The sequence below is a fragment of the Streptococcus sp. ELY_137 genome, assembly GCF_058314515.1.
On sequence record NZ_JBZFUL010000013.1, the window covers coordinates 1 to 57188 of the forward strand.

Annotated in this window: 51 protein-coding genes, 2 tRNA genes and 1 pseudogene; 30 read left to right on the forward strand and 24 right to left on the reverse strand. The window is 39.9% G+C overall.

The annotated features are described in order from the left end of the window. Positions 1-115, forward strand: a pseudogene (locus tag AC4HAO_RS08650) (IS30 family transposase); the annotation flags it as partial. 40 nt (positions 116-155) lie between these two features. Continuing rightward, the gene (locus AC4HAO_RS08655) at positions 156-914 is read left to right on the forward strand and encodes an SDR family NAD(P)-dependent oxidoreductase (RefSeq protein ID WP_491135134.1); all 759 of its coding nucleotides are present in this window, start codon (positions 156-158) and stop codon (positions 912-914) included. A gap of 323 nt (positions 915-1237) precedes the next feature. On the opposite strand, the gene AC4HAO_RS08660 is transcribed toward AC4HAO_RS08655, so the two are convergent. Then, a complete protein-coding gene (locus AC4HAO_RS08660) occupies positions 1238-1849 on the reverse strand; it encodes an NUDIX hydrolase (protein ID WP_491093105.1) in 612 nt (203 codons plus the stop codon). A gap of 183 nt (positions 1850-2032) precedes the next feature. On the opposite strand from AC4HAO_RS08660, the gene AC4HAO_RS08665 reads away from it, so the two are divergent. The 4 genes from AC4HAO_RS08665 (at position 2033) to AC4HAO_RS08680 (ending at position 5049) form a co-directional block, all read left to right on the forward strand. After that, positions 2033-2359: a PadR family transcriptional regulator gene (locus AC4HAO_RS08665; RefSeq protein WP_491093106.1), complete on the forward strand. Its 327-nt coding sequence runs from the start codon at positions 2033-2035 to the stop codon at positions 2357-2359. Beyond that, positions 2346-2930 (forward strand): DUF1700 domain-containing protein, encoded by a 585-nt coding sequence (locus tag AC4HAO_RS08670; protein WP_491135135.1) that lies wholly within the window; start codon positions 2346-2348, stop codon positions 2928-2930. The genes AC4HAO_RS08665 and AC4HAO_RS08670 overlap by 14 nt, the downstream gene beginning before the upstream one ends. Then, entirely contained in the window at positions 2927-3928 is a 1002-nt protein-coding gene (locus AC4HAO_RS08675; protein ID WP_491135136.1) for a DUF4097 family beta strand repeat-containing protein, read from the forward strand. Before AC4HAO_RS08670 ends, AC4HAO_RS08675 begins: the two co-directional genes overlap by 4 nt. A gap of 578 nt (positions 3929-4506) precedes the next feature. Further along, on the forward strand, positions 4507-5049 hold the full coding sequence (locus tag AC4HAO_RS08680) for a TetR/AcrR family transcriptional regulator (protein ID WP_491093109.1): 543 nt from the start codon (positions 4507-4509) through the stop codon (positions 5047-5049). Positions 5050-5207: 158 nt separating this feature from the next. On the opposite strand, the gene rpsD is transcribed toward AC4HAO_RS08680, so the two are convergent. From rpsD to yfmF, 18 genes are all read right to left on the reverse strand, one after another. Beyond that, positions 5208-5819, reverse strand: a complete 612-nt coding sequence (gene rpsD / locus AC4HAO_RS08685) for a 30S ribosomal protein S4 (RefSeq protein WP_491135137.1) — start codon at positions 5817-5819, stop codon at positions 5208-5210. 726 nt (positions 5820-6545) lie between these two features. After that, positions 6546-6818 (reverse strand): Veg family protein, encoded by a 273-nt coding sequence (locus AC4HAO_RS08690; RefSeq protein ID WP_447452884.1) that lies wholly within the window; start codon positions 6816-6818, stop codon positions 6546-6548. A 5-nt stretch (positions 6819-6823) separates the two neighbouring features. Continuing rightward, positions 6824-8185 (reverse strand): replicative DNA helicase, encoded by a 1362-nt coding sequence (dnaB, locus tag AC4HAO_RS08695; protein ID WP_447452885.1) that lies wholly within the window; start codon positions 8183-8185, stop codon positions 6824-6826. Positions 8186-8439: 254 nt separating this feature from the next. After that, positions 8440-8892 carry a 50S ribosomal protein L9 gene (gene rplI, locus AC4HAO_RS08700; protein ID WP_447452886.1) on the reverse strand — a complete coding sequence of 151 codons (453 nt, stop codon included), beginning with the start codon at positions 8890-8892 and terminating at the stop codon, positions 8440-8442. Between the two features lies 1 nt (position 8893). Further along, positions 8894-10855, reverse strand: coding sequence for a GGDEF domain-containing protein (locus tag AC4HAO_RS08705; RefSeq protein ID WP_491135138.1), 1962 nt, complete (start codon positions 10853-10855; stop codon positions 8894-8896). Positions 10856-10936: 81 nt separating this feature from the next. Then, complete coding sequence (gene mnmG / locus AC4HAO_RS08710; protein WP_491135139.1) at positions 10937-12835, reverse strand: tRNA uridine-5-carboxymethylaminomethyl(34) synthesis enzyme MnmG; 1899 nt, start codon at positions 12833-12835, stop codon at positions 10937-10939. An 18-nt stretch (positions 12836-12853) separates the two neighbouring features. Continuing rightward, positions 12854-13597, reverse strand: a complete 744-nt coding sequence (locus AC4HAO_RS08715) for a hypothetical protein (protein ID WP_491135140.1) — start codon at positions 13595-13597, stop codon at positions 12854-12856. A gap of 153 nt (positions 13598-13750) precedes the next feature. Beyond that, positions 13751-14872, reverse strand: coding sequence for a tRNA 2-thiouridine(34) synthase MnmA (gene mnmA, locus AC4HAO_RS08720; RefSeq protein WP_491093113.1), 1122 nt, complete (start codon positions 14870-14872; stop codon positions 13751-13753). Positions 14873-15090: 218 nt separating this feature from the next. Beyond that, positions 15091-16800, reverse strand: coding sequence for a hypothetical protein (locus AC4HAO_RS08725; protein WP_491135142.1), 1710 nt, complete (start codon positions 16798-16800; stop codon positions 15091-15093). A 120-nt stretch (positions 16801-16920) separates the two neighbouring features. Then, complete coding sequence (locus tag AC4HAO_RS08730; RefSeq protein WP_491135144.1) at positions 16921-17553, reverse strand: transglycosylase SLT domain-containing protein; 633 nt, start codon at positions 17551-17553, stop codon at positions 16921-16923. A gap of 176 nt (positions 17554-17729) precedes the next feature. Next, positions 17730-18734, reverse strand: a complete 1005-nt coding sequence (locus AC4HAO_RS08735) for a LysM peptidoglycan-binding domain-containing protein (RefSeq protein ID WP_491135145.1) — start codon at positions 18732-18734, stop codon at positions 17730-17732. Positions 18735-18932: 198 nt separating this feature from the next. Next, positions 18933-19727 carry an energy-coupling factor transporter transmembrane component T family protein gene (locus tag AC4HAO_RS08740; protein WP_491093117.1) on the reverse strand — a complete coding sequence of 265 codons (795 nt, stop codon included), beginning with the start codon at positions 19725-19727 and terminating at the stop codon, positions 18933-18935. Beyond that, a complete protein-coding gene (locus AC4HAO_RS08745; protein ID WP_491093118.1) occupies positions 19720-20559 on the reverse strand; it encodes an energy-coupling factor transporter ATPase in 840 nt (279 codons plus the stop codon). The genes AC4HAO_RS08740 and AC4HAO_RS08745 overlap by 8 nt, the downstream gene beginning before the upstream one ends. Beyond that, complete coding sequence (locus AC4HAO_RS08750) at positions 20535-21371, reverse strand: energy-coupling factor ABC transporter ATP-binding protein (protein ID WP_491135146.1); 837 nt, start codon at positions 21369-21371, stop codon at positions 20535-20537. The genes AC4HAO_RS08745 and AC4HAO_RS08750 overlap by 25 nt, the downstream gene beginning before the upstream one ends. Before the next feature lie 3 nt (positions 21372-21374). Further along, positions 21375-21917, reverse strand: coding sequence for a CDP-diacylglycerol--glycerol-3-phosphate 3-phosphatidyltransferase (gene pgsA / locus AC4HAO_RS08755; protein ID WP_447452897.1), 543 nt, complete (start codon positions 21915-21917; stop codon positions 21375-21377). 13 nt (positions 21918-21930) lie between these two features. Then, complete coding sequence (locus AC4HAO_RS08760) at positions 21931-22791, reverse strand: helix-turn-helix domain-containing protein (protein WP_491093121.1); 861 nt, start codon at positions 22789-22791, stop codon at positions 21931-21933. A gap of 60 nt (positions 22792-22851) precedes the next feature. Beyond that, the gene (gene yfmH / locus AC4HAO_RS08765) at positions 22852-24126 is read right to left on the reverse strand and encodes an EF-P 5-aminopentanol modification-associated protein YfmH (protein ID WP_491135147.1); all 1275 of its coding nucleotides are present in this window, start codon (positions 24124-24126) and stop codon (positions 22852-22854) included. 1 nt (position 24127) lies between these two features. After that, positions 24128-25378 carry an EF-P 5-aminopentanol modification-associated protein YfmF gene (gene yfmF, locus AC4HAO_RS08770; protein ID WP_491093123.1) on the reverse strand — a complete coding sequence of 417 codons (1251 nt, stop codon included), beginning with the start codon at positions 25376-25378 and terminating at the stop codon, positions 24128-24130. 80 nt (positions 25379-25458) lie between these two features. On the opposite strand from yfmF, the gene AC4HAO_RS08775 reads away from it, so the two are divergent. After that, positions 25459-25818 (forward strand): RNA-binding S4 domain-containing protein, encoded by a 360-nt coding sequence (locus AC4HAO_RS08775; protein WP_491135148.1) that lies wholly within the window; start codon positions 25459-25461, stop codon positions 25816-25818. Between the two features lie 2 nt (positions 25819-25820). Beyond that, a complete protein-coding gene (gene recF / locus AC4HAO_RS08780; RefSeq protein WP_491135150.1) occupies positions 25821-26909 on the forward strand; it encodes a DNA replication/repair protein RecF in 1089 nt (362 codons plus the stop codon). 225 nt (positions 26910-27134) lie between these two features. Here the strand turns inward: recF and guaB are convergent, their stop codons facing one another. Together guaB and trpS are read right to left on the reverse strand one after the other, a co-directional pair. Continuing rightward, entirely contained in the window at positions 27135-28616 is a 1482-nt protein-coding gene (guaB, locus tag AC4HAO_RS08785; RefSeq protein ID WP_491135151.1) for an IMP dehydrogenase, read from the reverse strand. Between the two features lie 161 nt (positions 28617-28777). Then, positions 28778-29800, reverse strand: a complete 1023-nt coding sequence (gene trpS / locus AC4HAO_RS08790; RefSeq protein WP_491135152.1) for a tryptophan--tRNA ligase — start codon at positions 29798-29800, stop codon at positions 28778-28780. A 220-nt stretch (positions 29801-30020) separates the two neighbouring features. Here trpS and AC4HAO_RS08795 point away from each other — a divergent pair, with 220 nt between their 5' ends. Both AC4HAO_RS08795 and AC4HAO_RS08800 read left to right on the forward strand, forming a co-directional pair. After that, the gene (locus tag AC4HAO_RS08795; RefSeq protein ID WP_491135153.1) at positions 30021-31640 is read left to right on the forward strand and encodes an ATP-binding cassette domain-containing protein; all 1620 of its coding nucleotides are present in this window, start codon (positions 30021-30023) and stop codon (positions 31638-31640) included. An 81-nt stretch (positions 31641-31721) separates the two neighbouring features. After that, on the forward strand, positions 31722-34313 hold the full coding sequence (locus tag AC4HAO_RS08800; protein ID WP_491093129.1) for a YfhO family protein: 2592 nt from the start codon (positions 31722-31724) through the stop codon (positions 34311-34313). Positions 34314-34399: 86 nt separating this feature from the next. On the opposite strand, the gene AC4HAO_RS08805 is transcribed toward AC4HAO_RS08800, so the two are convergent. The 3 genes from AC4HAO_RS08805 to rlmH all read right to left on the reverse strand — a co-directional run bounded on the left by AC4HAO_RS08805 (position 34400) and on the right by rlmH (position 35425). Further along, positions 34400-34471, reverse strand: a tRNA-Glu gene (locus tag AC4HAO_RS08805). Positions 34472-34663: 192 nt separating this feature from the next. Further along, a tRNA-Arg gene (locus AC4HAO_RS08810) sits at positions 34664-34737 on the reverse strand. Positions 34738-34945: 208 nt separating this feature from the next. After that, entirely contained in the window at positions 34946-35425 is a 480-nt protein-coding gene (gene rlmH / locus AC4HAO_RS08815) for a 23S rRNA (pseudouridine(1915)-N(3))-methyltransferase RlmH (RefSeq protein WP_491093130.1), read from the reverse strand. A gap of 194 nt (positions 35426-35619) precedes the next feature. On the opposite strand from rlmH, the gene AC4HAO_RS08820 reads away from it, so the two are divergent. The 20 genes from AC4HAO_RS08820 (at position 35620) to AC4HAO_RS08915 (ending at position 56886) form a co-directional block, all read left to right on the forward strand. Continuing rightward, positions 35620-36819 (forward strand): S1C family serine protease, encoded by a 1200-nt coding sequence (locus tag AC4HAO_RS08820; RefSeq protein ID WP_491093131.1) that lies wholly within the window; start codon positions 35620-35622, stop codon positions 36817-36819. A gap of 267 nt (positions 36820-37086) precedes the next feature. Next, a complete protein-coding gene (locus tag AC4HAO_RS08825; RefSeq protein WP_491135154.1) occupies positions 37087-37863 on the forward strand; it encodes a ParB/RepB/Spo0J family partition protein in 777 nt (258 codons plus the stop codon). 233 nt (positions 37864-38096) lie between these two features. Next, positions 38097-39470 (forward strand): chromosomal replication initiator protein DnaA, encoded by a 1374-nt coding sequence (dnaA, locus tag AC4HAO_RS08830; RefSeq protein WP_447452910.1) that lies wholly within the window; start codon positions 38097-38099, stop codon positions 39468-39470. A 155-nt stretch (positions 39471-39625) separates the two neighbouring features. Continuing rightward, a complete protein-coding gene (gene dnaN, locus AC4HAO_RS08835; protein WP_491093133.1) occupies positions 39626-40762 on the forward strand; it encodes a DNA polymerase III subunit beta in 1137 nt (378 codons plus the stop codon). 309 nt (positions 40763-41071) lie between these two features. After that, positions 41072-41269, forward strand: coding sequence for a DUF951 domain-containing protein (locus tag AC4HAO_RS08840; RefSeq protein ID WP_491093134.1), 198 nt, complete (start codon positions 41072-41074; stop codon positions 41267-41269). Between the two features lie 329 nt (positions 41270-41598). Continuing rightward, positions 41599-41928: a helix-turn-helix domain-containing protein gene (locus tag AC4HAO_RS08845; protein ID WP_491093135.1), complete on the forward strand. Its 330-nt coding sequence runs from the start codon at positions 41599-41601 to the stop codon at positions 41926-41928. An 80-nt stretch (positions 41929-42008) separates the two neighbouring features. Further along, positions 42009-43124: a redox-regulated ATPase YchF gene (gene ychF / locus AC4HAO_RS08850; RefSeq protein WP_447452914.1), complete on the forward strand. Its 1116-nt coding sequence runs from the start codon at positions 42009-42011 to the stop codon at positions 43122-43124. Positions 43125-43195: 71 nt separating this feature from the next. Beyond that, positions 43196-43765, forward strand: a complete 570-nt coding sequence (gene pth, locus AC4HAO_RS08855) for an aminoacyl-tRNA hydrolase (protein WP_491093136.1) — start codon at positions 43196-43198, stop codon at positions 43763-43765. Then, positions 43758-47279: a transcription-repair coupling factor gene (mfd, locus tag AC4HAO_RS08860; protein ID WP_491135155.1), complete on the forward strand. Its 3522-nt coding sequence runs from the start codon at positions 43758-43760 to the stop codon at positions 47277-47279. Before pth ends, mfd begins: the two co-directional genes overlap by 8 nt. Before the next feature lie 118 nt (positions 47280-47397). Then, complete coding sequence (locus tag AC4HAO_RS08865; protein ID WP_491093138.1) at positions 47398-47562, forward strand: helix-turn-helix transcriptional regulator; 165 nt, start codon at positions 47398-47400, stop codon at positions 47560-47562. Between the two features lie 40 nt (positions 47563-47602). Continuing rightward, on the forward strand, positions 47603-47971 hold the full coding sequence (locus AC4HAO_RS08870) for a hypothetical protein (protein WP_491093139.1): 369 nt from the start codon (positions 47603-47605) through the stop codon (positions 47969-47971). A 29-nt stretch (positions 47972-48000) separates the two neighbouring features. Then, complete coding sequence (locus tag AC4HAO_RS08875; RefSeq protein WP_491093140.1) at positions 48001-48438, forward strand: GNAT family N-acetyltransferase; 438 nt, start codon at positions 48001-48003, stop codon at positions 48436-48438. A gap of 898 nt (positions 48439-49336) precedes the next feature. Continuing rightward, a complete protein-coding gene (locus AC4HAO_RS08880) occupies positions 49337-49609 on the forward strand; it encodes an RNA-binding S4 domain-containing protein (RefSeq protein ID WP_491094161.1) in 273 nt (90 codons plus the stop codon). After that, complete coding sequence (locus AC4HAO_RS08885) at positions 49596-49970, forward strand: FtsB family cell division protein (protein WP_447452921.1); 375 nt, start codon at positions 49596-49598, stop codon at positions 49968-49970. The genes AC4HAO_RS08880 and AC4HAO_RS08885 overlap by 14 nt, the downstream gene beginning before the upstream one ends. Before the next feature lie 9 nt (positions 49971-49979). Continuing rightward, the gene (locus AC4HAO_RS08890) at positions 49980-50093 is read left to right on the forward strand and encodes an SP_0009 family protein (protein ID WP_447452922.1); all 114 of its coding nucleotides are present in this window, start codon (positions 49980-49982) and stop codon (positions 50091-50093) included. Continuing rightward, on the forward strand, positions 50083-51405 hold the full coding sequence (locus tag AC4HAO_RS08895) for a serine hydrolase (RefSeq protein WP_491094162.1): 1323 nt from the start codon (positions 50083-50085) through the stop codon (positions 51403-51405). Before AC4HAO_RS08890 ends, AC4HAO_RS08895 begins: the two co-directional genes overlap by 11 nt. Continuing rightward, positions 51402-52670, forward strand: a complete 1269-nt coding sequence (gene tilS, locus AC4HAO_RS08900; protein ID WP_491094163.1) for a tRNA lysidine(34) synthetase TilS — start codon at positions 51402-51404, stop codon at positions 52668-52670. The genes AC4HAO_RS08895 and tilS overlap by 4 nt, the downstream gene beginning before the upstream one ends. Further along, positions 52667-53215, forward strand: coding sequence for a hypoxanthine phosphoribosyltransferase (hpt, locus tag AC4HAO_RS08905; protein ID WP_491135156.1), 549 nt, complete (start codon positions 52667-52669; stop codon positions 53213-53215). Before tilS ends, hpt begins: the two co-directional genes overlap by 4 nt. Positions 53216-53237: 22 nt before the next feature. Next, the gene (gene ftsH, locus AC4HAO_RS08910) at positions 53238-55235 is read left to right on the forward strand and encodes an ATP-dependent zinc metalloprotease FtsH (protein WP_491135157.1); all 1998 of its coding nucleotides are present in this window, start codon (positions 53238-53240) and stop codon (positions 55233-55235) included. Between the two features lie 253 nt (positions 55236-55488). Continuing rightward, positions 55489-56886, forward strand: coding sequence for an amino acid permease (locus tag AC4HAO_RS08915; RefSeq protein ID WP_491135158.1), 1398 nt, complete (start codon positions 55489-55491; stop codon positions 56884-56886). Positions 56887-57188 lie beyond the last annotated feature (302 nt).

Below are 57188 nucleotides of genomic sequence, written 5' to 3' on the forward strand. Positions count from 1 at the left end.
AAACACCTTATCAGCTATAGCTGATAAGAGAAATAGAATTCCTAGAAAATCTTTAAATTATCAAACCCCTTATCATGTTTTTCTGAGTCAGGTGAAACTGTCCAACTTAATTTGACAATTTAAGTAAGTATATCTCAAAAAGGAGGAATTTGAAAATGACAGCCGCTTCAAACTCATACGTATGTATTACAGGCGCTAGTTCCGGTATCGGACTAGAGTCCGCCAAGGCTTTTGCACATTTGGGATTCAATCTCATCCTAGCAGCAAGACGACAGGAGCTCTTAGAGGGATTAAAAAGAGAGATTCTTGGGTTTTATCCCAATCTAGATATTGTTGTCAAGAGCATTGACTTAGCCATCCCAGATAATGCTTATAAGCTGTATGAGGATTTAAAAGATTATCATATCTCGGTTTGGATTAATAATGCTGGCTTTGGCAGTTATGACAGCGTAGCTGACCAAAGTTTGGAAAAAATTAGGACCATGCTTCATTTGAACATTGAAGCGCTGACGATATTGTCTACCTTGTATGTCAGAGACTATCAGGATACTGAAGGAGCTCAGCTGATTAATATATCATCTCGTGGGGGCTATATGTTGGTCGACAAGGCTGTGAGCTACTGTGCTACAAAATTTTATGTCAGTGCTTTCACCGAAGGACTGGCGCTAGAGATGAAAAACAGCCAGCATAAACTGCAGGCAAAAGTCCTTGCCCCAGCTGCAACGCAAACCGAATTTGGGCAAGTCGCAACAAACTCCAGCACCTATGATTATGATCAACATTTCAAGCAATATCACACCGCTGAAGAGATGGCTGATTTTCTAATCCAGCTGTATCAAAGCGATAGCGTGGTGGGATTAGTGGACATCAAAGATTTTAGCTTTCACCTAAGCCAGCCACTCTTCCGTCACTAAAAAAGCCAAACAAAGACTCCAGCTGTGACCAGCTGGAGTCTCTTTTTTAAGTAACTAACGGTCGAAAATCTAGAATGGCTAATAGTTTTAGCTTAGTGATTCTCACTAGGCTGGATTTTGACATCAAATCAGTGGAGTATCAGATTAGGTTTACAAATGGTTGACAGCTAGACCTTAAAACTACTCTAAATATTTAATAAAAAACTATTGCTAAAGGAGCGCAGGGCTCAGCATTCAAATTTCCAAAAACAAGCTAGAAGATACTGAAAGTGTTCAAGTCAATCTATAGTATACTTGACGTTTGTGTCAAGTTTCTTTACAATTCATGTCCTTTCTTGAATAATTTCAATAAAACGAGCTGTAAACTGAGCAGTCAACCCCCAAAGATTTTCACCGGCTAAATCATAGAAGGGAATCTTGCGTTTATCTTGACCAAAGTCATAACTTTGACCATTAGGAATACGCTCAAAAGGAAAGTTTCCAGCTGGCTTAGCCTTAGCGATTAAATTATAGGTTTTAGGCTGAGTCGCAAGCAAGTCAGACAAAGAGAGAACAAACAGCCGCTCGACTTCATCTGGGTTCGGGGAAATAGTATGCCAATCACCAGAAATGATACCGACAAAGCAGCGAATGGTTCGACGATGGTGGACAAGATAGTCAATCTCCCCCAATATCTCGATATTATCTATTGTAACATTTAGTTCTTCGACTGTCTCGCGCAGGGCAGCCTGATAAAAGGTTTCATTCTTTTCTACCCGCCCGCCAGGAAAAGACACTTCCCCTGGCTGCGAAATATGCTTACTTCGGACTTGATAAAGAATTTGCCAATCTTGGCTAGCCTTATTCCAGACCAAGGGCAAAAGAACTGCATAGCGACGCTCCTCGCCGATGGGCTTAGGCTGGTAATGTTTAAAGATATCGAGATAGCCTGACATAGGAACTCCCTTGTTTGTTGCTTTATTTTTTACCCATAATACCATGATTAACCGTCGTTGGACAAGCCAAGACTACTATTTCCTCTTATATATAAAAATTTTGTACATTTTATTGACAAAGGCCATCAAATAGATTATGCTTAGTATATAAAAATAATATATATCAAATTTTAGGAGGTGCGTATGTCTTTTCCAGTATCATCCGTCCTCATTGAATTCTTGATTCTAGCTATCATTGAAAAGGAGGATTCTTACGGCTATGAGATTAGTCAAACCATCAAAATCATCGCCAATATTAAAGAATCAACTCTCTACCCCATTCTCAAGAGACTAGAAAAAGCTGGATATGTCACAACTTACAGCCGAGAATATCAGGGAAGACACCGTAAATACTATTCTATTACAGGAGCTGGGTTAGAGCAACTGACCCAACGCAAGCAGGTTTGGCATGACCATATTTCAACTATCGACGGCATCATCGAAGGGAGGATTAGACATGACAAGGAATGACTACTTAAGAGAGCTTGATAGATATTTAAAAAAGCTGCCCCAAGACGATTATCAGGAAGCCATGGAATATTTTACGGAATATTTTGATGAAGCTGGACCGGAAAAAGAAGCAGAAGTTATACGGGAACTGGGAAGTCCCAGAGAAGCCGCTAATGAAATCCTTCATAATATCCTAGATGAGAAAACCGAGCGTAACAATCTATCGCCTAAAAATAATGCGACACTGATTTGGATTGCCATTTTGGCCATTTTGGCTTCACCTTTAGCTTTTCCCTTAGCGATTACTGCCTTAGCATTGGTTCTTACTTTTGTGATTTTAGGCTTTTCTGTCATCCTTGTCTTTTTTTCGCTGGCCTTAGCTGGATTTCTATCGGGTATAGCATTTCTTATTGATGGGTTTACTTATCTGCCAACTTCTCTGCCAGCTAGCTGCTTGGGCTGGGGGCTGGGATTGCTGGCTTTAGGAATCGCTGCACTGACTGTTTTAGCAGGCACGGAATTATCACGTGCACTGGGCAGGGGAATTACTAGTTTGGTCCGCTGGGTAGGTAAGAGAGGAGGCCGGCAATGAAAAAGTGGAAAAAATTATTACTCGCAATAGGAATCGTGGCCAGTCTGCTTGGTTTGATTCTTACCTTCGTTGGATTTTATACCGGTGGCATTAGTGGTATCCAGCAGAAGTACCAAGGTGAACGCAGTTTTGTCAAAAAGAAATTGACTAACTTCGATACGATTAATCTTGAAGCTACTAATCCTAATTACCAGTTTTTAATTAAAACTACTGATGATAAACAGCCTAGCATTACCTATTATCAGTATAAAAAGCAGCCCATTAAAACAAAGGTTAATAATAATGAATTGACCGTCACTGCTGGTTCTCCTAACTCCCGTATCACTATTGAAATGTTTAATTTGGAAGTCTTGGGCGAACTCATTGATAGAAATGATAGAGATACAGTTGTCATCTCCCTGCCCAAGGGAACCAATATTCATGAATTGAAAAGCTCATTGAACGTTAATGATTTAAAGCTCGATGAACTTACGATTGATAAAGCTGATGTAAAGATGGCTACTGGAGATTTGTCTTTAGATAGAACAACTATAAACAAGGGACACATTGATCTCATTAGTGGCGATATGGTTACGTCTAATGCCCACTTGTCAGATCTAGCTGTATCCATAGATACTGGGGATTTGTCTTTGGACAAAACAAACATAAAAAAAGGTAGTTTGAAACTTATCACTGGGGATATGAATATTTCTAATACGAGTTTATCAGACCTAAGCTTATCCATAGATACTGGAGATATTGAACTGGATAGTGTAACTCTAAACTCCTTGTCTATTGATACGTCAACAGGAGACGTCGAGGGTGACGGTTTGACCTTTAGGAAAAATAATAAAATTTCTGTTGATACAGGAGATATCTCTCTTGCCTTGAGCGATTATCAACTCAATGTTTCTAGCCAAACAGATACCGGCGATGAGGAGCTTACGCACAAACTTATACATTCCAATACAAATTTCCTTGATATATCATCCAACACAGGTGATGTTGAAATAGAATAAAAATTCCCTCAATAGGATAGAGCGGCTGAGACAGCTATTACGACCGTCTCAGCCTCTTTTGAGTACCGATAAATTTTGATAAAACGACAATTTCGATTTTTCTCGTTTTCTTATTTTAAGACTCAGGTTTGATGCCACTAATTTGAACAGCAAAGAAGAAGATATAGACTGTTGCTGGTAGGGAATTAACATTACCCCAAGGATGATCCTACATAGAGTTTAAAAATGATATTACAAAATATGGGAATCAAAGATACTCCCAATAGGTAACGTAGCCCAGAGACTGGGCTGATTCGCAATAGCCTTTAGTCTAACTAATGTTTGTTGATCTATATTTTAGACAGTATGTCCATGTTTTTGTTATATTATATTATACAAATTTAGGGCTGATTTTCAGCATATTTCGATATTTTTTAGACATTGTGATTAAAATTATATAAAGCAAGCTAATCTTGAGAGGATAGCTCCTAAATACACCTTCATGAAAACCTGGAATTTAGACTGAGTGCCCTATCTGTAAACAGGCAGTGATACTTTAGCTCCAGTTTTTTACGGACTGGTAAAGAAAGGAGATTTTGATGACAAAAGATAATCGCAAGAAACGCACTCAAAAGGCATTAGAGCAAGCTATGGTCCAGCTATTAGGAAGCCATAATTTTGATGAAATCACAACTAGCCAACTGGCCAAGACTGCCGGTATCAGTCGTTCAAGCTTTTATACTCATTACAAGGATAAGTACGATATGATTGACCGCTATCAACAGGCTATTTTTAATAAACTGGAGTATGTTTTTGATAAACATCACAGGGATATTGAGTCTACCCTGCTAGAAGTATTTGAATTTCTGGATCGGGAATCACTCTTTGCCAGCTTGATTACCCAAAATGGAACGAAAGAAATTCAAAATTTTATCCGCCATCACCTACAGCGGCTGATTTCTTCTGATTTTTATGATAATGCACCGTCCCCCGAACGCAGTTCTATAGAAAGACTCTACAATAGTGTCTATCTCAGTCATGCTATGTTTGGGGTCTATCAAATTTGGGTGGTTCGCGGTAAAAAAGAAAGCCCAAAACAAATTACTAAACTCCTGATGAAGTTGCTACCGGACAGTAATTGAGCAAATTATCATGGAAGAAATTCTTTTTCCAAGCAAGAGATCTGTGAACTTTACTAGTTTTTGGGATTTTAGTAGGGCTCAGCCAGCCCGCCAGAATTATTAGACAATAAACCCCCGTCCAGCTGGACGGGGGTTTATAGGCCATAATATGATATGGATTAAAGCATCTTGTTGTAGAATTCAACGATCAGAGCTTCATTGATTTCAGGATTAATTTCGTCACGTTCTGGCAAACGAGTCAATGAACCTTCAAGTTTTTCAGCATCGAATGATACAAATGCTGGGCGCCCTAAGGTTGCTTCAACAGCTTCCAAGATCGCTGGAACTTGCGCTGATTTCTCACGAACTGAGATCACTTGTCCTGGTTCTACGCGGAATGATGGAATATCAACACGTTGTCCATCCACAAGGATGTGGCCGTGGTTAACAAATTGACGAGCTTGGCGGCGTGTTGTTGCAAGACCTAAACGGTAAACAACGTTGTCCAAACGACGTTCAAGCAAGATCATAAAGTTGTAACCAAGCGTTCCTTCTTTGATCTTAGTAGCTTGTACGAATAAGTTACGGAATTGCTTCTCACCCAAACCGTAAGTGAAGCGTAATTTTTGCTTCTCAGCCAATTGCAAACCGTACTCGGAAAGTTTTGAACGGTTGTTTGGACCGTGCTGACCTGGTACGTAATTACGACGTGCCAACTCTTTACCTGTACCTGTAAGTGACAAGCCAAGGCGGCGTGATTGTTTCCATGATGGACCTGTATAACGTGACATATTTATGTCCTCCTATAAAATTAAAATTTTGTAGGAAATAACGTCTTAGACAAACCTAATTCGTGCAGATGCCCTTCGCCTAAACAGCCAAGGTTACTGGTTTTTCAGAACATCTGTTGACGAGCTTTATTTTGCCCTGCTGTTATTTCACACGAAGGTAAGTATAACACAAAAAAAAGCCTAGGACAAGGCTTTTTGACTAGAATCTGATTAAACACTTGATTCATTTTCGTTTGGATCTATAACATGAAAACGTCAACCGCCAGAAGGGGCAAAGATTTCGTCTATAATGCTACGAGGAAGGTTTTAAGTTTCTATCGATATTGTCCGTCTAGACAATTGGTAGCGGTGCCTTTCTCGCTTTATCGAGAATTAAATCACCATCAACACTGCCTCTTTGCATAGGCTGATTTCTTCATACATAATAGGTCAAAAGGCCTCGGTTTTATTCACTTTCTTCCTAGTTATTTACTCAAAAGTCTATATTGCAAGGAATGCCTTGCTGCGTTGGGACAGGCGCTTTTAAACAAGTAACATTGCTGTTTTTAGAACACCTGCTGATAAGATTCATTTGCTGTGCAGCTTTTACACAAGGGTAAGGATATTGTAAAGCTATCTGTTAATAAATCCCCTATTAAACAGGAATTTTTTACACTTCAATATTTGTATAGATTTACACTTGTGTCAATTAAATGTAAAGAAAAATCCCTTATCTTCCTTAACCTATCAGTCAAAATAACGAATTAAGCTCTTTTCGGTCAAAATATCAGAGTAGGTATAAGACTCAACGTAAGCATTGCTAATTTCACCAGGCTGGCTGGCATGGTCATTGTATTCAACAACAAAAAGAGAAGGATAAACTTCAATCAAACGACCGATCTTTGTTTTCTCCCGTTTACGACCATGATCCAAAGTCATCTCAACTTCTTGGCCCTCATGGTTTTTAACTTCCTCTTTAATTTTTTTCATTTTAGCAACATCTGTAAATGCATCACTCATATTTCTTACCTTTCTTCAAATTGTGCGATTGATGAGAACTTATTGTACTCTTTTTGGAATATTAATTTGACGGTTCCTCGTGCTCCAGCACGGTTTTTTTCTAAGATTACCTCAATGGTGTTATCTTCTAATTGATCCTGCCCTTCCTCTTTGTCACCGCGCTCGTAATAATCATCACGGTAGAGAAAAGCAACAATATCAGCATCTTGCTCAATAGATCCTGACTCTCGGATATCCGAAAGTACTGGCCGCTTATCTTGTCTCTGCTCAACACCACGTGAAAGCTGACTGAGGGCAATGACGGGAACTTTTAACTCCTTGGCTAGGATTTTAAGCTGGCGGGAAATGTCTGAAACTTCCTGCTGGCGATTTTCCGAGCGAGATCCAGTGATCAGCTGGAGATAGTCAATAACAATGAGTCCCAGCCCGCCTAACTCCTGAGCTAGCTTCCTTGAACGAGCTCGTATCTCCGTCACTTTAATTCCTGGAGTATCGTCAATATAAATTGGCGCATCAGCCAAGGTTCCTTGGGCTAAGGTCAAGTTTTGCCAGTCTTGATCAGTCAGCTGGCCCGTCCGCAGGGCATGAGAATCCACCAACCCTTCAGCTGCCAACATCCGATTAACTAAGCTTTCAGCACCCATTTCTAATGAAAAAATAGCGACAGGAGCATTTTGCTTCGTGCCAACATTCTGGGCAATATTAAGTACAAAAGCTGTCTTACCAACTGCGGGACGCGCCGCTAATATTACCAGCTGATCGGGATGGAGACCAGTCGTAATCTTGTCCAGATCTCTAAAGCCAGTAGGCAGCCCTGTAACATCCGTTGTCTGCTGGGAACGTTCTTCTAGGCTTTCATAGTTTTCCTTGAGGACATCTGAAATTTTACGAAATCCACTGCTGTTTGAGCGTTCATTAATATCAACTAAAGCTTTTTCTGCATGGGCGATGATATCATCTGATTCGATCGAGCCATCGTAAGCTTCGTTGACTGTCTCTGTCAATCTGCTGATAATATTGCGTAACATGGCTTTTTCTGCCACAATTTTAGCATAATATTCAGCATTGGCACTGGTTGGCACACTATTAACGAGCTCAACAAGATAGGCGATTCCGCCGATATTTTGCAGGTCGTCCTGACTGTCTAAAATAGCCCGAACAGTTGTAGCATCAATCGCATCATTACGATCATTCAACTTGATCATGGCCTGAAAAATAATTCTGTGCGAGTATTTATAAAAATCCTCGGGCTCTATATATTCCCTGACGGAAATTAACTTATCAGGGCTGATAAAAATAGACCCTAGAACAGCCTGCTCAGCAATTAAATCTTGCGGCTGCACACGCAGCTCTTGAGTCTCTGGCATAAACGGTTACCCCCCTTTCATAAAATATTAAATTAAATCTATAACATGACTAGAATTTTAGGAAAGTGACTGCACTAGCTTTAACACTTGATGTCCAATTCACAGGTATTAGCAAAGACCCTAATCCCTGAGTTTAATAAGTGAATAAGACTAAAACGAAATGGCAAGCATCATCTAAGAGCAAGTCAAAATCAAAACTGTTCAAAATTGCTATTGCTCTTCGCAAGCGTATTTCTCTCTACAGAACCGGCAGCTTAAGCTTCTTCAATATTAAGTTTGATCTGGGCTTCAACTTCCTTGTGGAGCTTAACAGGCACCTCAATTAGGCCCACGGCACGAATAGGATGCTCCAGCACGATAGAACGCTTATCAACCTTGATATCAAACTGCTTTTGTAGCTCATCAGCAATTTTCTTAGCTGTGATAGAGCCAAAAGTACGGCCATCTGGTCCAACTTTCTCGGTAAAGTGAACACGGGTTGCCTCTTTTTCCAACTGGGCTTTGACAGCCTTTGCTTCAGCAAGAATTTCGGCGGCAGCTTTTTGTTCTGATTTTTGTTTACCTTTTAATTCGTTGATGGCTTGGCTAGTAGCCTCTTTTGCAAGGTTCTTTTTAATCAGAAAATTTTGGGCATAGCCCGTTGGGACTTCTTTAATTTCTCCTTTTTTCCCTTTACCTTTAACATCAGCTAGAAAAATAACTTTCATCTCAGATTTCCTCCTCAAGTATTTGATCAATAATGTCAGTTAATTCTGCATAGGCCTGCTTAACAGTCTTGTCATCTAGTTGACAGGCAGCCAGATTAAAGTGGCCGCCTCCACCCATCTGTTCCATGATACGCTGGACATTGATTTTATTGCGGCTACGAGCTGAAATTGCCGTCTGCCCCGCTGCATTTTTACTGATAACAAAGCTGGCCTCGATATTGGCCATTGACAAGAGCGTGTCAGCCGCTTTACTGGCAATGATATTGCTGTAAACCTGATCTTCTGGTCCTTGAGCAATGATCATAGTGTTACCATACGATTGGCCAGTTAATATCAGCTCATTGACCTGACGATATTCATCAAAGTCTGTTGCTGAAATATTTTGAATTTCCAAACTGTCACTACCCATAGTACGCAGGTAACTGGCGACATCAAAGGTACGGTTGGTCACACGAGTTGAGAAGTTTTTGGTATCCAGCATAATTCCAGCCATCAAAAGGCTGGCTTGAATCTTAGATAGAGTATGACGACCATTTTGGAATTGCAGCAATTCGGTAACCAGTTCGCTGGCGCTGCTGGCACCGCTTTCGATAAAGGTTAAGATAGCTTTATCAGGGAAGTCTTCATCTCGTCTATGATGATCAACGACGATAACCTCTGTAAACTTGTTATATAGCTCCTTAGACAGGGTCAGGGCTGTTTTTGAATGGTCAACCATGATTAAGAGATCGTTCTCACTAGAGTGAGCTAGAGCTTCTTCAACTGTCAAGAGCTGAGTAGTGCCTTCTTCTTGCAGCCTATGAACAGCTTTAGCAATATCAGTATTCATATCAGTATCATCATAGACAGCAAAGCTGGCCTCTAAAATATTTGAGGCAAAGCGCTGCATACCAACAGCTGCCCCCAGTGCATCCATATCCAGATGGGCATGCCCGACAATGAAGACTTGCTCAGCACTCTTAATTCGATCAGAAATAGCCGTCATCATAGCGCGGGTACGGGTTCTGGAACGCTTAATGGTAGAAACTGTTCCACCACCAAAATAGAGGGCTTTTTTGTGTTCATCAGTCTCTTTGATAACCACCTGATCCCCACCACGCATGAGAGCAATATTAAGGTTTTGCTGGGCTGCTTGACCAATCTGCTGATGGTTATTTTCACCGAAGGAAATTCCCATACTGAGGGTCAAAGGGAGTTCCAGCTCTTTAGCAGATTCACGGAAATGCTCCAGCATGGTGAATTTATCCTCTATCAAGGCAGATAAAACCTTATAATCACTGAAGAAATAAAAGCGATCCATGCTAACGCGACGGTAATAAATCTGATGCTGCTGGGCAAAATCAGAAATAAAATTGGCAATAAAGCCATTGATTTGTGCGACATCGCTGTCAGACAAATTAGTCGTAATATCATCGTAGTTATCTACTGAGATGATACCAATAACTGGGCGTTTGAAAGATGTATCTATGCTAGTGTCATCACTGGCTGAATCAAAAAAGTAAAAGAGGCCAGCTGATAGATCTAAATTGATGGCATAAGTGTGATTGTTGACCCGAATGCGATGATTGGCCGATCCTTCCTTCTGTTCGCGGATAGTGCGGCGTAGTAAATCTACATCCAAACCACCAGCATCATTGGTAAAGATAAGCTCAGCATAAGGGTTGAACCAGCCGATGTCGTCAGTTTCCGGATCAAATTGAACTACACCGACAGGCATCTTATCCAGAAGGGACTTGAGGCTGAGTTCGGTCTGGTCATTAAGCCGCTCGATCTGCTCTAACTCTGATAACTCATAGGCCTGTTTTTGGTAGTAAAGGAGACCGACCATTGCTACGAGGACAAGGAAAATTGCTAGCAGCAAAGACGTCTGAGAAGTCATTGTTCTCACACAGATAGCCAAGATACCAAAGAAAATCAAACCGATCATCACAAGATGGATGGTCTCTAAACGAATTTTTCTCATTATTAAACCTCTTAATCTGCATATTATATCATAAAGAAGCCTAAAATTCTAGGCTTCTTTTAAGGCAAATCGCGGGGGCATTTAGGACTTGCGGCTAGCCTTTTGATTGCCTTCTAAGTAGACCATGAGAATGGAAATATCAGCTGGATTGACCCCTGAAATCCGACTGGCTTGACCGATGGTTTCAGGATTGATCTTTTTGAATTTCTGGCGAGCTTCGGTAGCGATAGAGTCAATATCATCCCAATCAATGTTGGCAGGAATACGCTTTTCTTCCATGCGTTTCATTTTAGCGACTTGGTCCAAAGCCTTGTTGATGTAGCCTTCATACTTAATTTCAGTCTCTAGGAGTTCGATGAGTTTATCATCCAGATCCTCCGCAGCTGGTCCGATGAATTTGACGACATCTGTGTAGCGGACCTCTGGACGGCGCATAAACTCTTTGGCTGTTACTGCATCTGTCAAGGGCTTAAAACCCATGGCTTCAACCTGCTGATTAGTATCTTTGACAGGTTTTAGTTTATGGATTGACAGACGTGTCATCTCATTGTCAAACTGCGCTTTCTTGATCTCGAAGCTGAGCCAACGCTCTTCATCAACCAGACCAACTTGACGACCTATTGGAGTCAAACGCATATCGGCATTGTCATGGCGCAGAATCAGACGGTACTCGGCGCGTGAGGTCAAGAGGCGGTAGGGTTCCAGTGTTCCCTTGGTCACTAAGTCGTCAATCATGACACCGATATAGGCATCGCTGCGCTTGAGAATAAGTTCAGGTTTGCCTTGCACCTTGAGAGCCGCATTGATCCCAGCTACCAAACCTTGACCGGCTGCTTCCTCATAACCTGAGGTGCCATTGGTTTGACCTGCCGTAAAAAGACCTGAAATCAGCTTGGTTTCAAGAGTAGCCCGCAGCTGGTGAGGCAGGACAATATCGTATTCGATAGCGTAGCCCGTGCGCATCATCTCTGCCTTTTCGAGACCCTTGATGGAGCGCAAAAGATCGCGCTGAACATCTTCAGGCAGGCTGGTTGAGAGACCTTGGACATAGACTTCCTCTGTATGGCGCCCTTCGGGCTCCAAGAACAGTTGGTGGCGATCCTTGTCGGCAAAGCGGACAATCTTATCTTCGATCGATGGGCAATAGCGTGGTCCAACCCCCTTGACGACACCTGAAAACATAGGAGCGCGGTGGAGGTTTTTATTGATAATATCATGGCTGGACTGGTTGGTATAGGTCAGCCAACAAGGGACCTGATCCTGCAGGTAGTCCTTATCTTTTGACAAGAAAGAGAAGTGGTTAGGCGTGGTATCGCCGGGTTGGATTTCTGTTTCGTCGTAGTTGATCGTTGAGGCCTTGACACGTGGGGGGGTTCCTGTTTTGAAACGTCCGATTTCGAGTCCCAGTTTTTTAAGGTTGTCAGCTAGAGTTACAGAGGCTAGGCTGTTATTGGGACCAGATGAATACTTGAGGTCCCCGAGGATGATTTCCCCACGCAGGGCAGTCCCCGTTGTTACCACAACAGCCTTGGCACCGTACTTGATCCCAGTTGCCGTGACAACACCAACAACCTTGCCATCTTCGACCAAGATATCATCAATCATGCTTTGGCGCAGGGTTAAATTTTCCTGCTGCTCAACCGTATGCTTCATTTCACGCGCATAGAGAGCCTTGTCGGCTTGGGCACGCAGGGCACGAACAGCAGGACCCTTACCAGTATTGAGCATCTTCATCTGGATGTAAGTCTTATCGATATTCTTGCCCATCTCACCGCCCAGCGCATCGATCTCACGCACCACGATCCCTTTGGCAGAGCCGCCGATAGACGGGTTGCAGGGCATAAAGGCCAACATCTCAAGGTTGATGGTAGCCAGCAAGGTCTTGCAGCCCATACGGCTGGCAGCTAGGGCCGCTTCTACCCCCGCATGACCAGCCCCGACCACAATAACGTCAAATTCTTCTGTAAATGTGTGTGTCATTTAAATTTTTTAAACCTCTCAATATATTTTTTGTTGTATCTGCCCATGTTTTAAATCAATCAAATATTTTTTAACTTTTAATTTGTAAAATCTTTTATCTATTATGTCCATTTTGATAGATATGACAAGTAAAGTAAGGAAATAAAATATAATAAAAATTGGTAAAATCACTAAAATATACTCCGTTAGTCTTTCTGATCTATTATTAATAATGAAATTATTAATATCAACTTTTTCTAGCTCAACAAAAAATGTCAAAAGAGGCAGACCAGCAAATAGATAAAATAAATTTCTTGAAAATGCATTATATCTTCTTTTTTCATTTTGAGTGTTTTCAATTTCGTCCAATAGTAAATTAATTTTTTCCTCACTTAGGTCAGTTCGAAATTCTAATAAACTTGTACTATAATAAAATTTTAACTGCTGTAATTTGTGAAGAAGAAACCAAATAACATAAATGGTAAATAATAACACAAATGTATGCATAAATACCTGAAAATTATTCAATTTTATATTTTTCATCCAAATATTTCTAGTAAGGATTAAAAAGAGCGATAAGGGTAACTCCGCTATAAAAATCATGTAAAACCAAAATCTAATTCCAGATAACGGGAACTTTTGGTTTTTATTTTCCCATTTTATAATACTCTCTAAAAACTCATTATATGTTTTACTCATTGAGGTGTCTAAGTATTCAAAATTATATAATCGCCATTTTACCAGATCACAGACATCTCTCATTTTCTGTGAAATCACTTTCATTTCCCTTCCTCCATACAAAAATAGCCAAAACTCTCGAAAACTGTACGTCAAAAAACGTACAATTCTCATGAGCTTTGACCATCATGATGCTTGTTAGGGTAATTGTATCAAAATCTTTATTTTTGTCAATCTACCTGACTGAGTAGAATCTATTTAAACGTATTGACGAACTTCTTGATTGTTATAAGCGTTGTCAATAATCGCGCCGCCGAGGCATTCGTCACCGTCGTAGAAGACAACGGCCTGTCCTGGTGTAATAGCACGTTGAGGCTCATCAAAGATGACCTCTGCCTTGTCGCCTGACACCTTGACAGTTACTTTACTGTCTGGTTGACGGTAGCGGAACTTAGCTGTGCATTCAAAGCTGAATTCCTCAGGCATATCGCGCGTGAAGTGGACTTGACTAGCCTGTAAAGAGGTTGACATGAGAGACTCATGGTAGAAACCTTGGCCGACATAAAGGATATTTTGTGACAAGTCCTTGCCGACAACGAACCAAGGGGCATTGTCACCGCCGTGCTGGCCTCCGATTCCCAGACCGCCACGCTGGCCGATAGTGTAGTACATAAGACCAGCATGCTCACCCATATCACGACCATCAACGGTCATCATACGACCGGGTTGTGCTGGTAAGTAGTTTCCTAGGAACTCTTTAAAGTTCTTTTCACCGATGAAACAGATACCAGTCGAGTCTTTCTTTTTAGCGGTCGCTAGACCAGCTTCTTCGGCGATACGGCGCACTTCAGGCTTTTCAAGATGCCCTAGAGGGAACATGACCTTTTGCAGCTGCTCTTGTGAGAGCTGGCTGAGGAAATAGGTTTGGTCCTTATTGTTGTCAGCCCCACGCAGCATATGGACAGTGCCGTCTTGGTCACGGCTAACTTGGGCATAGTGGCCAGTTGCCACGTAGTCGGCACCCAGACTCATAGCGTAATCAAGGAAGGCTTTGAATTTGATTTCCTTATTGCACATGACGTCTGGATTTGGGGTACGTCCAGCACGATACTCGGCCAAGAAGTACTCAAAGACACGGTCCCAGTACTCTTTTTCAAAGTTGACAGAGTAGTAGGGAATCCCAATCTGGTCTGCAACTGCAGCAACGTCCTTGTAATCTTCGGTCGCTGTACAGACACCGAACTCATCTGTGTCGTCCCAGTTTTTCATGAAGACGCCGATGACATCATAGCCCTGCTGCTTGAGCAAGAGGGCTGTTACTGATGAATCGACACCGCCACTCATCCCGACGACGACACGTGTTTTAGCATTATCCGTCATAGATAATCTCCCATCAAATATAAGATGCTCAGGGCTAAAAAGGCTAAAATACAGCTGTTTTTGGCCCCTGCTCAATCGGAAATAGTAACCTAAAATTTAGCCACTATTCTTGGTTAACATAGACTTGAAGGGTCTAGTTATTCAACAATCGATTTGAAGGTCGACATTGAAAAAAGCGGTGCTGGCTAGGCCAGCACCGTAAAAGATTATAACACGATTTAGTCAGAAAGCAAAATTTGGAAATTGTAACCCTTGATGCGGTGATAGAGCCAGTAACTAGCTAGAAGCAGCCAAGCAAGAATTGTCAACCACAGCACAGGCGGGAAATAAGCTGGTTCTGTAAAGCTAACTGTCAATTGGTTAGTACCTAATTTATTTTTTATTTTTGGAACACCAAAGGTTGACAGACTGTAGTCATCACGTTTTAAAGCATGATGGTTTAGTACTAACCTCGTCTTTTTATAAACGACAATAGGCAGCTCTGTCTCGCTGTTCTTAGTACTCCAACTTAGGGTAAGGGTTCCATCGTTATTAACCCGTTTGGTCATGTCTCTCTTAAAAATAATTTTTTCAGCATAGGCATTATAGGCATTACCCTTGACAGACTTGTAAACCGGAACATAATCCGGAGTAGATTTTTCAATTCGTTTTAAGAGGTTATTGAGATTGCTATCGAAGACAGCATCGTACTGGTCTTGGTAACTGCCAGTTGGGTGAACGTGGAGGTTGGGTTTTAAAACATAGCGGGAACGCTTAGCAGCTTGAGCTTGCCTGTGGGCAGTATTGACAGTTTGAACTGCACCAATTAAGGCAAAAAGAGTTAATACGACTGAAATCAATTTACGCCATTTAACAAAACGATTAAGCGTCATACTTCCGATAAGTAAAAGCAGGATAGTAGCGGGGATAAAAAAGCGAAAAGGAAACTGGACCAGCTGGGCAAACTTGACACCATTGTCAACCAGCCATTTCCAAGGAACAATAGTTGTTGACAGGATGATAAAGAGTAGGTAAGCTGCATGAAGGACACGCTTCCACTTAGCCATACTAGTCCAGCGCCAAAGCAGATAAACGATCTGACCCAGCAGGAATAAGACTAGGGGAAACGGTGTTAGGATCCAATAGCTTGAACCTGTATTGATGGCATTGTTGTTGATTAGTTCGTTAACGAAGGGGTCCAATAGTTTATTATCCAGCCTTAAAAAGAGAAGAGCTACCCAAACATTGGCTGTTAAAACTAAACTTAAGATAACTGATAGCAGACCTTGCCTAAAAATCTTGAGCTTATTTTTACTTTGGAAAAAACCATAGGTAAAGAAGGGGAGGTACATGATAACCAGAAAGAGGGTGCTTAAGAGGTGAATTTGAAAAATGAGACTGACTGCAAAAGCCAGCTGCAGGGGGTGAAGCTCTTTATAAAAGGTAAAACGAATAGCTGGTATAAAACAGAAGGGCATAACAGCCGCTCCCCAACTTGTGAACCCCTGACGCATAGTCCAATATTGAATGGAAAAGGTTGTCAGGTAAAACAAAGCAATAGGGAGGGAGATTTCTTCCTTGACCTTGGCAGCCCTGAGTAGGCTGTACATGGACATTCCAGCTATTAGGCCTAAAATAAAGCGAGACAGGAGCTGATAGCCAAACCAAGAGCGGCCCAAGAGTACCAAGATTCCTTGAAAATAGGCAAAAAAAGGACCGTAGACTGCATTGACAATTCGTCCTGATTGCTGAAAACCATAGATAGATATGAAATAGGAGAAGTTCCAATGCCTAATTTGCATAGCAGCTTCATAAAAGCGGTTGTAATGAAAAATAGAATCTGACCCAAAGATAACGTCTTTGGTTATCCATTGGGGGAGGATTAAGGCAAAGGAAAATAAAGCTACTACTATAATAGATCTCAATTGTTGGAAATACGTTCTATTCATGTATTTTTGACTCCTTTTTACGGCCTTGGCCTTGCTTTATTAGTATATCATAAAAAGCCATCCACAAGCTGTGGATGGCTTCATATCAAGGCTAATTTGTTTTTTATACGCCTTGAGCTTTTACATTCCCCAAGCTGACATACCTTGCGCATTGTAGGCGTTGATAGCAGCATTGACTTGATCTTGGACGGTTGCAGTTGAACCCCAACCAGGCATAGTTTGAAAGAGACCTGAAGCACCTGAACCATTAGAAACGTAGGGATTTCCATTGGATTCACGCGCAATGATGTATTCCCATGTTGCTTGGCTAACACCTGTTGCAGCAGCCATTTGGGATGCGGCGTCAGACCCGACAGCACCAGCCGTGTTACCATTGGCCAATCCACGGGCTCCATTAGTATTAGCTGTACTTGCAGCTACTGCTGGAGTATTGCTGTTAGCTGATTGTGCTTGATCAGCAGTGGCTGGCCGTTGCTGATTTGCCAGAGTTTCTTCTTGAGGCTGAGAGGCTGCCGTAGGAGCTGTTGCTGTCGAAGCTGCAATTTCAGCAGGCTGAGTAGCTGCAGAGGCTTTCTTGTCCTCATCTTCATCGTTCGCAGAGGGAGAGACTTCCTCTGCAAAAGAGGATTCAGATAGGGAAAATTTGCTATTTTCAGAGATGAAGCCCAAGACTAGGGCCGCAAATGTCGTCAAGATAGTAAAAATAACAAGTCTATCAGATAATTTAGTTTTGTCTGTTCTTCTCTTAGGCATTGATAACTCCTTTACTACACAAGTTTTCTCTCATTTTACCCCAGTCTTGTTACCAATGGGTTGGATTGGTGTTAAAATTATTACAATTACATATTAATTTACACAAAAAAGCTCTAAGTTCTTAACTTAAAGCTTCTTTGTTACATCCCTCTACTACTTATGAATACCTACTTCTTTTAATACCAGCCGTTGGCATTCCAATAGTCAAGGGCTGCTGACCAAGAACCGTAGCGGCCTGATACGTAGCTATCTGCTGTACGTTCTTGGTTTTCTTCTGATAAATCATTGTTTAGATAATCTCTTGTCAGTTGGTAACGGCCGTAATATTGACCATTTTCAGCTGTATAGCTACCACCTGATTCACGCTGAGCAATTTCTTCTTTGGCAGCTGCATCAGCAGAACTCAGGCTCGATGCATAACCAGATGTTGCTGGGGCTTCTTCTTGTACTGGCGCTTCGCTAGCTGCTGGGGCCTCAGACACTGCTTCAGAAGCCGGGGCTTCACTGCTAGCTGTTTCTTCACTAACAACAGCATTCGCATCTTGTGGCGCTTGGCTCTCTTCAGAGCTTACGGCCTCAGAAGCCGGAGCCTCACTATTTTCAACTGGAACTTCTTGTTCGGCTGTTTCTTGAGTTGAAGTTTCACTGCTCGTCGTTTCTTGAGTAGCTACTTCTTCTGGTGCTGGGGCTTGAACCTCTTCAACAACTGGTTCTTGCGGCGCTTCACTAGCAGCATAACTAACTTCTTCTTGTTGGGTTACTTCGCTTGTCGCTGCTGCATCATATGCTGGAGCTTGGACAGGGGCTTCGCTGGTTACTGAAGCATCAGCAACCTCTTGGACCGCTGGAGCCTCAACCGCTTCGCTTGTCGCTGCAGCTGTATCAGCACTGGTCAATTCCGCTGCTGAGCCTGCTGTGGCTACAGCACCTGACACTTCAATATTTTGTCCAGCCACAATGTAGTCTGGATTTTCAATATTATTGATTTGAGCCAAGTTATCAACAGTGGTATTGTGACTTTCAGCAATTGCTGAAAGTGTATCTCCCGCCTTGACTGTGTAAGTTTCAGCGTGAGCAACATGGGCAACGGCTGTTGCGCCGAATGCTGCTGCTGCCGACAAACTAGCCAAGGCTAATTTTTTAGAATGGAGTGCATTTTTCAAAATTGATTTAGTAGACATAAAAAAATTATGCTCCTTTTTTAAAATATACCCTATACTATACACTCTTTTTGTTACCCTAGTTTTAGCCTTAGATTAAAAATATTACAGACATTTTTAATCTTGATAAAGAAACTGGAAATCTTGAGCTATTTGCGCAATAACCCAAGTTTTCCAGTTTCACTTTTAATTTAAGGGCTAGGACAAATATTTTAAGAACTAACTCTTGAGGAAAAAGAGAAGGAGACCCAAACCTATCATTATAAAGATAGCTAAACTATCCGGCCAGCGCCACAGCAGACGGCGGTATTTGCTGCGACCATCCCCTCCTTGATAACCACGCGCTTCCATGGCAACGGCCAGCGCATCTGCCCGTTTAAAACTTGAAGCAAAGAGGGGAATCAAGATAGGTATGATGGATTTAATTTTTTGAACCAGACTTCCCTCACCAAAATCAACACCTCGGGCACGTTGGGCCTTCATGATTCGGCTGGTGTCATCCATTAAGGTCGGCACAAAGCGTAAGCTGAGCGAAAGCATAAGGCCGATTTCATGAACGGGAACTTTAAACGGTTTAAGTGGTTTAAGTAAAGATTCTACAGCATCCGACAGGCTCAAAGGAGTTGTTGTCAATGTCAATAGGGTTGAAAAGGAGATAATCAGAACAAAGCGCATAAAAATCAGGGTTGCCGTCTGAAAACCAGTGTCTGTTATTTTTAGTATCCCAAATTGCCAAATTAGCTGCCCTTGATGATTAAAGAACATCTGAAAGGCCGTTGTAAAGAGAATAATACCAAACATAGATTGCAAACCATTTAAGAAAAAAGAAAGCTTCATGCGGGATAAGCCTATTAGACTTAAAGTGAAACCAGTCATAATAAGATTGGTAACTAGGTTGTTGGCCCAAAAAATAATCAAGATAAAGATAAACATAGCAAGAAGCTTACTGCGGGGATCTAAGCGATGAATAGGGGAATTACCTGGAATGTACCTTCCTAAAATTAGCTTATCCATGTAAGGCCTCCACAAACTCTTTGATGGTTATTGGCAAATGCTCCAGTTGCCAGCCTCGTTGAACTAAATCATGAGCAAATTTAGTAATTTTAGGCACACCCAGTTGTTTACTCTCCAAGAAATCGAGATTCTGAAAAATCTGGCTTGGCTGGCCAGAAGCGATTATTCGTCCCTGTTCTAACACATAGACAAAATCAGCATAATTAGCAACATCGTCCATGAGATGGGTCACTAGAACAATAGTTTGGCCTTGGTGATGGAGCTCAGCAAATAACTCCATTAATTCTCTTCGGCCCTTAGGATCTAGGCCAGCAGTCGGCTCATCTAAGACTAAAATTTGGGGCTCCATGGCTAATATACCGGCGATAGCTACCCTGCGCATTTGTCCTCCAGATAAATCAAAAGGATTTTTATCAAATAGATCGTCACTAATACCGACTTGGCGAAGCTTTTCACCAGCGATTTGTTCAGCTTGATCTTTGGCCATGCCAAAATTTTGTGGACCAAAAGCAACATCCTTGAGTACTGTTTCATCAAAAAGCTGGCTTTCAGGAAACTGAAAGACTAAACCTACTTTCTGACGAACAGGCTTAATAACCTTATTTTTTGAATCCGGTGTAATCACAATATCGTCAACTGTAACCTCACCCTGAGTAGGAAGGTTCAGGCCATTGAGCAGCTGCATAATAGTCGATTTACCACTGCCGGTATGACCGATAAAGGCTGTATAGGAACCATCCTTAATATTCAAATTAATATCAAAAAGGGCACGCCCTTCAAATGGCGTTCCCGCTTGGTAAGTGAAGTCTACTTGTCTGAGAGTAATTCCCATAAGTCATCTCCTAATTCCCTTTCATCAGCATAAGTTTTTGAAATAGCAAATTTTGTCTTTTGTAAGGCTGCTAACAACTGAGCTGTAAAAGGGCTATCCATACCTAAGCTTTCCAGCTCCTCACCCCTTCCTAGAAATTTAGTTGGCAGGGCTGTTGACTCAACTTGTCCGGATTTCATAACCAAGACTCTATCACTCAAGGCAACCTCATCAAGATCATGCGTGATAGAAATAACAGTCATCCCATACTGTTCACGAACAATCTTGATAGTAGCCATTAAATCGAGACGGCCTTCTGGATCCAACATACTAGTGGCTTCGTCAAGGATAAGTATCTCCGGCCGCATAGCTACAATGCCAGCGATAGCCACACGTTGCTTTTGTCCGCCAGATAAGCGTGCAGGTTCCCGACTGGCAAACTCTGACATGCCAACTAGCTCCAAGGCTTCCTGTACTCTCTTTTTCATTTCTTGGTAAGGCAGGCCTTGGTTTTCCAATCCAAAAGCAACATCATCTTCAACAGTGGCCCCAACAAATTGATTATCAGGATTTTGAAAAACCATACCAATCTTGCGACGCAAGTCCCAAACATTGTCAGCTGTCAATTCTTGACCATCAATTATAATTCGTCCTGAGTCAGCTTCTAGGAGACCGTCAATTAGACGAACCAGAGTTGACTTACCTGAACCATTATGGCCAACAACAGCTAGCCATTCGCCACGTTTCACGTGAAACGTTACGTCTTTTAAAATATCGTTTTGATGCTTATCGTATTTAAAACTTACTTGTTCGAGAGAGATTATCGCTGTCATAAATTACTGAAAGGTATCTTTGAAAAGGTAGCCCGCTCCTTTGAAGTAATCATAACCAGAATATATGGTAAAGAAGAGAGCAATGTAGAGCATTATAGTCCCTAGTAGGGATAGATGACACAAAAGGAGGATAATAGCTAGCATTTGTGTAACTGTCTTAATTTTCCCCGGCATAGCAGCGGCTAAGACTTGCCCACCCGTCTCCACTAGAAGAAGACGCAGACCTGTAACAGCCAGTTCCCGGCAAATAATAATAGCCGAAATCCAAGCAGGAGCTAAGTCCATCCCAACAATCATGATGAAGGCTGACATAACTAACATCTTGTCGGCTAGGGGATCTGCAAATTTACCAAAGTTGGTTACAACCTGCCATTTGCGAGCTAGATAGCCATCCAAATAATCTGTAAAGCTGGCAACTGCAAATACCAAAGCTGCTAGAAGATGCCATTTGGTGTTACTTGGAATAGAGGTTAAGAGCAAGAAAATCGGTATCATTATGATACGGATTAAGGTTAAAAGATTTGGAAGGTTTTCTTTTTTTGTCATAATAATTTCTTTCTTAGTTAAGGGTGAGGGTAATATAGTTTGTATTGTCTTTGTTAAGGTTTGAGAGATCGAGGGTCTGTCCATTAATCTTGACAGTTACATGGTCAACTTTGTCAAGGGTAATGACAGATTTATCAACATTAGGTGCTAATGTAACAGTAACACTCTTATTTTCCCCACCTAAGGCGAGTCCCTTTTTATCTAGGTCTGAATTGGTAACCCTGATAAGGTTTTCGTCCTCAAAATCTTGAGAAATCTCAATAGTAACCTTAGGGGGTGTATCACCGGTAAGTTTCACTGTCGTATAAGAACCTCTGGTCTTAGCTGTCAAGCTGGATTGACTAGAAGTTGACGACTCTGATGGTCCTGTTTGTTGAGTGCTTGATCCCACCGCTTTTAAAGAGGATCTAGGAGCAGTTGCGCTCGTTTCTTGTTCCCATTGAAAATAGACAGCTGTACCAATTAAACCGACCATGAGAAGACTGAGCAAAGACAAAATGACTAAAGGGAGCCTTCTGTTAGGATCATCTTCTACATAATCAAAGCGCTCCGATCGGAGCCATTTCCACTTATCAGGTTCCTGCTCTTGGCCTGCTGTTTCTTCTTCCTCTTGGGGTTCATCTTCGTCAACTTCAATTTCAAAATCAGGATTTTGATACCCTTCCAATAAAAGTTGACTATCTAATTCTAAATAATCACCGTACCTAGTCAGGTAATCTGTAACCTGCCCTTCTCTGACAAATTTAAACTGGTTGAGCTCCATAACTGTAATGTACTGCATAGGCAGTTCCAAATCTTCTGAAACCTGCTCTACAGTCAAATCTTTTGCTTGACGAGCGTCGCGTAAAACCTGACCGATGCTCTTTTTCTTCATACTAACACCTCAAAATAATCAACTGCCTTTTATTATACCAAATTTCAAACTATTTTATAACTAGTTTGGAAAGATAGTAAATTCTGAAACTTCCATTTCCCTGACAAGGTCTTGTCCAATCTGCTTAACATCTCCCAGAGTCAACTGATTCAAAATTGTGGGTAAATCTAAATAAGCCTCTTCATCAGTTTCATAGGCAGCCAGCTGAGTAAGGAGATGCTCCATTGAATCTAAGCTCCTCAAGAAGTCTCCATAAGTTTCCCGCTTGAGCAAGGTCAAATGTTCTTGGTTCATGTCATCTGATATTAGGAAGTGCTTCAAACTCTCTCTAATTTGATTGACTAATTTAATGGGTTGCAGCGTATCTGCTGTTAGCAAAATAAATTGAAAACGACGGGAGACCTCTATATCAATATCAAAGGAATCATCAATAAGTTTTTGGTCATACCAACTTTGGTAGGTCCTGCTGGTCCAGCCAAAAAGCAGGGAGAAAAAGAGGCGCAGACCGACTTTTTGCCGGAGAATTGATCCTTTTGCTAATTCTGGTAGTCTAATACCAAAAGCTAGTTTGGGTCTTGCGGTATCAAAACTGGTTGATTTTCGCTTAATATTCTTTGTCAATTTTAGCGGTTTTTTGTCAAGTTTTGTCAAGCTATCTGTAAACTTGCTTTGCGTTTTTTCGACCTCAGTAAGCAGGATATTCTTGTCAAAATTTCCAACAACAAAAAGGGTCATGTTTGCTGGATGATAATAAGCTTTATGGCTGTTTTCTAGCGCATTTAACGTTATTTCTGATAGGCTCTTGCGGTCGCCAGCAATATCGTTAGAGAGTTTAGTATTTGGATACAAATTCGCTAAAATAGAATTGTAAAGTTTATAGTCAACATCGTCAAGATACATGTCAATCTCTTGTTCGATAATTTTCTTCTCCCTATCAACTGATTCTTGATCAAAATCTGCAGTCATTGGAAAACTTTGCAACAATTCCAAAGCCTGTCCATTGAATCCTAAACTTGTAAAATAAAAAGCTGTTTTTTCAAAACCGGTAAAAGCATTACTCTCAACTGATAAATCAGAGAACTTTTGAGCAGCATCCCTATGATTGGGCAGTTCAAAAAGTTTATGTTCTAAAAAATGAGCGAGTCCAGCAGGAGATCCATTGTCTGCTGTTTCCTCGTCGATTGGGAGAGGATCGAGAGCCCCAAAATCAACTTGCAGCAAGGCTGACATTTCTGAAAACCCTGGTTTAGGAAGCAAGCAAAGCTTTAAGCCATTTTTGAGGGTCGTCCTATACAGGCTTTCGCCAAGACAAGGATAGTTTTTCTCCTCTAGCATGTCATTGAACTCCTTCTAAAAAATAGACAGCTTGTAAATGGGTTTTCCTCGCTAGGTGTACAATATCAGCTTTGGATACTTTCTTTACAGCCTGAAGCCACTTTGTAAAGTTAACTTGTTTACTCAAAACAACTGTCTCATTATAAGTTCTTTCAATTAGGATTTTGGGATCATCTGCTGCCAACTGGGATTGGATTTGCAGAAATTCTTTAGTCTGTTCTAGCAAATGACTTGAAAAACGGCCTAATTTAAAGTCATGCCACTGTTTATTGATAAGAGCCAGCACCTTTTCACGATCAGACTTATCAACTCCGGCGTAAATCTGTAGTAATCCTGTATAACCATCTAAGTCACTGGCTATCGTGTAAACTAAGCCTGCTTTTTCCCTCACTTCTGTGAAAAGTCGCGAGTGAGCATAGGCCCCTAACATGCCATTTAAAATCTGGGCAGCTGGATAGTCTTTATCCCCATAATGAACAGGAAGATGATAACCTAATTGTAAAACAGATTGGTTATCTAAACGCCGTTCTATTTTTTCTGTCGTTACCTCTCGCTTTTCTTCTTGGTAGTTGACATAGGTGTAAAGCTGTCTTTCTTTAAAAGGAAATTGATTGAGTTTATCTACAATAGCATAACCCTCACTATCACCTAAAACAAAAATATCAATCTGATCTTCCTTAAGCATTTTTTGCAATTCTTGATAGGCTGTAAAAGAGTTTTCTTGCGCAACTAACTCATCGGAACTATACTTGGAAAGCTGTAAATCAGGATCTTGAAAATAAAGTTTACGCAAGTTCAATTCACTGTAATAAAAAGAATCCTCCTTGTCTGCCTTGAGATAGGATATAAGGTTGTCTTTTTCTATATCAAAAATCTTGGATTGAAATTGTTCCAAACTAATCAAGGGTCTGTAAAGAATGCTGTAAAGAATGTCAAAGATTTTATCCAACAATTCTTCCTTATTCAAAGTAAAGCGACTGCTCAAAAATTCAATATCAATGTCAACGATATGAGCCTTACCCTTAGTTGACACACTCGTTGATACACTAGCACCGTATAAATCAGCTAAAGCCCTTTTAAAGGCTCGATAACTTGGGTAGGTCTCGTTTGCTAAAGCCAGCATCTGTGCAACTAATACGCGGCGGGCAATAGTTTCTTTTTGGCGTTTACCTGTAAAGCGTAGGGTAATATGATTGGTTTTAAATTTATCCGTCTTAATGAGGTGTAAATTAACACCATCAACTAGTTTCATCTGCTTTCCTCTAAGTTAGTTATTGACTTAAATTATAGCATTTTATGCTATAATATTCTCATTAGAAAGTTGAGGTGGGTATGGAATACAAACTCTTTGAAGACTATATTCTTTTACAGTCCCTGTTGAAAGATTTACGGGTTATTTCCAGTGGTGGTGCTGTCAAATCTTTCTTAGCTGATACTACCGTCCTCTTTAACGGTGAAGATGAGAAGCGCCGCCGTAAAAAGTTAAGGGTTGGAGATAAAATTGAGATTCCCAGTCGTCAATTAACAATTAATCTAGTTGCTCCTAATTCTAAAGAGTTGGCTCAACATCAAGAAGAACAAGCAGAAAAAGAGCGTGTCGCTGCTATAGTTAAAAAGATGAACAAAAAGCAAGAAAAGCGGGGACAGACGCAGCCTACAGGCCGGGGACCTGTAAAATTTCCGGGGACTTAAAGATGTGGCTCGAATCTATTGCACTTAAAAATTTTCGAAACTATCAAGATGTAACTGCAGAATTCTCCAGTAACCTAAATGTTTTTGTGGGTCAAAATGCCCAAGGAAAGACGAATTTTCTCGAAGCTATTTATTTTTTAGCTCTAACACGCAGCCATCGAACGCGTTCAGACAAAGAGCTCATCAATTTTCAGGCCAATGAACTGTCAGTTTCAGGACTTTTGAGACGAACAAGCGGAAAACTTCCTTTAGAAATCAATTTATCTGACAAAGGGCGGACAACTAAGGTTAACTATCTCAAGCAGACTAAACTGTCCGATTATGTCGGACATATGACTGTTGTTCTTTTTGCACCTGAAGATTTACAGCTTGTAAAGGGAGCACCTAGTCTGAGGCGTAAATTTTTAGATATTGATTTGGGGCAGATAAGACCTATTTACCTCTCAGATTTATCCAATTACAATCATGTGTTGAAGCAACGCAATGCTTACCTTAAATCAGCTGAAAAGATTGATAAAGATTATCTGGCTGTTATTGACGAGCAATTAACTGACTATGGCAGTAAGGTTATGGAACATCGCTTCAAATTTATACAGGATTTGGAACAAGAAGCCAGCAAACATCACTATACGATTTCTAACCAGTTAGAAGACCTTACTATTACCTATCAACCTTCTGTCAATATTCCAGATAAATCAGACATTAAGCAGAGTTTTTTAGAGCAGCTATCTAAAAGTTTCAGTCGTGATAGCTTTAAAAAAAATACTGGAGTAGGCCCTCATCGTGATGATCTATCTTTTTTTATCAATGGGATGAATGCTTCATTTGGTAGCCAAGGGCAGCAGCGCAGTTTGATACTGTCAGTAAAGATGGCAGAAATTGAGCTCATCAAGGCAGCAACAGGTGATCAGCCTATCCTTTTGCTTGATGATGTCATGAGTGAACTTGATAATCATCGACAGCTGAAATTACTAGAAGGGATTAAGACAAATGTTCAAACTTTTATTACAACGACAAGTTTAGAGCATCTTCATCAGTTACCTGACAATCTTAAAATATTTACAGTCGATAAGGGAGATATAAAGAATTAGGGGAGATATTGTTGTTTCGATATTTAAAACCGTCAACTTTCTGTCAACTATATTTACACTAAAAATGTAGATACTGTGGAAATACTTTATTACTTAATGTCATAACCTATCCAAAAATCTAAATAAGGAATTCCAGAAAAATAGAAAACCGAGTTTGAGGCCCTTTGATCCTTAAACTCGGTTTTTAATTGTCTACCAGTTTTTATTTTTATACTCTTATATTTTTTATTGAACAGAGTAGTTTGGAGCTTCATTGGTAATTTGCACATCGTGAGGATGGCTTTCGATTAGACCAGCACCTGACATTTCGATAAATTGGGCTTTATCGTGAAGGGCTGGAATATCTGCAGCACCAGTGTAGCCCATGCCTGACTTAATACCACCGACCAATTGGAAGGCAATGTCAGCAGCAGCACCTTTATAAGCTACACGGCCTTCAATTCCTTCTGGAACAAGCTTATTAGCTTCATTAACAGAACCTTGGAAGTAGCGGTCGCTAGATCCCTTCTTCATAGCAGCAACAGATCCCATACCACGGTAAGTCTTGAATTTACGTCCTTGGAAGATTTCTGTTTCACCAGGAGCTTCATCGGTACCTGCCAGCATGGAACCAAGCATGACAGCATGGCCACCAGCAGCTAGGGCTTTGACGATATCACCAGAATACTTGATACCACCGTCAGCAATAATCGTCTTACCGTATTCACGAGCAACACCAGCTGCATCGTAGATAGCAGTGATTTGAGGAACACCAACACCGGCTACAACACGGGTTGTACAGATTGAACCTGGGCCGATACCTACCTTAACCACATCGATACCTGCTTCATAGAGGGCACGCGCTCCTTCAGCAGTTGCAATATTACCAGCAATCAAGGTCTTATCTGGGAAGGTTGAGCGGATCTCAGCAATTTTGCGAAGAACACCAGCTGAGTGACCATGAGCTGTGTCAATAACAATGGCATCTGCACCAGCTTCAAAGAGAGCTGTTGCCCGCTCAAACGTATCTGAAGTAACACCGACTGCAGCCGCTACTAAGAGGCGACCAAATTCATCCTTGGCAGCATTAGGAAACTCAATAACTTTTTCAATATCTTTGATGGTAATCAAACCAGATAAACGACCGTTATCGTCAACCAAAGGTAATTTCTCAATGCGATGTTGTTGTAGGATAGCTTCAGCTGTCTTTAGATCCGTGCCTACTGGAGCCGTCACTAGATTGTCACTAGTCATGTAAGTCTTGATCGGCTGGCTATAATCAGAAATAAAACGCATATCACGGTTGGTAAGAATACCGACTAATTTACGATTTTCCAGAGTTTCTACAACTGGAACACCAGAAATGCGATAACGCCCCATCAATTCATCTGCTTCTGCAACAGTATGCTCTGGTGTTAGGAAGAATGGGTCAATGATGACGCCATTTTCTGAACGTTTTACCTTACGGACTTCTTCAGCCTGAGCTTCGATTGACATATTTTTATGGATTACACCCAAGCCCCCAGCACGCGCCATAGCAATAGCCATACCGCTTTCAGTTACAGTGTCCATGGCAGCAGTAATGATAGGAATGTTTAATGTCAAATTCGCTGCCAGTTTCGTCTGCATATTAACTTCATTTGGAAGTACATGACTTTCTGCCGGAATAAGCAAAACATCATCGAAGGTATAGCCTTTTTTCAAAAATTTAGTGTCCCAATTTGACATCAAATCCATCCTCTTTTCTATAAGATATTTAGCCTCAAGAGCTCTTATTATTAGTATATAATCATATCATGCTAAAAATTTTTGTCAATAACAATCGGCGCAAAATTTTATGAAAATAAAAAGAACCCAAGGCTCAAAAAGAGCTTGAATTCAATTAAAGTTTAAAAGTATTTTAACCCCATGGCTGACTTAACATCATCTAAGGTTTGGGCAGCAGTTTGACGGGCTGCTTGGCTTCCTTTTTCTAACATGCGATAGACCTCGCCCATATCCTTTGCGAGCTCCGAGCGGCGTTCACGAATAGGCCCTAGCTCACGCTCCAAGATTTCTAAAAGGTAACGTTTTGTTTTGACATCACCTAAGCCACCACGTTGATAATGGTCTTTCATAGCCTTAATATCTGCTTGATCTTCCTCACGTCCAAAGACATCTAAATAATGGAAGACCATATTCCCTTCGATCTTTCCAGGATCTTCAATTTTTATATGATTGGGATCAGTATACATACTCATGACTTTTTTCTTGAGTGTGTCTGCGTCATCAGCTAGATAAATCCCGTTGCCTAAAGACTTGGACATTTTGGCATTGCCATCAAGGCCTGGCAGGCGACCCGCCGACTCATTTTCAGGATAGATGCCTTCTGGTTCGACCAGAACATCAGTATTATAAGCATGATTAAAACTACGCACAATTTCGCGGGTCTGTTCAATCATGGGCTTTTGATCATTACCAACAGGAACAAAATTCGCCTTAAAGGCCGTAATATCTGCTGCCTGTGCAATAGGATAAACCAAAAAGCCTGTAGGAATGGATTCACCAAATTCTTTTTGTGCAATCTCTGTTTTGACAGTAGGATTGCGCTCTAGACGGGCTAAAGACACCAGATTCATGTAATACATGGTTAATTCGGCTAACTCCGGAATCTGACTTTGAATAAAAATTGTCGATTGTTCAGGATTAAGTCCTGCTGCCAAATAGTCTAAAGCTACATTACCGATAGAATCAACGATTGTTTGCGGATCTTTTGCGTGATCTGTTAAAGCCTGCTGATCCGCCAAGAAGACAAACATTTTATACTTACCTTGATTTTGCAGTTGAACACGGTTCTGCAAACTACCTACATAGTGTCCAATGTGAAGTTTACCTGTCGGCCGATCGCCTGTCAGAATAATTGGTTTCGTCATTATTTTACCCCTAGTTTTTGTTTGAATAGCTCTTTAAATTATATCATAAATCTTGTTGGACACGTAGCTCTTATGCAGAAGTCTTTACCAGCTGCTTTTCCAAGAATTCCTTACTAAAGCTTTCTTTTAACTTATTTTAGATAAACGGCTTTAGTTTGAAAAATCGGCCTATTTCTAGTAGAATGAAAGACAGTTTATAGAAGATAAAGAGGTAGTTTCATTGCTCACAGTTTCAAATATTTCACTGCGCTTTAGCGACCGCAAGCTTTTTGATGATGTCAATATCAACTTTACAGCTGGCAACACTTATGGATTAATCGGAGCCAACGGTGCTGGGAAATCCACCTTCCTAAAAATCTTGGCTGGTGACATTGAGCCAACAACCGGCCACGTGACGCTCGGCCCAGATGAGCGTCTATCTGTCCTTCGTCAAAACCATTTTGACTACGAAGAAGAGCGCGTTATTGATGTTGTTATCATGGGAAATGAGCAGCTCTATAAGGTTATGAAGGAGAAGGATGCCATTTATATGAAGGCCGATTTTTCCGAAGAAGATGGGGTTCGTGCTGCCGAGCTTGAAGGTGTTTTTGCTGAATTAGGCGGCTGGGAAGCTGAGAGTGAAGCCTCTCAACTCCTGCAAAATCTCAATATTCTTGAAGAGCTTCACTACCAAAATATGAGCGAGCTTAGTAATGGAGACAAGGTTAAGGTTCTCCTTGCCAAGGCTCTCTTTGGCAAGCCAGATGTTCTTCTTTTGGATGAGCCGACCAATGGTCTTGATATTCAGTCTATTGCTTGGTTGGAAGATTTCTTAATCGATTTTGAAAATACCGTTATCGTTGTATCTCACGACCGCCACTTTTTAAATAAGGTCTGCACCCACATGGCTGATCTTGACTTCGGTAAGATTCAGCTTTACGTTGGTAACTATGACTTCTGGAAGGAGTCTTCTGAACTGGCCGCAAAACTACAGGCTGACCGCAATGCTAAAGCAGAGGAAAAAATTAAGGAATTGCAGGAATTTGTTGCCCGTTTCTCAGCTAACGCTTCAAAATCTAAACAAGCGACATCCCGTAAAAAGATGCTGGATAAAATTGAGTTAGAAGAGATTGTCCCATCTAGTCGTAAATATCCATTTATCAGCTTTAAGTCTGAACGTGAGATTGGTAATGATCTTTTGAGTGTTGAGAACCTCTCTGTCACTATTGATGGTGAAAAAATTCTTGATAAGATCAGCTTTATTCTACGTCCAGGTGATAAGACCGCCCTCATCGGAGAAAGCGATATCCAGACTACAGCCCTTATTCGAGCTCTAATGGGAGAAATTGAGTATGAGGGAACCATCAAGTGGGGTGTCACTACCAGCCGCTCTTATCTGCCAAAAGATAACTCTAAAGACTTCGCGTCTGGCGAGTCTATTCTCGAGTGGCTGCGCCAGTTTGCTTCTAAGGAGGAAGATGATAATACCTTCCTGCGTGGTTTCCTAGGACGTATGCTCTTCTCCGGTGATGAAGTTAATAAGTCCGTTAACGTTTTATCAGGGGGAGAAAAAGTGCGCGTGATGCTGTCTAAGCTCATGCTTCTTAAATCTAATGTTCTTGTTTTAGATGACCCAACAAATCACTTGGACTTGGAATCCATTTCCAGTCTTAATGATGGCCTCAAAGATTTCAAAGAATCCATTATCTTTGCTAGTCACGACCATGAATTTATTCAAACCTTAGCCAATCATGTCGTTGTCATTTCTAGAAATGGGGTTATCGACCGTATCGATGAAACATATGATGAGTTTCTTGAAAATACAGAAGTTCAGACTAAGGTCCAAGAACTATGGCAATAATGCTATCTCGCTGAGAGGTAAGATCCACAACATTCGCAGAGTCTGAAACGTAGGTGTCTCAGACTCTTTTTCTCAAATACCATGAAAAATTTTTTTACTAAGCATAAAGTTAACCTTCTTTTTTATAGTTTATCTTTTTTAATTCCTACTTTTATCATGTTAGTTGCCCTCTGGTCAAAGGGAATTTACTGGGGTAGTAAGACTACTATATTAGCAAGTGACGGTTTTCATCAGTATGTTATTTTTGCAACCCAACTCCGCAACATCTTGCACGGCAGTGACAGCCTATTTTACACTTTTACTAGTGGTTTGGGACTGAATTTTTACGCTTTAATAAGCTATTATTTAGGATCTTTTCTATCGCCGTTTTATTATTTCTTTTCTGTAAAATCAATGGCAGACGCCATCTACCTTTTTACTTTGATAAAATTCGGATTAATCGGATTGTCAATGTCGTTTACACTGAAACAACTCTTTGTCAATATTAAACAAGCGCTTACTATTAGCTTATCAAGCTCCTATTCTTTGATGAGTTTTGCCGTTAGTCAGCTTGAAATCAATACTTGGCTGGATGTTTTTATACTTGCTCCCCTTATTATTTTGGGACTCCACTTCCTATTAGATAAACAGAAATTTTGGCTTTATTACTTGACACTAAGTTTACTCTTTATCCAAAATTATTATTTTGGTTTTATGATGGCCATATTCCTGACACTCTATTTTCTGGTTCAACTTAGTCGAGATTTTCGTTGGAAGTTAGTCTTTAGAAAATTTTTAGACTTTACAGTTGTGTCAATACTATCGGGTTTGACCGCTTCTATTATGCTGTTACCGAGCTATTTGGACCTGTCAACTCACGGTGAGGAGTTTTCTCAATTTAATAGTCTCTTATCTGAAAAGGTATGGTTCTTTGATATTTTTGCTAAAAATTTTGTCGGTGCCTATGATACGACTAAGTTTGGCGCTATTCCAATGATTTATGTAGGACTTTTCCCTTTATCCCTCGCTCTCATTTTCTTTAGCCTACGAACACTCAAGTGGCCAGTTAAACTAGCTTATGGATTATTGTTAGGTTTTATGGTCGCTAGTTTTTATCTTAGCCCACTGGATTTAATCTGGCAGGGAATGCATACGCCGAATATGTTCTTGCATCGCTATGCCTGGCTCTTTTCTCTTTTAATCATCCTAATGGCTGCTGAAAGTCTATCACATATTAAAGAGTTTCAACCTAATTTTCTGATTGTTACTTTTTCTGCCTTAGCTAGTGGTTTTGTCTTAACCTTCCTTTACACAACCCATTATCATTTTTTAAAACCTGTCAACCTTATCTTGACACTTGCTTTCCTTCTAGCTTATGCAGTTATTTTGCTGTCTTTCAATAGAAAACAGTTAAGCACCTTGGCTTTTATTCTCTTTACTCTGCTCTTTTCTACTTTTGAAATTGGACTCAATTCCTATTATCAAGTAACTAGCTTGGGTGACGAATGGATTTTTCCTTCCCGCGAAGGATATAACCGCGAACAGACAGAAATCACTAGTCTTGTCAAAAAAGCTAAAAGTGATAAGAAAACCTTTTTTAGACTGGAGCGTACCATGCCACAGACTGGTAATGATAGTATGAAATTTAATTACAACGGTATTTCCCAGTTTTCTTCTATCAGAAATACAGCTTCCAGCAGTACTTTAGATCGTTTGGGTTTCCAGTCAACGGGTACGAATCTCAACTTACGTTACCAAAACAATACCATTATCGCTGACAGTTTATTTAATATTACTTATAACTTATCAGCAGAAGATATCGATAAATACGGTTTTACATCAGTCGCTAATTCTGGACTTTTAACACTGTATAAAAATAAAAATGCTAGTCAGATGGCTATTCTTACTAAAGGTGTCTACAAGGATCTTCCTTTTACTGTCAATACATTAGATAACCAAGCTTTATTATTAAATCATTTGAGTGGCCTTCATCAACAGTACTTTACACATTTGTCAAGTCAATCCGCTACCGATGCTGTTCACCCCAATTTCAATAATCGTATCAATTTAGAAACAGGAACTGAACAGACAAAGGCTGTTACTTACAAAGTTCAAACTATCCCAAATCAGCAGGTCTATATCAGCATTCCTAATCTGAGTTTTAGCAATGACGCCACATCATCCCTTACTGTTACTGTCAATGGTAAAGATCATATTTACACAACCGATAATGCTTACAGCTTTTTTGATTTGGGCTATTTTAATAAACCTACTGAGCTTACGGTAACTTTGACCTTCCCTGAAAATAATCAAATTTCTTTTGAAACACCGACCTTTTATGGTCTTGATACTAGAGCCTATCAGAGGGCTATGACGACTATTAATAATAGAAAGGTCTCTGTAAGAACTAGTGGCAATCAGGTCCATGCGAAATATTCTGCTAAGAAAGCCGGCTCTCTCTTTTTCACTCTTCCTTACGACAAGGGGTGGACAGCAAAGGTCAATGGACACAGAGCTAAAATTCGTAGGGTGCAAAAAGGCTTTATGGCTATAGATGTGCCGGCTGGTAAAGGAAAGGTTGAGCTCAACTACCTGCCTAATGGCTTTAAAATAGCCAGTTTTCTCTCTTTATTAGGTTTCCTACTGTTTATTGGCTATAGCAGTAGCCGATATTTCTGGTCTGAGAAAAAATAAAAGCTTCTGGAGATTAATTACCAGAAGCTTTTATTTTTTATAATGTTTTAAAAAGCTGCCTAGAGGGCAGCCCTTAAGTCTTATCATAGTCCGTACGGGATTCGAACCCGTGTTACCGCCGTGAAAAGGCGGTGTCTTAACCCCTTGACCAACGGACCAGACTTTAGATAGTATACCTTACTCTTTGTGAGCTGTCAATAGTATTTTCTATTTTTATTTTATAAATTCCTTAAACTACTAAACGCTGGAGAAAAGCCTCTCACTAAGGAGCTAGACGAAAACTTAAGTTAACCTCTTCTGCGTAAATTAAAAAACAGCCTTTACTAGATCTGAATGCTTACACAAAACGATGATTCCAGCAGGATTCGAACCTGCGACCGTTCGCTTAGAAGGCGAATGCTCTATCCAGCTGAGCTATGGAACCAATTCTTTCTTATTCTATCAAAATACAACTCCTACTGTCAATATGATAAACAAGTTGCTACATGTGTTAAACTTAATAAAGTTTGATCGAAAATTCTGGCTTTGTAGGATTAATCTGATTTTCCTTATAAGCTTATTTTAATTATTGCTTCTTAATGGCTCTTACATTAGACTTCAACTTTACTAAGGAATGGCAGAATAAACGCTGTTTACTTATGATAGGGGCTGCCTGCTTGAATCATAAAAGCACGGTAGATTTGCTCCATGAGAATCAGACGCATTAGTTGGTGGGGCAGAGTCAACTTTCCAAAACTCATCAACAGATTTGCTCGTTTTTTCACACGGTTAGCTAAGCCTAAACTACCACCTATGATAAACGTGAAATCTGAATATCCTCTCAAGGCTGTGTCAGCCAATTTTTGGGAAAATTCTTCTGAAGACCATTCGTCCCCTTCAATGGCTAAAGCAATCACAAAATCACGTTCAGCTACTTTAGTCATAATACGCTCAGCTTCTTTTTCCAATATTTGCTTGATTTCAGCCGAGCTAGCTTTATCAGGTATCCTCTCGTCAGGAAGTTCAATAAGCTCAATTTTACTAAAACGGTTTAAGCGTTTTCGATATTCAGCTATCCCATCTTTAAGATAAGTTTCTTTGAGTTTTCCCACAGTAATAACTTTCACTTTCATAACATTATTATATCATATCACTTTCATTCACAAGTTTTCCACAAGATTTTTTCCCTTAAACTTGCTTATTTAAAAGCCTTTTATAATCCTTTCAACAAACTTATCCACAAGCTGTGGATTCTTGATTTTTCCAAAACAATAGGGTATAGTAGGAAAGTATAAATATAAGTAAGAGCGCTTAGGAGGTTTTCCCATTGAAAAAATTTGACTGGAAAAAGTGGTTTCAACCTGTTTTTATATTGTTAGCTGGATTTTTAGGGGGCTTGCTGGCTTCTCTGCTTGTTCTAAAGCTCAACGGGGTCACATCTTCATTTAATCCAACTGTAAAGAGCAATGTTCAATATGATAATTCATCTGATGTGACAAAAGCCATCAATAAAACTAAGGATGCTATAGTAACCGTTGTTAACTATCAGGAAGTTCCCGATGCTGAGACAGAAGATGCTGTGCGAGCTTCTGGGCTTGAAGTTGATGAAAATGGTTTAGCTCCCTTAAGTCAAGGTTCTGGTGTTGTTTATAAGAAAGACGGCGACGATGCTTATATTGTCACTAACGCCCATGTTGTGACCGGTGCTGAGAAATTGACTATTTTGCGAGGAAAAGAAAAAGATACAAAAAATTCTATTAAGGCTGAACTAGTAGGTTCTGACACTTATTCTGATTTGGCGGTTATCAAGGTAAAAGCCAAGGATGTTTCCAAAATGGCTGAATTTGCAGATTCATCTTCAATCAAAGTGGGAGAAACTGCTATCGCTATCGGTAGTCCAGTAGATTCCGAATTAGCCAACAGTGCAACCCAAGGAATTGTTTCTAGCTTGGATCGTAATGTCACTCTACAGGCTGAAGATGGCTCTACTATCCATACTAAAGCAATTCAAACTGATGCCGCTATCAACCCAGGTAATTCAGGCGGAGCCCTTATCAACATTGAAGGTCAGGTTATTGGCATCACATCGAGTAAAATTAACGTTGAAGGCGTTGAAGGTTTAGGGTTTGCGATTCCTGCTAACGATGCTATAAAAACTATCAACCAGCTGGAAAAAGATGGAAAAGTTGTTCGTCCAGCTCTTGGTATTACTATGGCTGATTTAGGATCAGCAAGTGAATCAGCTAGAGCTAGGGTTGATGTTCCTGATGAAGTCTCTACAGGGGTTGTTGTTGGTTCTGTTCAGGAAGGCATGCCATCAGATGGTAAATTGAAAGAATATGATGTGATCACAAAAATTGATGACAAAGAGGTTAAAACGGTTGCTGAACTCCAAGAAGAACTATATAAGCACAAGGTTGGAGATACTGTTACACTTACCTTCTACCGTGATGGTGATAAAAAGACAACTGATATTAAGCTGAATAAAACCAGCCAAGATCTTGATTCTTCATCTGAAGATGAGTAATGAGATTAAGGCCATTAGTATTCTTATTAATTTAACAGTAGTTTTAGATGGGGCTGGGCAAATATGCCTAGCCTTCTCTTTTTATGAATAAAACTTGCTAAAATATTGTGAAGAAACGATTCAGTTGTTTACTTTTCGACCTCTATTTCACCTTCCTAGTAATTAATAGCATAAAATTAGAACTCGGAAAGCTTATCTTCAAACTTATACGCTTTATCTTTAATATAATTGCAGCCCTTAAGCTGTATAACTTGTGAAAGGAATACCATGGCAGAAGAATTGAAAAACATTAGGCTGAGTGATATTTCTCCCAATCCTTTTCAACCACGCCTACACTTTAATCAAGAGGAATTAGGAGAACTGGCTCAGTCTATCAAGGAGAATGGTTTAATTCAGCCTATTATTGTCCGTAAATCTCCTGTTTTTGGTTATGAATTAATCGCTGGTGAGAGACGTTTTAGAGCCTGTCAATTAGCTGGATTAGAGATGATGCCAGCTATTGTCAAAGAACTTTCGGATCAGGATAGTCGTATTCAGGCTATTATTGAAAACTTACAACGCTCTGATCTTAATCCAATTGAGGAAGCTAAAGCTTATCAGAATCTGTTAGCAACCAATCAGATGACACACGAAGATATTGCTAACTATATGGGAAAATCAAGGCCCTACATTACAAATGTTCTGCGGCTGCTTAATTTATCTGATAAGGCTAAAAGCGCGTTAGAGGAGGGGCACATTTCTTCAGGTCACGCTCGTCTGCTACTTGGTCTCAGTCAAGCTGACCAAGAAGCCTGGTTAGTAACTATCCAGAAACAGGGATTGTCTGTCCGTTCTCTAGAAAGACAATTAAAACCCTCACCTAAGGATAAGGGAAAACCTTCAAATTCTGCAAAAGATCTTTTTAAAGAAGATTTAGAAAAAGAATTGACACGCACTTTGGGAACACCTGTCACTATTACAATGACAGCAAAGAACTCAGGAAAACTTTCTATCAATTTTTCATCCCAAGACGATTTCAACAGAATTATCAACAGACTGAAATAGATTGTGTAAAAAGCTTTCATCCCTGCTTGCTTTTTCCACACTATTTAGTGGACAAAAAAGCCTATTTTATGGGGAGTTCACTGTGTTTCCACAACTTGTGGAAAACTTCTTTGAACAATGTGAATTGTTTTTATCACCCCTGTGGAAAACTTATAGTTTTTATGTTAAAATACGGTACGAGATTAAACTAGGAAAACAGGAGAAGTCCTTATTATCAAGCAAAGGAGAAATCTATGACCGAAAATGAGCAGATTTTTTGGAATAGAGTTTTTGAGTTAGCTCGAGAACATCTTACTCAAGCGACATTTGAGTATTTCGTTCTTGATGCTCAATTGATCCGAGTTGAAAATGATACAGCTATTATTTATATCGATCGCATGAAGGAATTATTTTGGGAAAAAAACCTTCAACAAGTTTTGATTACGGCTGGCTTTGAAGTATTTAACACCCAGATTAACGCCCAGTACATTTTTGAAAGTGCAGAAATTAACAATATTCAGGCTGGTAGTAATGGACAAGAGACCAACTATCAAGAAAATAATAACCAAGCTACTCAGGACCTTTCTGTCTCTTCTAATTTAAATTCTAAATATCAATTTGATAATTTTATCCAAGGGGATGAAAACAAGTGGGCTAAAGCGGCTTCTATTGCTGTTGCTAATAGCCCTGGGACGACCTATAATCCCCTTTTCATCTGGGGTGGTCCAGGACTTGGGAAGACTCACCTGCTCAATGCTATTGGCAACACGGTTTTGGAAAATAATCCCAATGCGCGGGTTCGCTATATTACAGCAGAAAACTTCATTAATGAGTTCGTCACTCATATTCGCTTAGAATCTATGGAAGAGCTCAAAGAAAATTTCCGCAGCCTTGATGTTCTCCTTATTGATGATATTCAGTCTTTGGCTAAAAAAACCTTAGAGGGGACACAGGAAGAATTTTTCAATACATTTAATGCCCTCCATGCTAACAATAAGCAAATTGTTCTGACCAGCGACCGAACACCCGACCATCTCAATAATCTTGAAGAACGTTTGGTTACACGCTTTAAATGGGGATTGACAGTTGATATCACGCCACCAGACTACGAAACTAGGATTGCTATTTTGACTAATAAGATTCTTGAACAGGGCTATCCTTATACTTTTTCACAAGATACAATTGAGTATCTGGCTGGTCAGTTCGACTCTAATGTTCGTGATTTAGAAGGTGCTCTTAAGGATATCAATTTGGTTGCCACTTTCAAGCAGGCTAATGTTATTACAGTAGATCTGGCAGCAGAAGCTATTCGAGCCCGCAAACAGGATGCACCAATTATCAATATTGTCTCTATCGAAGAAATCCAAAGTCAGGTTAGCAAATTTTACGGTGTAACTGTTAAGGAAATCAAGTCAACTAAGCGTAATCAAAATATCGTCTTAGCTCGTCAGGTTGCTATGTATTTAGCGCGGGAGATGACCGACAACAGTCTACCAAAAATTGGTAAAGAGTTTGGCGGACGTGACCATTCAACCGTCCTTCATGCTTATAATAAAATTAAGAACATTATTGCTCAAGATGACAGTCTGCGTATTGAGATTGATACCATTAAAAATAAGATCAAATAGACTTGTGGATAGATAAAGCTTTTTTAAGAGATTTATCCACAGGTTGTGCACAAGCTGTATGCCTTATGCCCTATGGCTTGTCTATATTTTTCCACCCTATAAACAAGACCTACTACTACTACTAAACTAATACTTATAAATATAAAGGAGTCATCATGATTAACTTCTCAATCAATAAAGCTTTTTTCTTACAAGCTCTTAATGCAACTAAACGAGCTATCAGTTCTAAAAATGCTATCCCTATTTTATCCAGTATAAAAATCGATGTTACTACTGCTGGCATTACGCTTACAGGTTCTAATGGACAAATTTCTATTGAAAATTCTATTGCTAGTACAAATGATAATGCAGGACTTTTAATTACAGAAACTGGTAGTATTTTGCTTGAGGCAAATTTCTTTATCAATATTGTTTCGAGTTTGCCAGATGTCAGTCTTGATTTTAAAGAGATTGACCACCACCAAGTGGTGCTAACTAGTGGAAAGTCAGAAATTACCCTTAAAGGAAAAGATGTTGAGCAGTATCCTCGTCTCCAAGAGGTTCCTACTAGCAATCCCTTGATTTTTGATACAAAGGTGCTGAAAACTTTAATTGCTGAAACAGCATTTGCTGCTAGTACACAAGAAAGTCGTCCCATTTTAACAGGGATTCATTTGGTGCTGACAGATCACCAAAATTTTAAGGCTGTCGCAACAGATTCTCATCGTATGAGTCAGCGTAAACTTGTTTTGGAAAATGCAGGTGATGACTTTGATGTTGTCCTTCCGAGTCGCTCCCTTCGTGAATTCTCATCGGTTTTTACAGATGATATAGAAACAGTTGAAGTCTTCTTATCTGGCAGCCAGATTCTCTTTAGAAGTGAAAATATTAGCTTCTATGCGCGTATGCTTGAAGGGGCTTATCCAGATACTGATCGCCTCTTAGTCAGTGAATTTGAAACGGAAATTCTCTTTGATACCCATACTCTTCGTTCAGCTATGGAGCGGGCCCATTTGATTTCTAATGCGACCCAAAATGGAACAGTTAAGCTAGAAATTGCTAATGGTACAGTTTCAGCTCATGTTAACTCACCGGAGGTCGGAAAGGTCAATGAAGAAATTGATACTCTGGAAACTAGCGGTAGTGATTTGACTATTAGTTTCAATCCAACTTATCTGATTGAAGCTCTAAAAGCTTTACAGAGTGAAACTGTACGTATTCGCTTTATCTCACCAGTGCGTCCTTTCACCCTAACGCCAGGTGATGATAGTGAAAACTTCATCCAGCTGATTACCCCAGTTCGAACAAATTAAAAAATCAGGAAATTTTAAGCTAATTTTAAGTGGTTTAGGCTATACTATAGTCAATCCTAAATAAACTTTTCTTTTTCATAATCTCCGGGAAGTGCTCAGTGTTTTACTGGGTTCTTTCTTTTTATGTCAATAAACTTTCCCTAGGGCGACTCCGATGCCCTAGAACCCGCCCTTCTAGCTTATTGCATATCGCAGAATGGACGTGTCTTTTTCATAATCTTCGGGAAGTGCTCAGTGTTTTACTGAGTTTGTCAGGCTGGAGCTTTTTGGTTATAATAGGGCTACTATTTAGAGATTTTGGAGGTGTCTATGTATCAAGTAGGTTCTTTGGTTGAGATGAAAAAACCTCATGCCTGTACCATCAAGTCAACTGGTAAAAAGGCTAATGAATGGGAAATTACACGCATTGGAGCTGATATCAAAATTCACTGCACCAATTGTGACCATGTTGTCATGATGAGCAGACATGATTTTGAGCGGAAGATGAAAAAAGTCTTGCAACTGTAGAAAGTCTGATGTAAAGTTGACTTTTAACTGTCTTTTTAATGGGATGCAACCTTGAAAAATTTATGAACATCATTTTTCTAGCAATTATGCAACGGTTAGTTGCGATAAAAAGTGCTAATCTACTCTAATATTTTTAGTATAATGAGACTAGAAAAAAGAAGGGTGGTTACGGTGATGACCATGTTTGCAGAACAGCTCAAAAAAATTCGGCAAGAAAAAACATTTCGCAAGAAGAATTAGCACAACAACTCTTTATTTCTCATCAAGCTGTCTTCGCAGTAGCTGATTGAATGTTCCCTTCGCTTCTCTCGTGACCATTCTAATCAGCCTTGCGGGGGTGCGACGACGAAATCATAGATTTCTGTCTTACCGCCAAATGGGAAAATGGTGATGCAACACTTGATTTGGAGAATCTAGTCAAGTTATCAGAAATTCTGAATGTTAACCTAGATGAGTTAGTTAAAGGAAAGCAGCAATCCACTTTTCAAATAGACGAAGATGATGGCGATTTACATTTATTAAAAGGTCGTGAGTATGTCATCAATCCTGAAACTGGAAAATATGAGAAAAGAGATGGTTTGACGATTATTGTTGATTTACTTTCAGAATATTGGTGGGTACTACTAGCTGCTGTCCCTTTATTATTCATTTTCTTATAAATTGCTTGTCACTAGACAAGCTTTTTCTTTGATTTTCTGCTATAATAGTCAGGACGAAAGATGTAATGGAGACTATATAAATGGCTTTAACAGCAGGTATTGTTGGTTTACCAAACGTTGGTAAATCAACTCTTTTTAATGCAATTACCAAAGCAGGTGCAGAGTCTGCTAACTACCCATTTGCGACGATTGATCCAAATGTAGGGATGGTAGAAGTACCAGACGAGCGTTTACAGAAGTTGACAGAGATGATTACTCCTCAAAAGACGGTACCAACAACTTTTGAGTTTACCGATATTGCGGGGATTGTAAAAGGAGCTTCTAAAGGTGAAGGTCTGGGAAATAAATTCTTGGCCAATATTCGTGAGGTAGATGCCATTGTTCATGTGGTCCGTGCCTTTGATGATGAAAATGTTATGCGGGAGCAAGGTCGTGAAGATGCCTTTGTAGATCCAATTGCAGATATTGATACTATCAATTTAGAGTTGATTCTGGCTGATCTTGAATCTGTCAACAAACGCTATGCGCGTGTGGAAAAGGTTGCACGTACGCAAAAAGATAAAGATTCTATGGCAGAATTTGCCGTTCTTGAGAAAATCAAACCTGTTCTTGAGGATGGTAGATCTGCGCGTACCATCAATTTTACTGAGGAAGAAGAAAAGATTGTCAAACAACTTTTCCTTTTGACGACTAAGCCAGTGCTTTATGTGGCAAATGTCGATGAAGATAAGGTAGCTAATCCGGACGAGATAGGGTATGTCAAACAGATTCGTGAATTTGCAGCGACTGAAAATGCCGAAGTAGTAGTTATCTCAGCGCGTGCTGAAGAAGAAATATCGGAGCTAGATGATGATGACAAGGCTATGTTTCTTGAGGATCTGGGTTTGAAAGAGTCCGGTGTGGATAAATTGACACGCGCTGCCTACCACTTATTGGGCCTTGGAACCTACTTCACTGCTGGTGAAAAGGAGGTTCGTGCTTGGACCTTCAAGCGCGGGATCAAAGCTCCTCAAGCCGCTGGTATTATCCACTCAGATTTTGAAAAGGGCTTTATTCGTGCGGTTACTATGTCTTACGATGACCTGATTGAGTACGGTTCAGAAAAAGCCGTCAAAGAGGCTGGTCGCTTGCGTGAAGAAGGTAAAGACTACGTGGTTCAAGATGGCGATATTATGGAATTTCGTTTTAATGTCTGATAATTTTATGAAGAATAAGGCTGGAAGCACATTCCAGTCCTTTTAGTGTGTTTAAGGAAAAGTGATAAATTATGGCAAAATTAATTGTGGGACTGGGGAATCCTGGTTCAAAATACGATAAAACGCGTCACAATGCTGGTTTTATGGCTATTGAACGCTTTGTGGAAAATCTCAACGTTACATTTTCAGAAGAGAAAAATTTTAAGGCAGCAGTTGGCTCAAGCTTTATCAATGGAGAAAAGATTTACTTTGTTAAGCCCCTGACCTTTATGAATGAAAGCGGTCAGGCTGTTCATGCTTTGATGACCTATTACAATCTTGCGCTTAAAGATCTGGTAGTTATTTATGATGATTTGGATATGATGGTCGGTAAGATTCGTTTCCGTCAGAAAGGATCTGCCGGTGGTCACAATGGTATTAAGAGTATTATCAAGCATGTTGGCTCTCAGGAATTTGACCGTATTAAGATTGGCATCGGTCGCCCTAAGCCTGGGATGACCGTAATTAATCATGTACTCAGTCATTTTGACCAAGATGATTATGCGACTATGCAGGCTTCTTTGGATAAGGTTGCAGACGCCCTTAACTTCTATCTAGAAACTCGTGATTTTGAGCAAACAATGCAAAAATACAATGGATAATAGAGATAAAACATTAATAAGCCTATTTGGGCAGAATAAACAGATTCAAGAATGGCAAGATAAGACTGGTTTAATTGATCGTCAGTTAGTTTTGGGCTTATCTGGCAGTACTAAAAGTTTGGCTATTGCTTCTAACTTCAAGGCTAATCAAGGTAAGCTGGTCGTTGTTACGGCTACACAAAATGAAGCTGAGAACTTAGCTGGTGATTTGATAAGCTTGGTCGGGGATGACCAAGTTTATCAGTTCTTTGCAGATGATATCGTCGGAGCAGAGTTTATCGTGGCCTCTCAAGAAAAATCTCTGTCGCGTGTGGAAAGTCTCAATTTTCTATTGAATGAAGATAGCACTGGAATTCTGGTCATCAGTCTTTTAGCTAGTAAGATTTTACTGCCAAATCCTAGAGACTATGCTAGGTTTGTCCTAGATTTTGAGGTGGGTGAGGAGTATCAGATATCTGATTTGGTCAAGCAGCTGACCAACATTGGCTATAAGTCCGTTTCTCAAGTTTTGTCTCCAGGGGAATATAGCCATCGTGGGGATATTTTGGATATCTATGATGGATCTACAGATACTGCCTATCGCTTGGAATTCTTCGGTGACGAGATTGATGGTATCCGAATTTTTGATCCTGAAAACCAAGTATCTCAGACAAATTTGGACTGTGTTCGCCTTAGTCCAGTTGATGAAGCTATACTGACTCAGGAAAGTCGTGAGCGAGCGTTGAACCATTTTGATACTGCTATAGCTAAGTCACAAAGTAAGAGGCTTAAGGATTATCTGGAAGGACTCTACACGACAGTAGCGAATGGCCATCGCCATGAGGATCTTAAGAAATTCCTGTCATTCTTTTATGACAAGACCTATACCTTGCTTGACTACCTTCCGAAGGGGACTCCACTCTTCTTTGATGATTTTCAAAAACTGACGGATCGTCATGCTAAGGTAGAGATGGAGATTGCTAACTACCTAACCGAGGGTCTGCATCAGGAAAAGGCTCTGGCTAATCAGGTTTATTTTGCAGATACCTATCAGATACTACGTCATTATCAGCCAGCGACTTTCTTTTCAAATTTCCACAGGGGTTTGGGCAATATCCGCTTTCATCAGATTTACAATCTGACCCAGTATAGCATGCAGGAATTCTTCAACCAGATTCCTCTTTTGATTGATGAAATTAAGCGCTACTCTAAATCTGGTGCTACTGTTGTCTTGCAAGTTGATAACGCGGCTAAATTGGAAAAGCTTCAGGGGACTCTATCTGAGTACGAGTTAAACATTCCTATCGTGGCGGAGGATGATCTACAAGTAGGCCAGATTCAGCTGATTACGGGTCATCTGACCAGTGGTTTTTATTTTGCAGATGAAAAGCTAGTTCTCATCACAGAAAAAGAGATCTATCATAAGACTCCCAAACGCCGTATTAGACGTCAGCATATTAGTAATGCTGAGCGACTTAAAGACTACAATGAGCTGGAAAAAGGGGATTACGTCGTCCACAATACCCACGGAATCGGCCGTTTTATGGGGATTGAGACTATCGAGATTTCTGGTGTTCACCGCGACTACCTGACCGTTCAGTATCAAAATGCGGATACTATCTCTATTCCAGTTGAGCAGATTGAGCTTTTGTCGAAATACATGGCCAGTGATGGTAAAGAGCCTAAAATCAACAAGCTTAATGATGGCCGTTTCCAAAAGGCTAAAAACAGAGTTTCTAAACAGGTTGAAGATATTGCTGACGATCTCTTAAAACTTTATGCTGAGCGTAGCCAGCTCAAAGGCTTTGCTTTTTCACCAGACGATGAGAATCAGCATGAGTTTGACGAGGATTTCTCTTATGCAGAAACGGAGGACCAGCTCAGATCTATCAAGGAAGTCAAAGCAGATATGGAATCAAGCAAGCCTATGGATCGCCTCTTAGTTGGGGATGTTGGCTTTGGTAAGACAGAGGTTGCTATGCGGGGAGCCTTTAAAGCGGTCAATGATGGCAAGCAGGTTGCCGTTCTTGTGCCAACAACAGTTCTGGCCCAGCAGCATTTCAACAATTTTAAGGAGCGTTTTGAAAATTTTGCTGTTGAGGTTGGGGTGCTCAGCCGTTTCCAAACGAAGAAAGAGCAGGCAGAGACGCTTGAGCGGATTGCAGACGGTAAGATTGATATCATTATCGGGACTCATCGTCTTCTTTCAAAAGACCTAACTTTCAAAAATTTAGGCTTCATTGTCATTGATGAGGAGCAGCGTTTTGGTGTTAAGCACAAGGAACGTCTTAAGGAACTTAAAACGAAGGCGGATGTCTTGACCTTGAGCGCAACGCCTATTCCCCGAACGCTCCATATGTCTATGTTGGGGATTCGTGACCTTTCCGTTATTGAGACACCACCGACCAATCGCTATCCGGTTCAGACCTATGTACTTGAGACTAATCCAGGTATGATTCGCGAAGCTATTATTCGCGAGATGGATCGTGGCGGTCAAAGCTTCTATATTTATAATCGTGTTGAGAGTATTGAGCAAAAAGTAGCAGAACTTCAAGAAATTGTCCCAGAAGCTAGTATCGGATTCGTTCATGGTCAGATGAGTGAGATTCAGCTGGAAAATACCCTCTTTGATTTTATTGATGGTGTCTATGATGTTTTGGTAGCAACGACAATTATTGAAACTGGTATTGATATCTCTAATGTTAATACTCTCTTTGTCGAAAATGCAGATCGTATGGGTCTCTCCACACTTTATCAGCTGCGCGGCCGAGTCGGACGCAGCAATCGTATTGCCTATGCTTATCTCATGTATCAGCCAGATAAACTCTTGTCAGAAGCTTCTGAGAAACGCTTAGAGGCGATTAAGGGTTTTACTGAGTTAGGATCTGGTTTTAAAATTGCTATGCGAGACCTCTCCATTCGCGGTGCTGGCAATATCCTGGGGGCCTCTCAGAGTGGTTTTATTGACTCAGTTGGTTTTGAGCTCTATTCTCAAATGCTGGAAGAGGCCATCCAGCATAAGCAAGGGGGATCACGAGTCCGTCAAAAAGGAAACGCTGAGATTAACCTACAAATTGATGCCTATCTACCAGCTGACTATATCAGCGATGAGCGTCAAAAGATCGATATATACAAGCAGATTCGCGAGCTTAACTCCCAGCAAGATTACCAAGATTTGCAGGATGAATTGATTGATCGCTTTGGTGAGTATCCAGATCAGGTCGCTTACCTCCTTGAAATTGGTCTTCTTAAATCCTATATGGACAATGTCTTTGTTGAATTAGTTGAGAAAAAGCAGCAGGAAGTCACTATCCGTTTTGAAAAGTCAACTAGACAGCTCTTCTTGACTCAAGACTATTTTGAAGCTCTGTCTAAGACCCAACTCAAGGCTCGCATTGGGGAACACGACGGTAAAATCGAAGTAATCTTTGATGTACGCCATAAAAAAGATTACGAAATTCTAGAAGAGCTTATGGTCTTTGGCCGTGCTTTTACAGAGATAAAAGAAGGAAAACAAACCAAAGAAAAATTATGAGAAACTTGGTAGATCAATGTGTCAAATCCTTTTGACATAAAAAATGCTGGCCTAGCAAAGATCTTGTATGGTAAAGTTAGGATGAAATGATTAGACTAAAATTATTAAGGAGGTCGAAATGGAGCTACACAATCGCTTGGTTGAATTACGGAAGGCAAAAGGTCTCTCCCAGGAAGAACTGGCGGAGAAACTCTATGTTTCGCGCCAAACAATCTCTAACTGGGAGCGAGGAAAAACCTATCCAGATATCAACTCACTGTTATTGATAGCTACTTTTTTTTGATATCTCCTTAGATAATCTAATTAAAGGAGATGTCGTGATTATGAAACATCATGTAGATTCATCACAGTTAAAGGGATGGTTGATAACTACCGGAATAGTCATCTTTTTAGACTCATTACTGGAACCTATAGGGCGCTTTTATGTAGGACGTTTTGCTATCTTACCTAATGACATGATCATCAGAAATATTTTCATTTTGCCGATACTTTATTGTCTCTATAAAATCTTTTCACTATCAAAAAAACATCATCTTAAAACTTATGGAGAAATTCTAGATTTTATCAATGGGAAGGAAAAAGTAAAGCGAACATTCCTTCAAGAGAGTTTAAAAGGGTTAGGACTTTTACTGGCTATATGGGTTTTAATTATCCTAGGTCAAGCCATTGGATCGCTATTGTTTTTCAAATAGTAGTTAATCGTAATTAGAAAGGGTTTTATATGATTTTTAGACTAATGACGGAAGCAGACTTGGAAGACTGTACACAAGCTTTTGTAGATATTTTTAATGGTGAACCTTGGTACGATGAGTGGACCTTTGAGGGTGCTAAAGAATATATTTCAGATTTTTATCATACGCCAAAGTTTCTAGGTATTTTAGCTATTGAAAACGATGAGTTTATTGGTTTTGTTTATGGAACGATAAGAAATTGGTGGTCAGGAAGAGAATTTTTTATTAACGAGATGGGGGTTAAAAAGGCTTTTCGACAGCAAGGAATTGGAAAAAGGCTGTTAGAGGAACTAAAGAAGCAATTGGCAGATTCAGGTGTTGAAAATTTTGTCTTATTGACTGATCGCGAAACACCAGCGGAAGTTTTTTATCAGAAAACAGGCTTTAAAGCTGTTGAAAGGTTGGTCTTTTATAGTCGGAATATATAATATAGTTTGACAACATCCAGAGACTAGGATAGCTTTTGACTTTACTTTCATGCCAATCTATTCTTTCAAATGGTGGGGCAAGGAGCCATTCGTATGAAGTTGAGATTACAAAATTGATGTTTGCCTATCATGTTTTTATACTTAATCTTATGATGCATTATTTTGTGAGTGATAGTGTCACCATCATATATGTCGGACCCTACCTTCTATTTTATTTCTAACATTTTACTAACTTCGTTTATTTCCGCTATTTGAGAATTGCTGTTATGCTGGTGGGTAGTCAGCAGGATCGTCGCTCCTGAGGCTCTCAGCAAAATCAAGTGCAATTGATTGGATTATTGGTATAGAAGTCAGTTTATTCGCCTGCATAATATGATTATGTGTTATCATTATGTTGCTGTTAGTTTTAAAAAATATGAAAAGTTTATTTGCTTAAACAGATAATTGAGGAATTAAGCTTATTTATGGAGACATAAAGTCGAGAGTGGGACAGAAATCAATAAATCGTGATAAAATCACGATTTTGATTTTTCCTCGCTCTCTTATTTTAAGATTTAGGCCTCTACCACTTGTTTTTAGGTGGCAGGCTTTGGCAGTCTATCCCCAGATTGCCAAACTCCACTGGAACATTTCAAACCCACCTCCGCATAGCTCCAAAGGTCTCCCAGACCTTTTTAATCAGGAAATAAAGCTTGCAAAGTAAGTATCAAAAACGATCCGAGGAAAGGCTGTTTCAGGTAACCACCTTAAAACCAAGACATGGTGAAAGCCAAAATTTTTAAATTTTGGGCTGATCACGCCCCCTTTTCTCCTACATTTTGTAGTTTCTCTAGAACGAATAGCCCAAAAAATGGTAAAATGAGAGGGATAGACTTCAGAAAGGAAAGAAGTTGGTAGGATGAGATTAGACAAGTACTTAAAAGTATCACGTATTATCAAACGTCGGCCGGTTGCTAAAGAAGTGGCTGATAAAGGTCGCATCAAGGTCAATGGCGTCCTAGCTAAGTCTTCAACGGATTTAAAAATTAATGATAACATTGAGATCCGTTTTGGTAATAAGTTGTTAACTGTCCGCGTTCTAGAGATGAAAGACAGTACAAAAAAAGAAGATGCAGAGAGTATGTATGAGATCATTAGTGAAAAAAGGATAGACGCTGATGGGGAAAAATGATAAGGTTGTTCAACTGAATAATGACTATATCAAGGTTACTAACCTTACTAAACGTTATGAAGAGGAAGAAACGCGTAAGCGTCACCGTTTTATGGGGTGGACTTTGATTTTTGTCATCTTGCTATTTATTTTGCCAACCTATAATTTGGTTTCAAGTTATCGAGATTTGCAGGATAAGAAAGCTCAGATTGTTCAGCTAAAAAAGGATTATAAGCAAACCAAGTCAGAAACAACTCAGGAAGAAAAATTAGCTGACCGACTAAAAGACGATGAGTTTGTGGAAAAATATGCGCGTGCAAAGTATCATTACTCTAATTCAGGTGAGGTCACCTTTATTATTCCTGAGCTGGTTCCTCAATAATTAGTATATATGGAAAATTTGATTGTAATTATTGAAAAATTTTTAGCTCATTCTGATGAAAAATTAGAAGAGCTCAGACAGAAAAATCAATCCTTAAAAGAGGAGGTGCCTCATGAGGATTAAGACAGGCAATAAGAATATCATCTTTTTTGCCCTTATAGTTTTACTGCCGATTTTTTTGGTTTCTTTCTGGACTGTTAAGGGGGACAGAGAAGTTTCTTATTCCTCTTGGAAGCAGTTTGATCAGGTTTCAGAACGGCAGTTTGATTACTTTTATTTTGCCAAAGTTCCGGCTAATCCCAATGTTTATCGAACAGTAAAAACTTATGCTGATAGTAACCTGACCAAGGTTTCAGGTAAGATTGATCCTGATTCTAAGATAAAGATAAAAAAAGTATTTACAAATTCTAAAGGAATCCCGCTTTTTCAGTTTGCTAACGGGACTTATGCCAAGGCCAGTTACAGTCAGTTTTATGATGATAAGGTCCTTGCTAAGAGAACTTTAGGGAAGGAAAAGTCCTATTGGACGGGCAATGAGGTAGCAATTTATGAAAATCCCTATGTAGCAGGGATGGTATCTAAACGTTCGGCTGTTACAGCTTACAGTAAGATTCAAGTTTCTGAAAGAGCCCTTACCCATCATGGCAGTTATTTATTTATTAAAGGACAAGGGTGGATCAATGAAGCTTTGGTTTCCCAAAAAGATAAACGAATAGGAGCTGTTCAAGATTTCCTGAAGCAAAAGTACAATAATTCTAATAAATACAGTATTTATGTTGAGCAGTTAGATAATGGTAAAACAGCTGAGATCAATGCAGATAAGATCATGTATTCGGCGAGTGTTAGTAAATTACCCCTGCTTTATTATGTTCAAGAGCAGTTGAGTAAAGGGAAAATAGATAGCTCTAAGAAACTAGTTTATAATGCAGCGGTTAATGATTTTAAGAGTGCTTATAAGACTGAAGGAAGTGGAATTATCAGTAAAACCCCTGATAATAAAACTTACAGTATCAAAGATTTGGAGCAAAAGGTTACCCAGTATTCTGACAATGTCGCTACAAATATTTTAGGTTACTACGTGGCTAATCAGTATAATGAAGACTTCCAAAAGACAATAAAATCAGCTATTGGCACTGATTGGAATATGGAAAACCGTAAGGTTTCTGCCAAGATAGCTGGAAAAATGATGACAGCTATCTATGAGCAAAATGGCGATATTACAAATTATCTATCCTCGACTGATTTTGATAAGCAGCGGATTTCTAAAAATATCCCTGTAAAAGTCGCTCACAAAATTGGTGATGCCTACGAATACCGTCATGATGTAGCTATTGTTTATGGTGATACCCCCTTTGTTTTATCTGTTTTTACAGAAAATGCTACCTATGATGATATTACAGCTATCGCTGATGGTGTGTACAGGATTTTAAAATGATTTATCAAACTATTTTCAAAGATATTCAGAAAAAAGGGTATTTTACCTCTCATAAAAAGGTTTTAGTGGCAGTCTCAGGTGGAGTAGATTCAATGAATTTACTCCATTTCTTACATCAATATAAAGATGACCTAGACATTACTATCGGGGTAGCTCATGTTAACCATAAACAAAGAGAATCATCAGATAAGGAAGAGGCTTACTTAAAAGAGTGGACTAGTCATCAGAATATTCCATTTTTTGTCTCTTATTTTTCGGGAAGATTTTCTGAAAAAGCAGCACGTGATTTTAGGTACCATTTTTTTGAGCGCCTCATGCGGGAAAAGGGCTATACAGCCTTAGTGACAGCTCATCATGCTGATGATCAGGCAGAAACAATATTTATGCGCCTGTTACGTGGTAGTCGTCTCAGACATTTAGGCGGAATGGCAGCCATACAGTCCTTTGCAGGCGGTCAACTGATTCGTCCGTTTTTAACGATTTCAAAAAGTGAACTGCCTACTATTTTTCACTTTGAAGATGAAACAAATGCCAGCAATTGTTATCTTCGTAATAGAATTCGTAGGGAGTATTTACCATATTTGTCGCAGGAAAATCCTGCTTTCTCCCGACACCTTCGAGATTTGGGAGAAGAGACCGACTTATTGCTGACAGCCCTGATGGATTTAACGGCTGATTTTAAAAAGGGTAATTTGGAAGTATTTAGAGCGCAAACAAAAGCTGTACAATATTTTCTTTTGCAAGATTATCTAGCTAATTTCTCTGATTTAAGGTTGAGCAAACCTCAATTTAATCAAACTCTTAAACAGTTACAAAAGTCCCAAGCGTGTGTCTATTATTTGAAAGCAGGTTTTTATTTACATGTTGCGGATAAAAGATTTTGGATTGATAAAATCGGTCCTGAGACGGATAGCAGCTTTACCGCTAAAGTGTTAGAATATGGCAATATCGTCAGTATTGGTCAAAATTGCTTTAAATTTGGCCAGATTGGCGATGTAGATCTGGTCAGTCTATCGCCAATTACCTTACGACCTAGGCAGGCAGGCGATCAACTGGATTTTGGGAATTTTCATAAGAAGTTGCGCCGCCTTTTTATTGATGAAAAAATTTCTATAAAGGATCGACAAACGGCAGTCGTAGCAGAACAAGATGGGCAGATTATTTTTGTCCTTGCTGGAGGAAACTTATATTTGAGAAAAGTGCCTCAATGTGTTACAATAAGAGCCAAATTGTGTATAGAAACTAAGGAAACTGGTGACTTATGACTCTGGATAATGACATTGAAAAAGTGCTGTATTCTGCTCAGGAAATCACTGCTAAAACAAGAGAGCTTGGTGAGCAGTTAACACGAGATTATACTGATAAAAATCCTCTTTTAGTAGGAGTATTAAAAGGCGCTGTTCCCTTTATGGCTGAGTTGATTAAGCATATTGATACTCATATTGAGATTGATTTTATGGTTGTTTCCAGCTATCAAGGTGGTACACAAAGTAGTGGCGAAGTTAAGATCCTAAAAGATGTTGATACTAATATAGAGGGTCGGGATGTCATCTTTGTTGAAGATATTATTGACACTGGACGTACTCTCCTCTATCTACGCGATATGTTCAAGTATCGTAAGGCCAGTTCCGTAAAAATTGCAACTCTGTTTGATAAACCTGAAGGACGGGTTGTTGATATTGAAGCGGATTATATCTGTTACGATGTTCCTAATGAGTTTATTGTCGGGTTTGGTTTAGATTATGCGGAAAAGTATCGTAATCTGCCTTATGTTGGTGTCTTAAAAGAAGAAATTTACACACACGAGTAATTAGAAAGTTTTTTGTTAGTCAATGAATAATAAAAATAAAAATGGGTTAGTCAGAAATGCCTATGTCTACCTCACTCTCATTATCGTGGGAGTTACGGCTCTTAATTTTTATTTCAAGGGGGATTCTAGTCAGACCAAGGAAATTGGTTATTCGACCCTAGTGAAGGAAATAAAAGATGGTGATGTTAAGTCGGTCACTTATCAACCGAGCGGCAGTGTTGTTAAAGTAACGGGTGACTATGCTAAGGCAAAGAAGAGTTCATCAGAAAATGAGAATGCTGATTTTAATTTCTTTAATAGTGGGTCTGCTTCTGTTACCAAGTTTACATCCATCATCCTACCAAGTGATTCGTCTTTGAACCAATTAGAGAAGGCGGCTAATGATTCTAATACGAAGATAAAAGTTATTCCAGAGAGTTCTAGTGGGACGATTCTGTCTTATGTTTTTAGCCTCTTTGTTCCTTTAGTTATCATGGGAATGCTCTTTTATTTCCTGATGAATCAAGGTGGCGGCGGTGGTGCCAGAGGCGCTATGAGCTTTGGTCGTAATAAGGCTAAGGCTGCCAGTCAGGGGGATATTAAAGTTCGTTTCTCTGATGTTGCCGGAGCTGAGGAGGAAAAACAGGAATTAGTCGAAGTTGTAGATTTTCTAAAAAATCCAAAAAAATACCGTGCTTTAGGAGCACGTATTCCAACCGGGGTTCTTCTTGAAGGCCCTCCGGGTACTGGTAAGACGCTTTTAGCTAAGGCTGTTGCTGGTGAGGCCGGTGTTCCTTTCTTTAGCATCTCAGGTTCTGATTTTGTGGAAATGTTTGTCGGTGTTGGAGCTAGTCGTGTTCGTTCCCTCTTTGAAGATGCAAAAAAGGCTGAAAAAGCTTTGATTTTCATTGATGAAATCGATGCTGTTGGCCGTCGTCGTGGAGCCGGAATGGGTGGCGGAAATGATGAACGGGAACAAACCCTCAATCAGCTTTTGGTTGAAATGGATGGGTTTGAAGGAAATGAAAGTATCATCGTTATTGCTGCTACAAACCGCAGTGACGTACTTGATCCAGCTCTTCTTCGCCCTGGTCGTTTTGACCGTAAAGTTTTGGTTGGCCGTCCTGATGTTAAAGGACGTGAAGCTATTTTGAAGGTTCATTCTAAAAATAAACCGCTCAAGGAAGATGTTGACCTCAAGGTTATTGCCCAGCAAACCCCAGGCTTTGTTGGTGCTGATTTGGAAAATGTTTTAAACGAAGCTGCTCTAGTGGCTGCTCGTCGTAATAAGACTAAGATTGATGCCAGTGATATTGATGAAGCGGAAGACCGTGTTATTGCCGGCCCATCTAAAAAAGATAAAAAAGTTTCGGAAAAAGAACGTCAAATTGTGGCTTACCATGAAGCGGGTCACACTATAGTTGGTTTGGTACTTTCAAGTGCTCGTGATGTTCATAAAGTTACCATTGTTCCACGCGGTCGTGCTGGTGGTTATATGATTTCCTTGCCTAAGGAAGATCAATCTCTTCTATCTAAGGATGAGTTAAAAGAACAACTAGCTGGTTTAATGGGTGGTCGTGTTGCAGAAGAAATCATCTTTAATGTTCAAACATCAGGTGCTTCTAATGACTTTGAACAGGCTACTGCTATGGCGCGTGCTATGGTTACTGAATACGGGATGAGTGATAAACTTGGACCTGTTCAGTATGAAGGTAATCATGCTATGAATCCGGGCCAAATGCCAATGGATAAATCATATTCCAGTCAGACTGCCTTAGTCATTGATGATGAGGTTCGTGAACTTCTGAATGAAGCTCGTAACAAAGCAGCAGATGTTATCAATTCTAACCGTGAGACACATAAATTGATTGCAGAAGCTCTGCTTAAGTATGAAACACTTGATGCAGCTCAAATTAAGTCAATTTATGAAACAGGAAAGATGCCCGATGATACTCTTGATGATTCTGAAAATGATAACTATGCTTTATCTTACGATGAAGTAAAAGAGAAAATGACTGAATCTGAAAATCAAGCTGATTAATGATTAATAATGAGAGGCTGGAATCAAAATTCCGCCTCTTTTGTATTTGTCTAAATTCATTAAGTTGACGCAGCGGTTAGGAGCAATATTTGTTAGCTAGGCCAATTTGGCCTAACTCCTCTTTTTATTGATACTATTTGGAAGTTGCCTGTCTCTCTAAATTAGAGTTGAAATAAAATCGCCAGATAAAAGGATTTACATTCATTTATCCCTATGATAAACTTACAACTATAGAAAATCTAAGGAGAGATATGTGAACATTTTTCGGAAAAAAGATCCTCGTCACATAAAGACAGAAATGGCACGTAGTCTACGTGTTATGGATTTAGTCTTTTTGGGATTAGGTTCTATGGTTGGAACTGGTATTTTTACAGTAACAGGTATCGGTGCTGCGAATTACGCTGGACCTAGCTTGGTTATTTCCATCATTATTGCAGCGATTGCTGTAGGAATTTCTGCGCTATTCTTTGCGGAGTTTGCCTCACGCATCCCAGCTAATGGCGGGGCTTATAGCTATGTCTATGCTACCTTAGGGGAGTTCCCTGCCTGGATGGTTGGCTGGATGATTATCATGGAGTTTTTAACTGCTATTTCTAGTGTTGCATCAGGATGGGGTTCTTACTTAAAAGGACTTCTAGCTAGTTATAAGATTGAATTACCAAGGGCTTTAAATGGCACTTTTGATCCAAGTCAGGGACACTATATTGATTTGTTACCTATACTGGTCATGATTGCTGTCACAGCACTGGTACTGATGAATTCAAAAACAGCCCTTCGCTTTAATAGTGTCTTGGTTATTTTAAAATTTTCAGCCTTGGCCTTGTTCATTGTTGTTGGTCTCTTCCATTTGAACGCTGAAAATTGGGGAAATTTTGCTCCGTTTGGTTTCGGTCAACTATACGGAGGTAAAACGGGAATTATGGCTGGTGCATCAATCATGTTCTTTGCTTTCCTTGGTTTTGAGTCTCTATCAATGGCAGTTGATGAAACAAAAGAGCCACAAAAAACGGTACCAAGAGGAATTGCCTTATCGCTAATTTCTGTGACAGTCCTTTATGTTGTTGTAACACTTGTTTTAACTGGTATTGTTCATTATACTAAGTTAGGTGTTGATGATGCAGTTGCTTTTGCTCTCAGGCATGTTGGCCTAAATTGGGCAGCTAATTATGTTTCAACTGTGGCGATACTTACCCTTATAACAGTCTGTATTTCAATGACTTATGCCTTGTCGCGGACAGTTTATAGTATCAGCCGGGATGGCTTGCTGCCAAATAATTTTAGCCGCATCTCTCCTCGTTCTAAAATTCCTGCGAATGCCACTTTACTAGTCGGAGTTTTTGCTATCATTTTTACAGGTATTATTCCACTGGCTAATTTAGCAGAATTTGTAAACATCTGCACGCTAGCCTATCTAATCGTTTTATCTGTAGCACTTATAAAACTTCGAAAAGACAAAGGGAAACCAGGAAAAGGGCAATTTAAAACCCCCTTGGTTCCGGTGCTACCAGCACTTTCTATTGTTATCTGTCTCTCGCTAATGAGCCAGTTTCAAAAGGTAACGTGGGTTGCTTTTATTGTAGCCATCGTGCTAGGTATACTAATTTATTTTTCATACGGTTATAAAAATTCAGCTATTTCTACAAAGCAATAAAAACTGGGGTTTGTCCTCAGTTTTTTTTGCGCATATTCATAGTATTATCTATCTAGATTTTTTCTAAACTTAAAATTTGAAAAAAACTTAATAAAACGAAAAAAGGTCGCAAAAAGTATTGACAAAGGGGTAGGGGTTTGATAGAATAAAGGAGCTGTTTTCGAGAGGGGACAGTTCAAGACCTTTGAGAACTGAATAGACAAGAAACCAAGCGTGCGGGTTAAGGAATTAACCTGTCAAAAATACGAAAATAAGTCAGAAATGACTGAGTTAGATTAACTTTAATGAGAGTTTGATCCTGG

Excerpts from the sequence above, each read along its gene's own strand:
- AC4HAO_RS08655 (WP_491135134.1), top strand. The coding sequence starts at position 156 with ATGACAGCCGCTTCAAACTCATACGTATGTATTACAGGCGCTAGTTCC.
- AC4HAO_RS08660 (WP_491093105.1), bottom strand. The coding sequence starts at position 1,849 with ATGTCAGGCTATCTCGATATCTTTAAACATTACCAGCCTAAGCCCATC.
- AC4HAO_RS08665 (WP_491093106.1), top strand. The coding sequence starts at position 2,033 with ATGTCTTTTCCAGTATCATCCGTCCTCATTGAATTCTTGATTCTAGCT.
- AC4HAO_RS08670 (WP_491135135.1), top strand. The coding sequence starts at position 2,346 with ATGACAAGGAATGACTACTTAAGAGAGCTTGATAGATATTTAAAAAAG.
- AC4HAO_RS08675 (WP_491135136.1), top strand. The coding sequence starts at position 2,927 with ATGAAAAAGTGGAAAAAATTATTACTCGCAATAGGAATCGTGGCCAGT.
- AC4HAO_RS08680 (WP_491093109.1), top strand. The coding sequence starts at position 4,507 with ATGACAAAAGATAATCGCAAGAAACGCACTCAAAAGGCATTAGAGCAA.
- rpsD (WP_491135137.1), bottom strand. The coding sequence starts at position 5,819 with ATGTCACGTTATACAGGTCCATCATGGAAACAATCACGCCGCCTTGGC.
- AC4HAO_RS08690 (WP_447452884.1), bottom strand. The coding sequence starts at position 6,818 with ATGAGTGATGCATTTACAGATGTTGCTAAAATGAAAAAAATTAAAGAG.
- dnaB (WP_447452885.1), bottom strand. The coding sequence starts at position 8,185 with ATGCCAGAGACTCAAGAGCTGCGTGTGCAGCCGCAAGATTTAATTGCT.
- rplI (WP_447452886.1), bottom strand. The coding sequence starts at position 8,892 with ATGAAAGTTATTTTTCTAGCTGATGTTAAAGGTAAAGGGAAAAAAGGA.
- AC4HAO_RS08705 (WP_491135138.1), bottom strand. The coding sequence starts at position 10,855 with ATGAGAAAAATTCGTTTAGAGACCATCCATCTTGTGATGATCGGTTTG.
- mnmG (WP_491135139.1), bottom strand. The coding sequence starts at position 12,835 with ATGACACACACATTTACAGAAGAATTTGACGTTATTGTGGTCGGGGCT.
- AC4HAO_RS08715 (WP_491135140.1), bottom strand. The coding sequence starts at position 13,597 with ATGAAAGTGATTTCACAGAAAATGAGAGATGTCTGTGATCTGGTAAAA.
- mnmA (WP_491093113.1), bottom strand. The coding sequence starts at position 14,872 with ATGACGGATAATGCTAAAACACGTGTCGTCGTCGGGATGAGTGGCGGT.
- AC4HAO_RS08725 (WP_491135142.1), bottom strand. The coding sequence starts at position 16,800 with ATGAATAGAACGTATTTCCAACAATTGAGATCTATTATAGTAGTAGCT.
- AC4HAO_RS08730 (WP_491135144.1), bottom strand. The coding sequence starts at position 17,553 with ATGCCTAAGAGAAGAACAGACAAAACTAAATTATCTGATAGACTTGTT.
- AC4HAO_RS08735 (WP_491135145.1), bottom strand. The coding sequence starts at position 18,734 with ATGTCTACTAAATCAATTTTGAAAAATGCACTCCATTCTAAAAAATTA.
- AC4HAO_RS08740 (WP_491093117.1), bottom strand. The coding sequence starts at position 19,727 with ATGGATAAGCTAATTTTAGGAAGGTACATTCCAGGTAATTCCCCTATT.
- AC4HAO_RS08745 (WP_491093118.1), bottom strand. The coding sequence starts at position 20,559 with ATGGGAATTACTCTCAGACAAGTAGACTTCACTTACCAAGCGGGAACG.
- AC4HAO_RS08750 (WP_491135146.1), bottom strand. The coding sequence starts at position 21,371 with ATGACAGCGATAATCTCTCTCGAACAAGTAAGTTTTAAATACGATAAG.
- pgsA (WP_447452897.1), bottom strand. The coding sequence starts at position 21,917 with ATGACAAAAAAAGAAAACCTTCCAAATCTTTTAACCTTAATCCGTATC.
- AC4HAO_RS08760 (WP_491093121.1), bottom strand. The coding sequence starts at position 22,791 with ATGAAGAAAAAGAGCATCGGTCAGGTTTTACGCGACGCTCGTCAAGCA.
- yfmH (WP_491135147.1), bottom strand. The coding sequence starts at position 24,126 with ATGCTAGAGGAGAAAAACTATCCTTGTCTTGGCGAAAGCCTGTATAGG.
- yfmF (WP_491093123.1), bottom strand. The coding sequence starts at position 25,378 with ATGAAACTAGTTGATGGTGTTAATTTACACCTCATTAAGACGGATAAA.
- AC4HAO_RS08775 (WP_491135148.1), top strand. The coding sequence starts at position 25,459 with ATGGAATACAAACTCTTTGAAGACTATATTCTTTTACAGTCCCTGTTG.
- recF (WP_491135150.1), top strand. The coding sequence starts at position 25,821 with ATGTGGCTCGAATCTATTGCACTTAAAAATTTTCGAAACTATCAAGAT.
- guaB (WP_491135151.1), bottom strand. The coding sequence starts at position 28,616 with ATGTCAAATTGGGACACTAAATTTTTGAAAAAAGGCTATACCTTCGAT.
- trpS (WP_491135152.1), bottom strand. The coding sequence starts at position 29,800 with ATGACGAAACCAATTATTCTGACAGGCGATCGGCCGACAGGTAAACTT.
- AC4HAO_RS08800 (WP_491093129.1), top strand. The coding sequence starts at position 31,722 with ATGAAAAATTTTTTTACTAAGCATAAAGTTAACCTTCTTTTTTATAGT.
- rlmH (WP_491093130.1), bottom strand. The coding sequence starts at position 35,425 with ATGAAAGTGAAAGTTATTACTGTGGGAAAACTCAAAGAAACTTATCTT.
- AC4HAO_RS08825 (WP_491135154.1), top strand. The coding sequence starts at position 37,087 with ATGGCAGAAGAATTGAAAAACATTAGGCTGAGTGATATTTCTCCCAAT.
- dnaA (WP_447452910.1), top strand. The coding sequence starts at position 38,097 with ATGACCGAAAATGAGCAGATTTTTTGGAATAGAGTTTTTGAGTTAGCT.
- dnaN (WP_491093133.1), top strand. The coding sequence starts at position 39,626 with ATGATTAACTTCTCAATCAATAAAGCTTTTTTCTTACAAGCTCTTAAT.
- AC4HAO_RS08840 (WP_491093134.1), top strand. The coding sequence starts at position 41,072 with ATGTATCAAGTAGGTTCTTTGGTTGAGATGAAAAAACCTCATGCCTGT.
- ychF (WP_447452914.1), top strand. The coding sequence starts at position 42,009 with ATGGCTTTAACAGCAGGTATTGTTGGTTTACCAAACGTTGGTAAATCA.
- pth (WP_491093136.1), top strand. The coding sequence starts at position 43,196 with ATGGCAAAATTAATTGTGGGACTGGGGAATCCTGGTTCAAAATACGAT.
- mfd (WP_491135155.1), top strand. The coding sequence starts at position 43,758 with ATGGATAATAGAGATAAAACATTAATAAGCCTATTTGGGCAGAATAAA.
- AC4HAO_RS08865 (WP_491093138.1), top strand. The coding sequence starts at position 47,398 with ATGGAGCTACACAATCGCTTGGTTGAATTACGGAAGGCAAAAGGTCTC.
- AC4HAO_RS08870 (WP_491093139.1), top strand. The coding sequence starts at position 47,603 with ATGAAACATCATGTAGATTCATCACAGTTAAAGGGATGGTTGATAACT.
- AC4HAO_RS08875 (WP_491093140.1), top strand. The coding sequence starts at position 48,001 with ATGATTTTTAGACTAATGACGGAAGCAGACTTGGAAGACTGTACACAA.
- AC4HAO_RS08880 (WP_491094161.1), top strand. The coding sequence starts at position 49,337 with ATGAGATTAGACAAGTACTTAAAAGTATCACGTATTATCAAACGTCGG.
- AC4HAO_RS08885 (WP_447452921.1), top strand. The coding sequence starts at position 49,596 with ATGGGGAAAAATGATAAGGTTGTTCAACTGAATAATGACTATATCAAG.
- AC4HAO_RS08890 (WP_447452922.1), top strand. The coding sequence starts at position 49,980 with ATGGAAAATTTGATTGTAATTATTGAAAAATTTTTAGCTCATTCTGAT.
- AC4HAO_RS08895 (WP_491094162.1), top strand. The coding sequence starts at position 50,083 with ATGAGGATTAAGACAGGCAATAAGAATATCATCTTTTTTGCCCTTATA.
- tilS (WP_491094163.1), top strand. The coding sequence starts at position 51,402 with ATGATTTATCAAACTATTTTCAAAGATATTCAGAAAAAAGGGTATTTT.
- hpt (WP_491135156.1), top strand. The coding sequence starts at position 52,667 with ATGACTCTGGATAATGACATTGAAAAAGTGCTGTATTCTGCTCAGGAA.
- ftsH (WP_491135157.1), top strand. The coding sequence starts at position 53,238 with ATGAATAATAAAAATAAAAATGGGTTAGTCAGAAATGCCTATGTCTAC.